This window comes from Arthrobacter sp. ISL-30, from assembly GCF_018613855.1.
GTDB lineage: Bacteria > Actinomycetota > Actinomycetes > Actinomycetales > Micrococcaceae > Arthrobacter.
In genome coordinates this window covers 1-56896 of sequence record NZ_JAGGPK010000028.1, presented here as the reverse complement: position 1 = coordinate 56896, position 56896 = coordinate 1, and the positions used below count along the sequence as shown (strand labels likewise).

54 protein-coding genes, 1 tRNA gene, 1 other RNA gene and 1 pseudogene (1 of these 57 cut by a window edge) are annotated in these 56896 nt (G+C 63.1%); 26 read left to right on the top strand and 31 right to left on the bottom strand.

Annotated elements, in window-relative coordinates; all coding sequences use genetic code 11:
- Together J7E82_RS11725 and J7E82_RS11720 are read left to right on the top strand one after the other, a co-directional pair.
- Positions 1–60: the final stretch of a hypothetical protein gene (locus J7E82_RS11725; protein WP_214862778.1), read on the top strand. 852 nt of this gene lie to the left of the window's left edge; only the last 60 of its 912 coding nucleotides appear in the window; the start codon falls outside the window, past its left edge; the stop codon is at positions 58–60.
- Positions 61–245: 185 nt separating this feature from the next.
- A complete protein-coding gene (locus tag J7E82_RS11720; protein WP_251041789.1) occupies positions 246–1757 on the top strand; it encodes a stealth family protein in 1512 nt (503 codons plus the stop codon).
- A gap of 12 nt (positions 1758–1769) precedes the next feature.
- Here J7E82_RS11720 and J7E82_RS11715 read toward each other — a convergent pair whose 3' ends face one another.
- Entirely contained in the window at positions 1770–2711 is a 942-nt protein-coding gene (locus J7E82_RS11715) for a phosphodiesterase (RefSeq protein ID WP_214862777.1), read from the bottom strand.
- Positions 2712–2935: 224 nt separating this feature from the next.
- Here J7E82_RS11715 and J7E82_RS11710 point away from each other — a divergent pair, with 224 nt between their 5' ends.
- Entirely contained in the window at positions 2936–5287 is a 2352-nt protein-coding gene (locus J7E82_RS11710; RefSeq protein ID WP_214862776.1) for a glycoside hydrolase family 127 protein, read from the top strand.
- Positions 5288–5321: 34 nt separating this feature from the next.
- Here the strand turns inward: J7E82_RS11710 and J7E82_RS11705 are convergent, their stop codons facing one another.
- The 3 genes from J7E82_RS11705 to J7E82_RS11695 all read right to left on the bottom strand — a co-directional run bounded on the left by J7E82_RS11705 (position 5322) and on the right by J7E82_RS11695 (position 8109).
- On the bottom strand, positions 5322–5807 hold the full coding sequence (locus J7E82_RS11705; protein ID WP_214862775.1) for a glutathione peroxidase: 486 nt from the start codon (positions 5805–5807) through the stop codon (positions 5322–5324).
- A gap of 171 nt (positions 5808–5978) precedes the next feature.
- Positions 5979–7598: a peptidoglycan DD-metalloendopeptidase family protein gene (locus J7E82_RS20690; RefSeq protein WP_308113781.1), complete on the bottom strand. Its 1620-nt coding sequence runs from the start codon at positions 7596–7598 to the stop codon at positions 5979–5981.
- A 115-nt stretch (positions 7599–7713) separates the two neighbouring features.
- Complete coding sequence (locus tag J7E82_RS11695; RefSeq protein WP_214862774.1) at positions 7714–8109, bottom strand: MarR family winged helix-turn-helix transcriptional regulator; 396 nt, start codon at positions 8107–8109, stop codon at positions 7714–7716.
- An 84-nt stretch (positions 8110–8193) separates the two neighbouring features.
- Here J7E82_RS11695 and J7E82_RS11690 point away from each other — a divergent pair, with 84 nt between their 5' ends.
- Positions 8194–9693 carry an MFS transporter gene (locus tag J7E82_RS11690; protein WP_214862773.1) on the top strand — a complete coding sequence of 500 codons (1500 nt, stop codon included), beginning with the start codon at positions 8194–8196 and terminating at the stop codon, positions 9691–9693.
- Between the two features lie 93 nt (positions 9694–9786).
- Complete coding sequence (locus tag J7E82_RS11685; RefSeq protein ID WP_214862772.1) at positions 9787–10071, top strand: DUF1540 domain-containing protein; 285 nt, start codon at positions 9787–9789, stop codon at positions 10069–10071.
- Between the two features lie 131 nt (positions 10072–10202).
- Here the strand turns inward: J7E82_RS11685 and J7E82_RS11680 are convergent, their stop codons facing one another.
- Genes J7E82_RS11680 through J7E82_RS11670 form a run of 3 tightly spaced genes read right to left on the bottom strand, consistent with a single transcriptional unit; the run spans position 10203 to position 13173 of the window.
- The gene (locus J7E82_RS11680; RefSeq protein ID WP_214862771.1) at positions 10203–11018 is read right to left on the bottom strand and encodes an ABC transporter ATP-binding protein; all 816 of its coding nucleotides are present in this window, start codon (positions 11016–11018) and stop codon (positions 10203–10205) included.
- Positions 11015–12106: an iron chelate uptake ABC transporter family permease subunit gene (locus tag J7E82_RS11675; protein WP_214862770.1), complete on the bottom strand. Its 1092-nt coding sequence runs from the start codon at positions 12104–12106 to the stop codon at positions 11015–11017. The genes J7E82_RS11680 and J7E82_RS11675 overlap by 4 nt, the downstream gene beginning before the upstream one ends.
- Positions 12103–13173 (bottom strand): iron ABC transporter permease, encoded by a 1071-nt coding sequence (locus J7E82_RS11670; RefSeq protein WP_308113779.1) that lies wholly within the window; start codon positions 13171–13173, stop codon positions 12103–12105. The genes J7E82_RS11675 and J7E82_RS11670 overlap by 4 nt, the downstream gene beginning before the upstream one ends.
- A 127-nt stretch (positions 13174–13300) precedes the next feature.
- Here J7E82_RS11670 and J7E82_RS11665 point away from each other — a divergent pair, with 127 nt between their 5' ends.
- The 3 genes from J7E82_RS11665 (at position 13301) to J7E82_RS11655 (ending at position 16400) form a co-directional block, all read left to right on the top strand.
- Positions 13301–14305: an iron-siderophore ABC transporter substrate-binding protein gene (locus tag J7E82_RS11665; protein WP_308113778.1), complete on the top strand. Its 1005-nt coding sequence runs from the start codon at positions 13301–13303 to the stop codon at positions 14303–14305.
- Positions 14306–14432: 127 nt separating this feature from the next.
- Positions 14433–15413 (top strand): siderophore-interacting protein, encoded by a 981-nt coding sequence (locus J7E82_RS11660; protein WP_214862769.1) that lies wholly within the window; start codon positions 14433–14435, stop codon positions 15411–15413.
- Between the two features lie 39 nt (positions 15414–15452).
- Positions 15453–16400, top strand: coding sequence for an oxygenase MpaB family protein (locus tag J7E82_RS11655; RefSeq protein WP_214862768.1), 948 nt, complete (start codon positions 15453–15455; stop codon positions 16398–16400).
- A 17-nt stretch (positions 16401–16417) separates the two neighbouring features.
- Here the strand turns inward: J7E82_RS11655 and J7E82_RS11650 are convergent, their stop codons facing one another.
- The gene (locus J7E82_RS11650; protein ID WP_214862767.1) at positions 16418–16585 is read right to left on the bottom strand and encodes a hypothetical protein; all 168 of its coding nucleotides are present in this window, start codon (positions 16583–16585) and stop codon (positions 16418–16420) included.
- Between the two features lie 113 nt (positions 16586–16698).
- On the bottom strand, positions 16699–20163 hold the full coding sequence (locus tag J7E82_RS11645) for a bifunctional proline dehydrogenase/L-glutamate gamma-semialdehyde dehydrogenase (RefSeq protein ID WP_214862766.1): 3465 nt from the start codon (positions 20161–20163) through the stop codon (positions 16699–16701).
- Between the two features lie 125 nt (positions 20164–20288).
- Between J7E82_RS11645 and J7E82_RS11640 the strand changes: the two genes are divergently transcribed.
- Entirely contained in the window at positions 20289–21206 is a 918-nt protein-coding gene (locus J7E82_RS11640) for a LysR substrate-binding domain-containing protein (RefSeq protein ID WP_214862765.1), read from the top strand.
- Positions 21207–21351: 145 nt separating this feature from the next.
- Here the strand turns inward: J7E82_RS11640 and J7E82_RS11635 are convergent.
- Positions 21352–21436, bottom strand: a tRNA-Ser gene (locus tag J7E82_RS11635).
- 322 nt (positions 21437–21758) lie between these two features.
- On the opposite strand from J7E82_RS11635, the gene J7E82_RS11630 reads away from it, so the two are divergent.
- From J7E82_RS11630 to J7E82_RS11610, 5 genes are all read left to right on the top strand, one after another.
- Positions 21759–22082, top strand: a complete 324-nt coding sequence (locus J7E82_RS11630) for a hypothetical protein (protein WP_214862764.1) — start codon at positions 21759–21761, stop codon at positions 22080–22082.
- Between the two features lie 82 nt (positions 22083–22164).
- Positions 22165–22261, top strand: an RNA gene (gene ffs / locus J7E82_RS11625) — signal recognition particle sRNA small type.
- 35 nt (positions 22262–22296) lie between these two features.
- A complete protein-coding gene (locus J7E82_RS11620) occupies positions 22297–25365 on the top strand; it encodes a DNA polymerase III subunit gamma and tau (RefSeq protein WP_214862763.1) in 3069 nt (1022 codons plus the stop codon).
- Positions 25366–25423: 58 nt separating this feature from the next.
- Complete coding sequence (gene recR, locus J7E82_RS11615; RefSeq protein ID WP_214862762.1) at positions 25424–26023, top strand: recombination mediator RecR; 600 nt, start codon at positions 25424–25426, stop codon at positions 26021–26023.
- 181 nt (positions 26024–26204) lie between these two features.
- Positions 26205–27563 (top strand): aspartate kinase, encoded by a 1359-nt coding sequence (locus tag J7E82_RS11610; protein ID WP_214862761.1) that lies wholly within the window; start codon positions 26205–26207, stop codon positions 27561–27563.
- 126 nt (positions 27564–27689) lie between these two features.
- Here J7E82_RS11610 and J7E82_RS11605 read toward each other — a convergent pair whose 3' ends face one another.
- Positions 27690–27911 (bottom strand): hypothetical protein, encoded by a 222-nt coding sequence (locus J7E82_RS11605; protein WP_214862760.1) that lies wholly within the window; start codon positions 27909–27911, stop codon positions 27690–27692.
- A gap of 118 nt (positions 27912–28029) precedes the next feature.
- Positions 28030–28224 (bottom strand): hypothetical protein, encoded by a 195-nt coding sequence (locus J7E82_RS11600; RefSeq protein ID WP_214862803.1) that lies wholly within the window; start codon positions 28222–28224, stop codon positions 28030–28032.
- A gap of 160 nt (positions 28225–28384) precedes the next feature.
- Here J7E82_RS11600 and J7E82_RS11595 point away from each other — a divergent pair, with 160 nt between their 5' ends.
- From J7E82_RS11595 to J7E82_RS11580, 4 genes are read left to right on the top strand one after another with little or no spacing between them, the layout of a single operon-like run.
- Positions 28385–28846, top strand: a complete 462-nt coding sequence (locus J7E82_RS11595; protein WP_214862802.1) for a MarR family transcriptional regulator — start codon at positions 28385–28387, stop codon at positions 28844–28846.
- A gap of 52 nt (positions 28847–28898) precedes the next feature.
- Positions 28899–29441 (top strand): SSI family serine proteinase inhibitor, encoded by a 543-nt coding sequence (locus J7E82_RS11590; protein ID WP_251041787.1) that lies wholly within the window; start codon positions 28899–28901, stop codon positions 29439–29441.
- The gene (locus J7E82_RS11585) at positions 29428–30357 is read left to right on the top strand and encodes a 3-methyladenine DNA glycosylase (RefSeq protein WP_214862759.1); all 930 of its coding nucleotides are present in this window, start codon (positions 29428–29430) and stop codon (positions 30355–30357) included. The genes J7E82_RS11590 and J7E82_RS11585 overlap by 14 nt, the downstream gene beginning before the upstream one ends.
- Before the next feature lie 34 nt (positions 30358–30391).
- Positions 30392–30775 (top strand): serine protease inhibitor, encoded by a 384-nt coding sequence (locus J7E82_RS11580; RefSeq protein ID WP_214862758.1) that lies wholly within the window; start codon positions 30392–30394, stop codon positions 30773–30775.
- Between the two features lie 20 nt (positions 30776–30795).
- Here the strand turns inward: J7E82_RS11580 and J7E82_RS11575 are convergent, their stop codons facing one another.
- Both J7E82_RS11575 and J7E82_RS11570 read right to left on the bottom strand, forming a co-directional pair.
- Complete coding sequence (locus J7E82_RS11575; protein ID WP_214862757.1) at positions 30796–33966, bottom strand: S8 family peptidase; 3171 nt, start codon at positions 33964–33966, stop codon at positions 30796–30798.
- A 305-nt stretch (positions 33967–34271) separates the two neighbouring features.
- Positions 34272–34457 (bottom strand): hypothetical protein, encoded by a 186-nt coding sequence (locus tag J7E82_RS11570; protein WP_214862756.1) that lies wholly within the window; start codon positions 34455–34457, stop codon positions 34272–34274.
- Positions 34458–34719: 262 nt separating this feature from the next.
- On the opposite strand from J7E82_RS11570, the gene purS reads away from it, so the two are divergent.
- Genes purS through purL form a run of 3 tightly spaced genes read left to right on the top strand, consistent with a single transcriptional unit; the run spans position 34720 to position 38076 of the window.
- Positions 34720–34971 carry a phosphoribosylformylglycinamidine synthase subunit PurS gene (gene purS / locus J7E82_RS11565; protein WP_214862755.1) on the top strand — a complete coding sequence of 84 codons (252 nt, stop codon included), beginning with the start codon at positions 34720–34722 and terminating at the stop codon, positions 34969–34971.
- A gap of 1 nt (position 34972) precedes the next feature.
- A complete protein-coding gene (purQ, locus tag J7E82_RS11560) occupies positions 34973–35770 on the top strand; it encodes a phosphoribosylformylglycinamidine synthase subunit PurQ (protein WP_214862754.1) in 798 nt (265 codons plus the stop codon).
- Positions 35767–38076 (top strand): phosphoribosylformylglycinamidine synthase subunit PurL, encoded by a 2310-nt coding sequence (purL, locus tag J7E82_RS11555; protein ID WP_214862753.1) that lies wholly within the window; start codon positions 35767–35769, stop codon positions 38074–38076. The genes purQ and purL overlap by 4 nt, the downstream gene beginning before the upstream one ends.
- 81 nt (positions 38077–38157) lie before the next feature.
- On the opposite strand, the gene J7E82_RS11550 is transcribed toward purL, so the two are convergent.
- A complete protein-coding gene (locus tag J7E82_RS11550; protein WP_214862752.1) occupies positions 38158–38451 on the bottom strand; it encodes a DUF503 domain-containing protein in 294 nt (97 codons plus the stop codon).
- 99 nt (positions 38452–38550) lie between these two features.
- On the opposite strand from J7E82_RS11550, the gene J7E82_RS11545 reads away from it, so the two are divergent.
- Entirely contained in the window at positions 38551–39417 is an 867-nt protein-coding gene (locus J7E82_RS11545; protein WP_308113776.1) for a DUF1206 domain-containing protein, read from the top strand.
- A 121-nt stretch (positions 39418–39538) separates the two neighbouring features.
- On the opposite strand, the gene J7E82_RS11540 is transcribed toward J7E82_RS11545, so the two are convergent.
- The 5 genes from J7E82_RS11540 to J7E82_RS11520 form a co-directional block, all read right to left on the bottom strand.
- The gene (locus J7E82_RS11540) at positions 39539–40432 is read right to left on the bottom strand and encodes a carbohydrate ABC transporter permease (protein ID WP_214862751.1); all 894 of its coding nucleotides are present in this window, start codon (positions 40430–40432) and stop codon (positions 39539–39541) included.
- Complete coding sequence (locus J7E82_RS11535) at positions 40432–41331, bottom strand: carbohydrate ABC transporter permease (protein WP_214862799.1); 900 nt, start codon at positions 41329–41331, stop codon at positions 40432–40434. The genes J7E82_RS11540 and J7E82_RS11535 overlap by 1 nt, the downstream gene beginning before the upstream one ends.
- A 125-nt stretch (positions 41332–41456) precedes the next feature.
- Positions 41457–42863, bottom strand: a complete 1407-nt coding sequence (gene ngcE, locus J7E82_RS11530; protein WP_214862750.1) for an N-acetylglucosamine/diacetylchitobiose ABC transporter substrate-binding protein — start codon at positions 42861–42863, stop codon at positions 41457–41459.
- 209 nt (positions 42864–43072) lie between these two features.
- Positions 43073–43702 carry a hypothetical protein gene (locus tag J7E82_RS11525; protein ID WP_214862749.1) on the bottom strand — a complete coding sequence of 210 codons (630 nt, stop codon included), beginning with the start codon at positions 43700–43702 and terminating at the stop codon, positions 43073–43075.
- A 2-nt stretch (positions 43703–43704) separates the two neighbouring features.
- Positions 43705–44112: an MmcQ/YjbR family DNA-binding protein gene (locus tag J7E82_RS11520; RefSeq protein WP_214862748.1), complete on the bottom strand. Its 408-nt coding sequence runs from the start codon at positions 44110–44112 to the stop codon at positions 43705–43707.
- 129 nt (positions 44113–44241) lie between these two features.
- Between J7E82_RS11520 and J7E82_RS11515 the strand changes: the two genes are divergently transcribed.
- Positions 44242–46050, top strand: a complete 1809-nt coding sequence (locus J7E82_RS11515) for a glycoside hydrolase family 15 protein (protein ID WP_214862798.1) — start codon at positions 44242–44244, stop codon at positions 46048–46050.
- Here J7E82_RS11515 and J7E82_RS11510 read toward each other — a convergent pair.
- The 7 genes from J7E82_RS11510 to J7E82_RS11480 form a co-directional block, all read right to left on the bottom strand.
- Positions 46047–46262, bottom strand: a complete 216-nt coding sequence (locus J7E82_RS11510; RefSeq protein WP_214862747.1) for a hypothetical protein — start codon at positions 46260–46262, stop codon at positions 46047–46049. The genes J7E82_RS11515 and J7E82_RS11510 overlap by 4 nt on opposite strands.
- A 42-nt stretch (positions 46263–46304) precedes the next feature.
- Positions 46305–46730, bottom strand: coding sequence for a CoA-binding protein (locus tag J7E82_RS11505; RefSeq protein WP_214862746.1), 426 nt, complete (start codon positions 46728–46730; stop codon positions 46305–46307).
- Between the two features lie 90 nt (positions 46731–46820).
- Entirely contained in the window at positions 46821–47477 is a 657-nt protein-coding gene (locus J7E82_RS11500; RefSeq protein WP_214862745.1) for a hypothetical protein, read from the bottom strand.
- The gene (locus J7E82_RS11495) at positions 47474–48025 is read right to left on the bottom strand and encodes an RNA polymerase sigma factor (RefSeq protein ID WP_214862744.1); all 552 of its coding nucleotides are present in this window, start codon (positions 48023–48025) and stop codon (positions 47474–47476) included. Before J7E82_RS11495 ends, J7E82_RS11500 begins: the two co-directional genes overlap by 4 nt.
- 87 nt (positions 48026–48112) lie before the next feature.
- The gene (locus J7E82_RS11490) at positions 48113–48586 is read right to left on the bottom strand and encodes a hypothetical protein (RefSeq protein ID WP_214862743.1); all 474 of its coding nucleotides are present in this window, start codon (positions 48584–48586) and stop codon (positions 48113–48115) included.
- Positions 48587–48716: 130 nt separating this feature from the next.
- Positions 48717–48929 (bottom strand): hypothetical protein, encoded by a 213-nt coding sequence (locus tag J7E82_RS11485; protein WP_214862742.1) that lies wholly within the window; start codon positions 48927–48929, stop codon positions 48717–48719.
- A 445-nt stretch (positions 48930–49374) separates the two neighbouring features.
- Positions 49375–50664, bottom strand: a complete 1290-nt coding sequence (locus J7E82_RS11480; protein ID WP_214862741.1) for an adenylosuccinate synthase — start codon at positions 50662–50664, stop codon at positions 49375–49377.
- A 378-nt stretch (positions 50665–51042) separates the two neighbouring features.
- Here J7E82_RS11480 and J7E82_RS11475 point away from each other — a divergent pair, with 378 nt between their 5' ends.
- Positions 51043–51678: a uracil-DNA glycosylase gene (locus J7E82_RS11475; protein ID WP_214862740.1), complete on the top strand. Its 636-nt coding sequence runs from the start codon at positions 51043–51045 to the stop codon at positions 51676–51678.
- A 77-nt stretch (positions 51679–51755) separates the two neighbouring features.
- On the opposite strand, the gene J7E82_RS11470 is transcribed toward J7E82_RS11475, so the two are convergent.
- From J7E82_RS11470 to J7E82_RS11460, 3 genes and pseudogenes are all read right to left on the bottom strand, one after another.
- Positions 51756–52175, bottom strand: coding sequence for a DUF3151 domain-containing protein (locus J7E82_RS11470; RefSeq protein WP_214862739.1), 420 nt, complete (start codon positions 52173–52175; stop codon positions 51756–51758).
- 1 nt (position 52176) lies between these two features.
- Positions 52177–53199, bottom strand: a pseudogene (gene fbaA / locus J7E82_RS11465) (class II fructose-bisphosphate aldolase); the annotation flags it as partial.
- Positions 53200–53348: 149 nt separating this feature from the next.
- A complete protein-coding gene (locus J7E82_RS11460) occupies positions 53349–54020 on the bottom strand; it encodes a TrmH family RNA methyltransferase (RefSeq protein WP_214862737.1) in 672 nt (223 codons plus the stop codon).
- Positions 54021–54127: 107 nt separating this feature from the next.
- Between J7E82_RS11460 and J7E82_RS11455 the strand changes: the two genes are divergently transcribed.
- Together J7E82_RS11455 and J7E82_RS11450 are read left to right on the top strand one after the other, a co-directional pair.
- A complete protein-coding gene (locus J7E82_RS11455) occupies positions 54128–54958 on the top strand; it encodes an HAD-IIA family hydrolase (protein WP_214862736.1) in 831 nt (276 codons plus the stop codon).
- Positions 54959–54967: 9 nt separating this feature from the next.
- A complete protein-coding gene (locus J7E82_RS11450; protein WP_214862735.1) occupies positions 54968–55690 on the top strand; it encodes a tyrosine-protein phosphatase in 723 nt (240 codons plus the stop codon).
- 11 nt (positions 55691–55701) lie between these two features.
- Here the strand turns inward: J7E82_RS11450 and J7E82_RS11445 are convergent, their stop codons facing one another.
- A complete protein-coding gene (locus J7E82_RS11445) occupies positions 55702–56766 on the bottom strand; it encodes an alpha/beta fold hydrolase (RefSeq protein ID WP_214862734.1) in 1065 nt (354 codons plus the stop codon).
- Between the last annotated feature and the right edge of the window lie 130 nt (positions 56767–56896).

Sequence of the window (56896 nt, the reverse complement as noted above, 5' to 3'; positions counted from 1 at the left end):
ATCCATGATGATGCGGGAGAGGCCTTTCTACGCAGCTGGCGGGAGGCATTGGTCGGCTGACCGCCAGGCAATCCTGCGCAGCCCGCCGCACCGGCTACGGCAGCACCGCCTTTGTTCTGCATACACTCAGTTCTACATACATCAGCACAGTTCGGAGAACTGCCATTACGCAAGCACCTGTACAGCCCACGATCTACCACGGAGGCCCTGCTTCTGACGACGACGGCGCCATCGCCGAGGCGTCGTTGCCCGTTGTCGCGCGCCTAAAGCACCGCGACGACGTCGTCCGTCACCGCGGGCGGTATTCCCTGCTCAACAGGAACACGACTCCGCAGCAGGCCATGGTGGAGGATCTCCTGTTCATCCGCTCCGTACTGACGGACGCCGAGATCGACTTCATCCTCGTTCGTGGCAACGACCACCGGCCCGTGATCGCCGTCGATTGGAACAAACGCAAGGAACTTCGCGAAGCACTGGTCGAAGCGTGCCAGGATGAGCCGTTCTATGCCATGAGCGTGGACGCCCGCAAGAAGAAGTCGGTGCTGGTGGCTGATGGGGAGTTGTCCGGGAACCGCAAGGCGCGGATATTCCGTCTTTATCGTCCTCGCTTGGAACCTGCGGGCGGCCTCGCTTACGGAGCCTCCTTGGGCGTCCAGCTGGAACTATGGAGCTTCGAAGGCGACCAGTTGGTGCTTCCGGTGGAGAACTCGCTGACGCGGCGCACGATGCTGGCCCAGGACGCCGTCCGGGGCAAGGTGGAACGCCATGGGCATGTTTGGCCGACGATCGAGAACATGTTCGCCGATCATGCCAGCGATATCCGCTTCGAAATCGATATCGTCTTCTCCTGGGTGGACGGCAACGATCCGGAGTACATCGCGGCCCGGCGTGCACGGATGGTGGGCGCCGTGCTGGGCGACGGTGATGATCACGAGGCCCGCTTCCGCCAGATCGACGAGCTCAAGTACGCGCTGCGCTCCGTCTACATGTTCGCGCCCTGGATCCGGCGAATCTTCATAGCGACGGACTCCCCCGCCCCGTCCTGGCTCGCCGACCACCCCTCGGTGACGATCGTGCGAAGCGAGGAGTTCTTCGCCGACCCCTCGGTGCTCCCCACGCACAATTCGCAGGCGGTCGAATGCCAGCTGCACCACATCGAGGGATTGTCTGAGCACTTCCTGTATTCCAACGACGACATGTTCTTTGGCCGCCCTGTGGGCCCGGACATGTTCTTCACTCCCGGCGGCATCACCCGCTTCATTGAGGCGAACACGCGGATCGGCCTGGGCGAGAACGACGCCGAGCGCAGCGGCTTCGAGAATGCTGCACGGGTCAACCGGAAACTCCTCTGGGACCGTTTCGGCAGGATCACCACCAGGCACCTCGAGCACACTGCGGCGCCCATGCGACGCAGCCTCGTCGCAGAAATGGAGAAAGAGTTCCCCGAGGAGTTTGCACGCACGGCTGCGAGCCGCTTCCGGGCCGCGGACAACATTTCCGTGACCAATTCGCTATACCACTACTACGCGCTCCTGACAGGCCGCGCAGCAACCCAGACCGACGCCAAGGTGCGCTACGTCGACACCACCCTGTGGTCCGGCCTGCACTACCTGCCCACGCTCCTGGCCAAGCGAAACGTGGACTTCTTCTGCCTCAATGATGGAAGTTTCCCGGAGGTCGCTGCTGCGGAACGCGCAGAGCTCGTGACGGACTTCCTGGAGAAGTACTTCCCAATCAAGGCGCCGTGGGAAAAGTAGGGCGGAGCGCGCCTAACTGTCCACGAGTTCCGGCTGCTTGGCTGCCGCCTCCCGGGAGCCTTCGTAGTTGGACTCTTTGGGAATCCGGATTCCGGCCGCGGCCAGGCGCAGGGCGGTCTCTTCGGGGCTGACGTACCGGCCGACCGTTTCGCCGCCTCCCAGCGGCACCACGGAGTGCACAATTGTGTGCTCGTACACGTGCACCAGGTTGAACGCCTGGGCGGCGTCGCGACCGCGAGTTGCCCCCGCCGGAATGCTCAAGTCCTGCGTATAACAGCTGGCCGAGGCCACTGAGACGGGAATTCCAGCGAAGCTCGCCGATGTCGAGTAGTGAAGATGTCCGCCGAGGATACTGCGGATATCCGTACCGCCAACAACCTCAGCCAGTGCCGCCTGGCCACGCAGCTCCACGAGGACAGCGAGGTCCTGGACACTGGGTACGGGCGGATGGTGGAGGGCCAGGATGGTTCCGTCCGGAGCCGGGGTGGCCAGTTCACTACTGAGCCAGTCGAGCTGGGATTGGCTCACTTCGCCGTGGTGGTGACCCGGAACTGTGGTGTCCAAGGTAATGACGCGGAGGCCGTCGAGATAGTAGCTTCGGTCGACCGGACGGTCACTACCCTCTTCGTCAAACAATCCAGCCCGGAAATTGGCGCGGTCATCATGATTGCCCATAGTCCAAATGACTTCTGCGCCGATGGCTTCGCAGGCGGGTTCAGCGATCTCGCGGAGCTTTGCGTACGCCTCCGGCTCCCCGTGGTCAGCCAGGTCACCCGTGAAGACGACCGCTGAGGGCCTGACCCTGGATGTGTGGACCTCGTCAAAAAGTTGTCTGAGGCGGGCTTCGCTGTCTACCGCTCCGTAGAGGGGGTCGGAGCTGCCCTTGATGTGGGGATCGCTGATGTGCAGGAGTGTGTGTCGTGGCTGGGGGTGTTCAGCCTCAATGAGCTCCATCGCTGCCTTCTTGGTTGGTAGGAGACTCTTCTTCTCCTGTTTATCCCAGTACTCTTATCCAACCAGACGAACTGCCCCTTGAGGGTTAACAAAGGGCGCATTGTTGGAAAATTGTTCGAAAATAACGCGCAGGTTACGGAACGGGGCTCCCCTTCTTACTTCATACGGACTACCGTTAGCGCTAACATAATCCGCACCCAGCGCTTTACGAGAGCCAGCCACCAATGACCCTTCCCTCCACGTCCGCCACAACTCCAGTGAGCGAGGCGCCGTCGTCCTTTCCCCTCTCCAGGACCCGGCTGCTGGACGGTGACTTCAAGAAGGCGCAGGACACAGCCATTCGCTACGTCCTGACCCTTGACCCTGACCGGCTGTGCGCACCGTTCCGGCGAGAAGCGGGATTGACGACGGCGACTGCAGCTTATGGCGGCTGGGAATCTGACGGTCTGGACGGACATATCGCCGGACATTATCTGTCTGCCTGTGCGCAGCTTCATGCCGCAACCGGAGACAGCCGCCTGCTCGCGCGGCTGGAGCACGTGCTTGGGATCCTCGAACAATGTCAGGACGCCGCCGGTGACGGCTACCTCGGGGGCGTTCCCGGAGGCCGGAAACTCGGTTTGGAGCTTGCCGCTGGAACCGTTGATGCCGATTTGTTTACCCTCAATGGGCGATGGGTTCCCCTGTACAACTTGCACAAAACCTTCGCGGGGCTGCTCGACGCGTATATTCATGCGGACTCGCACAAAGCACTGGCCATGGTCACGCGCCTGGCTGACTGGTGGCTTCGCGTCTCGGCCAGCCTGAGCGATGACAGCTTCGAAGACATGCTGCACACCGAGTTCGGAGGGATGAACGATGCCTTCGCCATGCTGGCCGATATCACGGGCAAGGGCCACTACCTCCAGGAAGCTCGCCGCTTCACGCATCGCAGCATCCTCGAACCCTTAGCCGCGGGAAGCGACCGGCTGGACGGACTCCATGCCAACACGCAGATTCCCAAGGTCGTGGGGTACGAGCGTCTGGCCCGGTCAACGGGAGATCCGGAATCTCGTAAGGCCTCGGACTTCTTCTGGAACACGGTGACACGCCACCGTAGCGTCTCAATCGGCGGCAACAGCGTGCGCGAACACTTCCATCCCGCCAGCGACTTCGCACCGATGATCCTGGATGCCCAGGGGCCCGAAACCTGCAACACGTACAACATGCTGAAACTCGCCAGGATGCGGTTTGAGCGCAGCGGCGACCCGGCCGCCGTCGACTTCTATGAGCGGGCCACCTACAACCACATCCTTTCCTCGCAGCATCCGGAGCGCGGCGGATTTGTCTACTTCACCTCCATGCGCCCGGCCCACTACCGCGTCTATTCGACAGTCCATGAATCCATGTGGTGCTGTGTCGGCTCGAGCCTTGAGAATCACGCCCGCTACGGAGAATTCATCTACAGCCGCAGGGACGACGACCTCCTGGTGAACCTGTACATCGCCTCGGAGCTGGATTGGTCTGAACGCGGGCTCACTGTCCGGCTGGAGACGGATTTCCCCCGCTCGGACGTCGCCACGCTCCACGTCACCGCGGAGTCGCCAACGGCTGCTACAGTCAGGCTGCGCCGTCCCGCCTGGGCAGCGGAAATGAGCGTCGACGTCGACGGCTCGCCTGCCGACGCAGGTGCACCCTTCAGCGCCGCCACCGACGCCGGAACGGTCGACGGCGGCTACGTGCCGGTCCACAGGGTTTGGGAGGGAACCAGCACCATCACGGTTCGGCTGTCCCCTGAACTTCGGGCCGAGCTTTTGCCCGATAGCTCCCCATGGGTCTCGTTCCTGTACGGGCCGGTCGTCCTTGCCGCGCGGGTCGGGGCAACAGGCGTGGAAGGCTTTGAAGCTAACGACACGCGAATGGGTCATGTGGCTTCTGGCCCCCTGCTTCCCTTGTCGGAGACTCCGATTGTGGCCGCGGTCAACCCGCTGGATTCGATATCCCTCAGCAGCCGGGCTTCCCTCACCGCGGACCTGGCCGCCGTCGATGCCGAGGGGCGGCCCCGGACAATCCAGCTGGAACCATTCTTCGGCATTCATGATGAGCGCTACACGGTCTATTGGCCGGTCGGCGATCACGAGTCGCGAGCCGCGGAACTCCGCCGCCTCGACCGCGAGGCGGCGGCCCAGGGCGAGGTAGTCGATTCAGTGGTTGCCGGTGAGCAGCAGCCGGAGGCCGACCACAGCTTCAACGGCGAATCCACAAGGGCCGGCGGCCAGGACGGTATCCATTGGCGTAGCGCCACGGGCTGGTTCTCCTACACGCTCAGCGACGTCCGAAAGCAGGCGTCCTTGCTTCGCGTCCGGTTCAGGGCGGTGGAGGGCCGCGCACACGGGCTCCGGCTCAACGGCGTCGTGCTTCTTGAGGCGGTCAATTCCTGGCGGGAGGGTGACCAGGACGTTTCCGACTTCGCCATTCCGGAGGAGGCCAGGAACGCCGGCGACGACGGGCGGCTGGTTTTCGCGGTACACGCCCTACCCGGCGCCCTCAGCGGTGACCTGCTCGCCGTCGAACTTCTCGGGACTGAGCGACCGTAGCCGCAACAGTAGCGAAGCGGCTTGCAGGCTGTCGCTAGTTCAAGGCGTTCCGGACCGCTTCCACGAGCCCGGCGTCGTCGGGCTTGACGGCCGAAGGGAAGCGGGCCAGCACCTCACCGGAACGGCTGACGAGGAACTTCTCGAAGTTCCATTTCACCTTCTCAGGGGTGGAGCCGTCAGCGGTGCGGGTTAGTTCGGCGTAGAGCGGATGCTGCTCCTTGCCCCGGACATTGGCCTTGCTGGTCAGCGGAAAGGAGACTCCGAAGTTGCGCTGGCAGAACTCTGCGATTTCCTCATCCCCGCCCGGTTCCTGGCCGCCGAACTGGTTGCACGGTACACCCAGCACCTCCAAACCCTGTTCCCGGAAGCGTCCGTAGAGTTCTTCCAGTCCGGCATACTGTTTGGTGTGCCCGCATTTGGAGGCCACATTCACCACCATCACCGCCTTGCCCTTGAAACGGCCGAACTCGGCGACGGTGCCGTCGTTCATTGTGAGGGGAATGCTGTAGAGGGGTGACACGCAGGCTTCCTTTGATCGGCTTCAGATTTCAGCCTTCGAGCTTACAGGGAGTGCTGAGCCTACATTGTCGCCGCGCCTACAGTGACACTGTTCCTGCCGTGACATGGCAAGTCCCGGGATGCATGCATCCCGGGACTCGCCGCTTGTGAGCTTGGGGCGTTTGCCTGCCCGCTAGGGAGCTGTTACCTCGGCAGCAGGCTCCGTCGCCGAGGCCGGAGCCGGATCAACCGCAACCGGGGCAGGGGGAACTGGAGTCGCTGCTACGGGGGCCGGAGCCTGCGCAACTTCTACGACAGGTGCGGGGGCCGGAGCCTGCGCAACTTCTAAGACAGGTGCGGGAGCCGGAGCCTGCGCAACTTCTACGACAGGTGCGGGGGCCGGAGCCTGCGCAACTTCTACGACAGGTGCAGGTTCCACTACGACAATCGGAGCAGGTTCCACCACGACAGGTGCGGTAACCGCAGGCTCAGTCGTGACGGGAACATCAGTGACGGGAACCTCTTGGGCCGGCTCGGCCGGTGCCGTGGTCGGGTCGGCGGCCGCTGGTTCGCTGACGGTGGCGTCCGGCGTCTCAGTCGGTTCGGTGTCTGTGGGATCCGGTGTGACAGACGATTCGCCCTCGCCCGACTTTGGAGTGGAACCCGACTCCGGAGTGGAATCCGGCGTCGACGTCTCAGGTTCGTTTGGCGGGTCCGTTGGTGCTATCACCGTCGGATTCGTCGTCGTCGAAGTCTCAGGTTCGGATGGCGGACCTGAAGGTGTCGGCGAGGTAGTTTCCGGCGCTGTCGGCGTCGGCGCCGTTGGGGCTGGCGACGTTACGCTCGGCGTCGACTGCTGCCCCGGCACCCAACGCTCGGTCGGGCTCAGGTGCTCCCTGTATTCGTAGTGGGTGGGGTCATCTGTATGGACGTGGCCCACCGTCATGGGTACGGCCCAATAAGGAGCGGGTGCCGTTGCGGTGCCGGTCCCCGGAGAGTAGTTGTGCATGGTGAAATCACCGAGCGGGTCCTGCTGAATAGTGGCCAGGAGTTTCCAGTTTGCCGGGTTGGTATGAACGCCGTTGAGGATGGTCTCGAAGTGCAGGTGGCATCCCGTGGAGTTTCCAGTGGTTCCTACCTTGGCAATCACCTCACCCACTTCCACCGAAGCTCCCTGCTTCACGGCTATGGATTCCAGGTGGTTGTACGTGGTGATGAGCCCGTTCCCGTGGTCGATTTCCACCCTGTTGCCGCCTCCCCACGGATGCCAGCCAACTGCCCGAACAGTGCCCGAGTCAGCGGCATAAACGCGAGTACCACATTGAGCGGCGAAATCCTGGCCCCAGTGGAATTCACCAGCTTCACCTGAGAGAGGATTGATCCGGAAACCGAAAGAGGAACTGGGAACAAGGGATTCCAGCGGGGCCCGGAGTGTGCCGGCAGCCGGCCGCTGGAGCCCCAGCGAGGCAAACGCGAGGCGGTGGGTGCCGTCCTTGGCCACTGTCTGTACTGTCGACCGGTCAAAAGAGACCAGCGCCGCCGGGTCCGCCTGAACAGTCACCGCCGGGGCCAAAATTGACTGGCCCGAGACGCTCTTGGCGAGGTCGGAGGATGCCACAGCATCCAGGGACAGCGGTTCCGCTGAGCCCTTGGCCGCGGTGGCTCCCAGCCCTGGCGCCGATGGCGCTACAGGCGGTTGGAAGCCATAAGCTACTAGGACGAAGCCGGCTATTAGCCCGGCTGATGCCGTCCGCTTCGGCCAGGCAGCATGCCGGAGGCCATAAAAAAGGCCGGTTTCCTGGTGTTTTCCCACAAGCTTCTCCAATGAAAATTCCGCTGGGCCCCATTTCCCGGCGGGTTTTTCAATTGTGGCTACACCGATTAGGAAAAGGGAACCGTCTCGCGCAAGGCTTGAGCGTATCTTGTGGCTAACCTAGGTTTTCCTTGAGACCCAGGTTTTTCTTGAGCAAAGCACGGTGTTCGACGGCGGCCTCCGCATGGAGAGCGCGCCCGGCCTCCGTCAGTTCGAGAAAGAGGGAACGCCGGTCATCGGCACAGGAATGCCTTGAAATCAGTCCGGCCTTCTCGAGCCTGTCCACGACTTTGGAGACGGCGCTTTGGGTCATGGGGGTCCGCTCCCCCAGTTCCTTCATCCGACAGGCCGAATCGTTGCACTCTGCTACGAGGTCCAGGATCTCGAATTCGTTGAGGCCGATGTGGAACTTGGCGTCGAGCTCGCGGTCAATGGCGCCGGACGTGCGAAAGTACGCGCTCTGGATGGTGCGCCATTGCTCAACCAACTGGCGGTCTGTCGTCGTTGCCATGCCTTGATTCTAGTCGAAGACGTGAATATTTTCCACGTCATAATATTCCTTGTCATCCAATGACGTGTCATATAGATTGATCGCATGACTTCACCCCGCACCCTTGAAAGAGCCTCCGAATCTGCCTTGGCCGCGGTCCGCTGGACACGGGCCCAGTGGCTCCTGCTTATGGTCGTGTGCACGGTGCTGGCCCTCGACGGCCTCGACGTCTCCATGGTAGGCGTCGCATTGCCGTCGATAGGCCAGGAGCTCCAGCTCGGCACCGACTCGCTCCAGTGGATTGTCTCCGCCTATGTCCTCGGCTACGGCAGCCTCCTGCTGCTCGGCGGCAGGCTCGCCGACCTGCTCGGCCGCCGTCGTATTTTCCTCATCGCCCTCACGGTTTTCGCAGCTGCGTCGCTTCTCGGCGGGCTCGTGAACGATCCGGCGGTCCTGATCGCCACCAGGTTCGTCAAGGGCCTGGCCGCAGCCTTTACGGCTCCCGCAGGCTTCTCCATCATCACCACCAACTTCGCTGAAGGCCGTGAACGCAACAAGGCGCTGTCCATCTTCACCACGTTCGGAGCCAGCGGCTTCTCGCTGGGCCTCGTAGTGGGTGGACTCATGACGAGCCTGAGCTGGAGATGGACCTTCCTGGTCTCCGTCCCCGTGGCCGTCGCCGTGGTTATCCTGGGCATGAAGTTCATTCCCAAAGACTCTCCCGACGCCGCCGCAAAGGGCGGGCACGACGTCTGGGGCGCCGTGACACTGGCTGCCGGCATGCTGGGACTGGTCTACACGCTGGTTTCAGCACCAGAGCAGGGGTGGGGATCTGTGGCAACAATCGCCGGATTCGCAGCTTCCCTGGCAATACTCGCTGCCTTCGCCATAATCGAAAACCGGGTGAAACACCCCTTGATCCGCTTCGGCATCCTGCGGGAGGGTTGGGTCGCCAGGGCCAACCTGGCCGCCGTCGGGCTTTTCGGCTCCTACCTCAGCTTCCAGTTCATCGTCACCCTGTTCCTGCAGTCGGTCTTGGGCTGGTCGCCCCTGAACATGGCCCTTGCCTTGCTCCCGGCCGGACTCATCGTTGCCGGCAGCGCCCCGTTCGCAGACCGCCTCATCGAACGGCTGGGAGCCCCGAGGCTGATCCTGATCGGGTTGATTGCCCTCGGACTGGGCTATGTCCTGTTCCTGAGGGTGGGGACTACCCCAAACTACATTCTGGACATCCTGCCCTCCATCATCCTCCTGGGCATCGGTTTCGCCCTGGCGTTCCCGTCCATCAATGTCCAGGCAACGGCCGGCATCCCCAATTCCGAGCAAGGCCTGGCGGCCGGACTCATCCAGACGAGCACGCAGGTGGGGGCTGCGCTAGTACTGGCAGTCACTACTGCCATCGTTAGCGGTCATGGCACCAGTCAAGGTACAGCGGCAGGGGCTCCGGCTGCCGCAGCCGCAATGCTGGAACAGTATCGGCCGGGACTCATCCTGAGCGCCGTCGTCGCGATTGGCGCACTGTTGGTGGCTGCCGCGCCTGCCCGGCGAAGCGCTTCCCAGCGGATGGAGACCGTACCCGGCGATGGCGGAGTAACGGGCAATTAGGGAACACTTTTGGGTCTTTTTGATTGGGCCGCGGGGGCCTACCGTGGACCACAGGAGCGGCCCGTCCCGGGCGGCGAACAAAGGAGGATCCTTATGACTTCGCACGTCGCAGACTGCACCGTAACGAATTGTTCCTTCAACGACCATTCCGAATGCAACGCCGCCGCCATTACGGTGGGTGGCACTCAAGACCACGCTGCCTGCGCCACTTTCATCGACATTGGAACGCACGGCGGCCTGCCCAAGGTCCTGGCTGGTGTGGGAGCTTGCCAGCGCACAGAATGCGTCCACAACGACCACCTCATGTGCCAGGCTCCTGAGGTCCATGTGGGACCGGGCGCCGACAACGCGGACTGCCTCACATACAGCCACGCATAGCGGGCACGGCGAGAAACCGTCCAGCCGAGCTGAGGCCCCTTCCGGATTACTTCCGGAAGGGGCCTTTCGCGTTCTGGAGGCCGAAGTTCAGGACGCCCAAGTTCAGGCCGCCGAAAAGGGCGAGCCGCGGGTCAGCTGGAAACGGTCGCGGGATGGCCCAGGGGTATGACGTGGGGGCGTCCATCGGTGGGTTCGGAGACCACGTGCGCGTCCAAGCCAAAGACGTCGCGCAGGCGCTCCGGGGTGACCACATCTGCCGGGGTACCCTGCGCCACGATACGCCCGTCCTTCATGGCGACAATACGGTCCGAGTAACGGGCTGCAAGGGATATGTCGTGAAGTACCATCACCACTGTGCGGCCGTGCTCTCGGTTGAGGCGCCGCACGAGTTCGAGGACATCTACCTGATGGGCCAGGTCAAGGTAGGTGGTGGGCTCGTCCAGGAGGAGGATTTCGGTTTCCTGTGCCAGGGTCATGGAGATCCAGGCCCGCTGCCGTTGCCCTCCTGACAGGTCTTCCAGGGAAGTATCCGCCAGTTCCAGGATGTCGGTTGCCCGGAGGGCGTCTTCCACCACTGACTGGTCTTCGGAAGAAAACTGCTGATACCACCTCTGGCGTGGATGCCTGCCCCTCGAGACCAGATCGGCTACCGTCAACCCCGATGGGGCAGTGGGCGCCTGCGGAAGGATACTGATCCTGGTCGCGATCTGGCGCGTCGACTGCCTCGCCAGAGGCAGCCCGTCAAGGAGCACCTCGCCCGAGCGCGGGTTAAGGAGCCGGCCGAGGCCCCGGAGAAGCGTGGACTTGCCGCAGCCGTTGGGGCCGATGATCGCGGTCACCTGGGCAGTGGGGATGGCTACGGACAGCTTGTGGATGATGTCCGGCCCTCCATATCCAAGGCTAAGATCCTGGGCGCTGAGCCCCTCGCGCCGCTCTGTGGGGTTCAACTCAGCCTCCGCTGGTATTTGAGAATCAGGTGGATAAGGAAGGGGGCTCCCACCACTGCCGTGGCCACTCCCACTGGCAAGGGAACGCTCAGGGCATTGGCCGAAACTGTGTCGGCTACCAGGACAAAAACTGCACCAACAAGGGCCGATACACCCACTGGGGGAACAACGCCCCGGGTGAGGGAACGTGCAATCTGCGGACTGGCCAGTGCGACGAAGGCCACGGGGCCGGCAGTGACGGTAGCGACTGACGCCAATAGCACGGCAATGGTTAGCGTAAAGAGCCTTACCCGGCCGATTCGGGTGCCGAGCCCGACGGCGGTGTCCTCGCCAAAACTCGTCAGCAGCAGCCATCGGCCGCTGAAGACAGCTGCCCCAATAAGAACGGCGGCACTGACAGCCATGGGCTGTACGGTGACCCAGTCCTTGCCATTCAGCGAACCGGTCATCCAGGTCAGGGCCTGGGCAGCGCTGGTTACGTCGCCGAGGGTCAGGATCCAGGTGGTGAGGCTGGCGGCAAGGCCGGAGATGCCGAGCCCCGCAAGGACGAGCCTGTAGCTGTCCAGGCCCCGCCGGTAGGCGAGCATGTACACGGCCACGCCGCTGGCAATACCCAGTGAGAATGCCGCCACCGGCATGCCGAGGATGGCCGCCACGCCGCTGAGGCCCGCGTGGCCGCCGTCGGCAATGACCAGCACAGCCACCGCACCCAGGGATGCCCCCGCTGTCACTCCCAGGAGGTCCGGGCTCGCCAGGGGATTGCGCGCAACTGTCTGCGTGATCGCACCCGCGGCTGCCAGTGAAGCGCCCACCAAAACTGCAGCGACCATTCGGGGTGCGCGGAATTCGGTCACAGCAAGGTGGGTCCGGGCATCGGAGGCATCGCCAAGGAGTGCCCGGAGGACATCCGGAAAGGGCAAGGGGGTGCCCCCAAAGGCAATATGGAGAGCCATGGCCGCCACGAGGGCAGCGGCCAGGATGGCGGCGATAAGTACGACCCGGACATTGAGGCGAAGGGAGACGGGGCCAGCCCTCCATGCCCGGATTGACAGGGCACCTGTCTTCGAAGGCGCCTTGGAGATAGTCATAGTGTCACCAGCCTGCGCCTGCGTGCCAGGTAGACGAAGAACGGGGCTCCGACGACGGCCAGGACCACTCCGACAGACAGTTCTCCCGGGCGGGAAATGACTCGTCCTGCGGTGTCCGCCAACAGCAGGATGGTTACGCCTGTCATCGCCGAAACGGGGATCAGCCACCGGTAGTCGGGACCCGTCATTGCCCTGGTGATATGCGGGACCAGGAGCCCTGCAAAGGCAATGGGACCTGCCATAGTCACGGCGGAACCAGCCAGAAGGGTGATGGCCGCGATTCCCGCCGCTCGTGCCCGGAAGACTGAAATACCGAGTGAGACGGCGGTGTCGGCTCCGAGCGCCAGCGCGTTCAGCGGCCGAATATTGGCCAGGGCCAGCACGACGCCGAGGAGGATGAACGGCCAGATCACGGACAGCACATCGCTTCGTCCGGCGAGAGAACCGACCTGCCAAAACCGCAAGGTATCCAGGGCTGTGTCATTGAGCAGGACAATTCCTGCAACAAGGCCTGAGCACAAGGCGGTGACGGCCGCGCCAGCCAGGACAAGGGTGATTGGGGTGGAGCCGTGCCGGGAAGCGGACCCGATCATGAAGACCAGGATGCTCGCCGCCAGGGCCCCGGCAAAGGCCAGCAGCGCCTGATTCAGTGCAGGCACTTCCCCTGCGATGGCGGTAGCGGTGACGATGGCCAGCGCCGCACCCTGGCTGATTCCGAGCAATCCGGGATCCGCGACTGGATTCCTGGTATGCCCCTGCACAAGGGTTCCCGCCAGCCCAAGGCAGACTCCTGCGCAGATGCCCAGCACGGTGCGGGGCCAACGCAGCTCCCGAATGGTCGTGTCCATGACGCTCTGGTCCGGGGTGAACACGGCATGCCAGACGTCCTGCAGCGACGAGGGCTGCCCTCCGATGCAGATGCTCACTACCGCCGCGGCAAACATGGCCACGAGGGAGACGAACACCCATCGCACACCCGCTGTTCGGGCAGCCTGCCGGCGCTCGCCTGCCGGCGTGGCGGTTCCGTCGGGCGCTGCAGGGGCTGCCGCCGGGTCCAAGGTCTTCACATAGGCCTTCTATTACGTCATCAGTTTGTGATCTATTTCAAAAAATCCTGCTACAGTCTACGGCAGACCGAGGTAAGCCTTGCCTTACAAGTCGTCACTCCCCGTCATCTTCTTTGAAAGCGACTCCGTGAAAACACGCATCCTCAAGCAGCTCAGTGCTGTTGCCGCCGGTGCAGCGCTGCTGGCCACTACCGCCTGCGGTGCCCCGGCCGCCAGCTCCCAGAGCACCGCCGCCGCTGCCGACACGGCCGGCTACCCGCTCACCATGGAACACACCATGGGCTCCACCACCATCGAAAAAGCGCCCAAGCGGGTTGTTGCGCTGGATCCCAGCTACATCGACGCCACGCTCCTGCTCGGCGGAGACCTCGTTGGTTATGTCCAGTACCGCCAGGACCCGAAGTCGCCGTTCGCCCCTTACCTCGGCGATGTCGCCGAAGCCACCAAGGACTCAGTCAACGTCGGCACCCTCGCTGAACCGAACCTGGAAAAGATCCTCGAACTGAAGCCGGACCTGATCGTTTCGGCAAAGGTTCGCCACGAGGCCCTGTACGCCCAGCTGTCCAAGATCGCGCCCACCATCTTCTCCGTCAGCACCGGCCCGACCTGGAAAGAGAACATTGTCTTCCTGGGCGAGGCACTGGGCAAGAAGGCCAAGGCCGAGGAACTCGTCAAGGGCTATGAAGAGCGCGCGCAGAAGGTTGGGGCAGCAATCCTGGCCAAGAGGCCTGAGGCCACTTACTCACTGGTTCGCTTCACCGGCGGAGACACCGCGCGCCTGTACTCCTCCAACTCCTTCATCGGCGAGATCATGGCCGACATGCGCATCCCGCGGCCGAAGGATGCCCCGGACACCGAGAAGGAAATCTTCGTTCCCCTTTCCTCCGAGCAGATCCTGCAGGGCGACGCCGGCCTGGTGATGGTGAGCGCATACACCCCGGCAGGCGCCGAAGGCGACAAGGCCCGCGCGCAGCAGGAGAAGTTCCAGTCCAACCCCCTGTGGCAGCGGCTGCAGGGCGAGGTCAAGCCGGTCGATGACGGGACGTTCATTGCGTCCGTCAGCATCCAGGGAGCACATGCTGTGATCACTGAACTGGCCAAGCACTACGGCGTGGACCCCCAGCTGCCGTAGCCGGGTTTGGAGGCAGCGGCCACCCCAGGAAAGCACTCCTGAGGCCGCTGCCTCCGCTGCATAGTGGCCGTCTCCACGGCACCCAACTGTTCGGACAGTGGCATCCGCCGCAGAAAGGAAATCGCCCTTGAGCGCCGCCCTTCCCAGCGACGAATATCCACTGCGCGTCTTCGACGTCGTTGTCTCCGGTGTCCGGAACCCGACGCCACGCCTAAGGCGAGTCACTTTCACGGGCACCGCGCTGCAGCGCTTTGGGGTTCCCGGCCCAAGACAGGACGTGAGGATCAGGATGCTCCTTCCGGTTCCCGGCTATGACCTGGACCCGATTGGAGGGCCGGAAGGCCAGCTGCAGGAAGGCTGGTACCAGGACTGGCTCAGGGGCGAACTGCCAGGCCGTGGCTGGATACGCACCTACACGGTCCGCGCCCTCCGTACCGTCGCCGGTGGCCAGGAACTCGACGTCGATTTCGTCATCCATTCCGCACCCGAGGGGAGCACTGCCCCCGGCTCGGACTGGGCCCAGGCGGCCACTGTCGGCACCCGAGTCTCCTTCATCGGACCTGATAGCACCGCAATCAGTGCCGCTACACCCCTCTGCGACATGGGAATCAGGTGGAACCCGCAAGGCGCCCAACAGGTCCTCCTGGCCGGGGACGAAACGGCCGTCCCGGCTATCAGCTCGATTCTTGAAACACTACCGGCCCACATCACGGGGCATGCCTTCCTGGAGGTTTCGGATCCCAGAGACTTTTTGGATATCGGCACTGGTTCCGGGGTCCGAATCACCTGGCTGGCCCGCAATCCAGAAGGCTCACTCGGCGACGGTTCTTCCGACGGCGGACTGCTGTGCCATGCAGTCAAAGCTGCCCTTGGTGGCCAGGATGTCTTTTCCTCCCCGGAAGGCGCGTCTTCCGAGGAAGGCGCGGCGGCCATATACGCTTGGGTGGGCGCCGAGGCCAGCGTGGTGAAGATCCTGCGCCGATACCTTGTGAACGAGGTCGGGCTGAATCCCAAACAGTCCGAGTTCAGGGCTTACTGGAGCCTGGGCAAGGCAGGCTCAGGGAGCACTGGCATTCCGATCTCCCAATCCCGGCCAATTTTGGCATGATTCTCTGTACACAAACGCCAGAAGCAGGTCGAATGGAACATGGGGAACATTCTGAAAATCTGGCGGGCGGAATTGAGGCGGGCGTTCACCGGACATCCCGACTCGACGCCCCTCTGGGTCCCGCGCCTGGCCGAGGGTAACGACGTCGGTTACCACCTTCCGGGCTCCGCTGTCTGGGCAGTGCATGGCTCGATGCCAACAATTGTGGCCGGTATTCGGGTGCTGCTGATGCAGTCCCTCCATCCAGGAGCCTTGGCCGGTGTCTATGATCACTCGGGTTTTAAGAAGGATCCCCTAGGCCGGCTGGCCAGTACCATCCAATGGATCTTCACCGTCACCTACGGCTCCCGGGAAGCGGCGCAGGAGGCAACCAATCGGGTGAAGCGGATTCACGAAAGAGTCCACGGAACATATCTGGACGCCCAAGGGAACACCAGGAACTATTCGGCGAACGATCCCGGGCTCCTGAGATGGGTCCATGTGGCCTATGCAGATTCCTTTGTCAAAGCCCACGAGATCTGGGGTGGGCCCATTCCCGGCGGCCCCGACGCTTACATTCGTGAATGGGCGCAAGCAGCCCGGCTGATGGGGATCGTTGATCCGCCGCTGGACCAGGCTTCTGTTAAGGCGGAAATGGACGACTGGTACAACGCCGGTGTGCTACGGGCCGATGACCGCCTGAAGGAAACGGTGGAATTCATCCGCAACCCTCCGCTTCATCCATCGCTTTGGCCTGGATACAAAGTCCTCTTCGCGGCAGCGGTGGCCAGCCTTGAACCGAAATACCGCGAACTCCTCGGACTTCGGAGACCCCATCTCGGCCCAGTACCACTTCCGGCCATCACGGCCGCCCGCATGACCCTCGCCGTCGTCCGCCTTATTTTGGGACGCAAGGGACCGAGCGAACTGGCGGCGCGCCAGCGGCTACGGAGGCTCGGCTATGAGTCCGGTTCTGATAACTGGCAGTCAGCAAATGCAGATAGCTGAACGCACGGCAGCGACAGCTACCGGCTCTTTTCCGCCACCGAAAAAAGACCAGCGGAGAGACCGCCGGCACCGATGCTAAGCAGCAGGAGTCCCAAAGCCAGAGGGGCAAGGGTGCGGGCCTGGAATACACAGAGCCCGCCTGAGGCGACGAGCACGACCATTGCAGCAAGGTAAACGCGGAACATAACAGTCTCCATTGACTTGTAATGACCATGAAATTGAGCGTGTTAGTACAAAGGAAGGACCTGGCATTCCTGAACGAAATGATCAGGAATGCCAGGTCCTCCGTTCTCTTCCGCTAGATCAGCGCGTCGGAGAGGTGGTTCGGAGTGCCGAACCGGTGGGCCGTGATGCTGACGGCCTGTTCGTGGAGGAACGGCAGCAGTTCGATCCGCCCGGCCGGGGTCACCTCGCCGTGGTAGACCGCGACGTCGGGACGTCCGCCGGTTGCTGCGCTCAAGGCGCTGCTGTTGCCGCCGATCAGGCGGACCCGTCCGGCTCCCAGAGTTGCCGCACGATTCAGCCAGGCGGCGTCATCCTCAATGCGGGTCTTCACTCCAAGCCCGGCGAAGGCGGTTGCTACGGCGTCGGGGATGGCAACAGCAGAGGACACGGTCACGCTGGAACCTGCGACGGCTCCCGCCGCCACCACGCGGAGCAGCTCAACGAGCCGTTCCCCTTCGGAAAGGCGAACCGTGACCGGCAGCGGGCGATACCGGAAAACGTTGCGCTCCGCGGTAAGGCCGGAAACGTCCTTGCGGGTGCCGAACTCGTCCGACCAGGCAGCGGCGTCGCTGAAGAGCGCGCCCTGCAGCCACTCGGCCTCGGCGGCGTCGACGGCGGAGCCGGCATTCTTCGCGGCCGCAAGGATGGACGCGGCAGCTCCCTTGAGCGTGACGCCCGGGCGGGCAGCCGGTTCAGCAGGGAGCCAGTTACCCAGGCCGATCAGGTAGTTCGGGCCACCGGCCTTGGTACCCGCGCCCACTGCCGACTTCTTCCAGCCACCGAACGGCTGCCTCTGGACGATGGCGCCGGTGATGCCGCGGTTGACGTAGAGGTTGCCAGCCTGGATGGTGTCCAGCCAGAGCCCGATCTCCGCCGAGTCCAGGGAGTGCAAGCCGGCCGTGAGGCCGTATTCGATGTCATTCTGGATTGCGATGGCCTCTTCCAGGGTCTCCGCCGTCATGACTCCAAGCACCGGGCCGAAGAATTCGGTCAGGTGGTAGTACGATCCGCGCTTGACTCCGGAACGTACGCCCGGGGACCACAGCCGTCCAGTGGCGTCGAGCTGCTGGGGCTTGACGGCCCAGGTCTCGCCCTCGCCGAGCGTGGTCAGGGCGTTGAGCAGCTTGCCCTTGGCCGGCTCGATGATGGGGCCCATCTGCGTTGTGGCGTCGGCGGGGTAGCCCACCTTCAGGGAACGCGTGGCGTCAAGCAGCTGGTTGTGGAAGCGGGTAGACGTGGCTACGGATCCCACCAAGATCACGAGCGATGCTGCCGAGCACTTCTGCCCCGCATGTCCGAACGCCGACTGGACGACGTCCTTTGCCGCAAGGTCCAGGTCTGCGCTGGGAGTGACGATGATGGCATTCTTCCCTGAGGTCTCGGCCAGCAGCGGTAGATCCTCACGGAAGGAACGGAACAGCTCAGCGGTCTCATAGCCGCCGGTGAGGATGACCCGGTCCACGCTGGGGTGGGACACCAGCTGGGTGCCAAGGTCCCGCTCCTCGAGCTGGACGAGGGCCAGGACTTCGCGGGGAACGCCGGCTTCCCACAGTGCATCCACCATGACCGAACCCGAGCGGCGGGCCTGCTTGGCAGGCTTGATCACGACGGCGGAGCCGGCGGCGAGCGCCGCGAGCGTCGATCCGGCGGGGATGGCCACGGGGAAGTTCCACGGAGGTGTCACGACGGTGAGGTTGGCAGGAACGAACGTGGCGCCGTCGACCTTTTCCAGGTCCTTGCCGCGTTCCGCGTAGTAGTGCGCAAAGTCGATCGCTTCGCTGACCTCGGGATCGCCCTGCTCAATGGTCTTGCCCGTTTCGGAAGCCATGACCTCAAGCAACTCGGCTCGGCGGGCCTCCATGATGTCACCGGCACGGTGCAGGATGGCACCACGCTCTGCGGCAGACATGGCTGCCCACTTCTTGCCATGCTCAACAGCCGTGGCGATGATGTGCTCGAGTTGATCGGCGTCGGTCACCTTGGTGGCCTCGACGACGTCGTTGCCCGCCGTGGAGTTCGGGATGCGCGCCAGGATCTTCCGGCCCCACTCCCGGTTGGCCGGAAGGGCGGGGTCGGTGTCCGGGGTGTTGGCAAAGCCCTCGGTGGGAGCGGGGGCCGACGGCTTGTTGCGGTCCTGCTTGCGGTTGGGTTCCGGAACGGAATCGTCCAGGTTTTCCAGCGAGCGCAGGAAGCGGTTCCGTTCGCGTTCGAACAACGCCTCATTCTCGCTGAGTTCAAAGACTGCCGACATGAAGTTGTCCTGGCTCGCGCCTTCCTCCAGTCGGCGGATGAGGTACGCGATGGCGACGTCGAACTCGCCCGGGTGCACAACGGGCGTGTACAGCAGGAGGCTGCCGACGTCCTTGCGGACCGCCGTGGCCTGGCCGGTGGCCATACCGAGCAGCATCTCGAATTCAATGCCTTCAGTGACTCCGCGTTCCTTGGCGAGCAGCCAGGAGAAGGCGATGTCGAACAGGTTGTGTCCGGCTACGCCGATGCGCACTGCGTCGATGCGCTCCTTGGTCAGGGAGTAATTGAGGACACGCTTGTAGTTGGTGTCCGAGTCCTGCTTGGTTCCCCAGGTGGCCAGCGGCCAGTCGTGCAGGGATGCCTCCACCTGTTCCATCGGCAGGTTAGCGCCCTTCACGACGCGGACCTTGACTGGGGCTCCGCCCTGGGCCCGGCGGGCCGCTGCCCACTCCTGGAGCTTCTGCATCGCGGAGAGCGCATCCGGCAGGTACGCCTGGAGGACGATGCCGGCTTCAAGGTTCTTGAACTCCGGCTTGTCCAGGATGCGGGTGAAGACCTCCATGGTGAGGCTCAGGTCCTTGTATTCCTCCATGTCCAGGTTGATGAACTTGGGCTTGGGGAAGGAAGCAGCGAGGTGGTAGAGCGGTGTCAGCTTCTCAACGACGTGCTCCACGGCCTCATCGAAGGACCACAGTGAGTGCGGAGCTACGGTGGAGGATTCCTTGATGGAGACGTAGTCGACGTCGTCCCTCGCCAGCAGCTTGAGGGTCCCCTCAAGGCGGCGGTTGGCTTCGTGCTCTCCGAGCACGGCTTCGCCGAGGAGGTTGACGTTCAGGTGGACGCCTTCCTGGCGGATCTTGGAGATCGCCGGCCCCAGCTTGGAGTCGGTAGCGTCCACGATCAGGTGGCCCACCATATCGCGAAGTACCTTGCGGGCGATCGGGATGACGACGTGCGGCAGGATGGGCGCCATGATGCCGCCGGCGCGAACCGCACTGCGCATGTACCAGGGAAGGAACGTGGGGCATTTCGGCGCCAGGCGGGCAAGGTTGCGTCCAGCGACGGAAAGGTCCTCCGGGCGGATGACGCCGTCGACGAAGCCGACCGTGAAGTCCAGTCCATTGGGGTCCTTCAGCACGCCTGCGAGTCGCTGGGCGGAGACGTCCACGGGAATCTTGGAGGCCTCAGTGAGCCAGTGTCGGACCAGGCTGACGGCTTCGTCTGCCAGTTCCCTGAAGTGACCGGATTCCTGTGCGCTGTGAATAACGGCGTCGCGTGTAGGGGTCATGATCGTCTCGTTCTTTCTGGGCTTGGATTGCTCTGTTTCAACCAGTATGGATCTACAATCACGTTAGGAAAAGCGATCTTTTCCGATGAATATTGATTAGAAATGACGAGTTATTGGAGGCCGCCATGTTGGACGTCCGGAGGCTTCGCCTGCTGCACGAACTGAAGATCCGGGGAACGCTCGCCGAGGTGGCTGATGCCATGAAGTACAGCCCTTCTTCAGTCTCCCAGCAGCTCACGCTCCTGGAGAAGGAGGCAGGCGTCAAACTGCTCCGTAAGTCGGGACGGCGAGTGCAACTGACCGCCCAGGCCGAGATTCTCGTCGAACACACTGCGGCCCTGCTGGCCACCCTGGAGCGGGCCGAAACAGATCTTGCGGCGTCGTTGTCCACGGTAACCGGCACCGTCCGGCTGGCCGTTTTCCAGTCCGCGGCACTCGCACTGATGCCGGAGTTCCTCACTATCATGAAGAACGAGTATCCAGAGGTGCGCGTGGAGATGACCCAGCGCGAACCTGAGACCGCCCTGTATGAAACGTGGGCCCGGGACTTCGACATCGTCGTGGCCGAGCAATATCCGGGGCATGCTGCGCCGCACCATCCGGGACTCGATCGCGCCACCCTCACCAGTGACGCGCTCCGGTTGGCCACTCCCCCTCTGGGTCTGGGCGGCGAAGACATCAATTCTCTGACGGACACGGCCAAATTAGCGTGGGTCATGGAGCCCCGCGGGGCGGCATCGCGGCACTGGGCAGAGCAGGCCTGCCGCTCGGCCGGCTTCGAACCCGATGTCCGCTACGAAACTGCGGACCTCCAGGCGCAGATCCGGCTGATCGAATCCGGCAACGCCGTCGCCCTGATGCCGGACCTCGTATGGACCGGACGCTCGCTCCCGGTCCAGTTGCTTGACCTCCCCGGGCTGCCGCGACGCACTGTCTTCACCTCCACACGCACGGCCGGACGCATCCACCCCGCCATTCTGGCCTGCCGGCAGGTGCTCGAAAGGGTGGCCGCCCAACAACGGGTAGCGTACGAGGAGGGGTGACGCCGCCGCCGTGTGAGTGGGTGCCGCCGTCGAGGTGTGAGATCTCGGCGTATTCACCAAGCCAAAGCGCAGAGACCTCACACCTCGGCTGGGAAACAGGGGCGGGACGCAAAAAGGCCCCGGTCCTAAGACCGGGGCCAAAACGCGGAGAATGGGGGATTTGAACCCCCGAGGGCGTTAACCCAACACGCGTTCCAGGCGTGCGCCATAGGCCGCTAGGCGAATTCTCCATCTGCTTCTGAATCAAAAGCAGATACTAGATTACCTGAACATTCCTGCATCGCCCAATCGAGCGATTGAGCCCTGGAATGGCACAGTTTGCACAGCCCACCCCTTATCGCGACAGAGGCCTTAACGTCAAAATGGACGCCCCCAATGCGTCCATTCCTCCGGTAACACCATTGAGCTGCCGGGTCCAGCCCTCGCTCCAGGCCCTGCAGCTCACAATCTGGACATTGCCCCAATCGGTGTACATACCCATGGTCTGCCCTGCACCGTCGATTGACAATGGCCAAAAGACCCTAGGCAGGCGTCGGCTGGGAAGATAATGCCATGGAAAAGCTCCACACTCTGGTGGTTTACGTGCCCGAATCCCATGCCGAAGACCTTTTGAAAGCCATTGGCGACGCCGGTGCAGGCCGAATTGGAGAATACTCCCACTGCGCCTTTACCAGCCCTGGGACCGGCAGATTCACGCCCCTCCCCGACGCCAGCCCCTTCATCGGCGACGTAGGAAGCTCCGAGCACGTTGCCGAAATCCGGGTCGAATGCCTGGTGTCCATCGAAGTGCTCGACGGCGTTGTCCGGGCATTGCGGGCAGCGCATCCCTATGAGGAACCGGCCTTCATGAGCTGGCCGGTAAACGTGCACCGATAGGAGCATCTTCCACCCATTCCGGCTGCCCATCCGACTGCCGAGGGTCGATTCGAATGGCATCGGATCTTCGGGTAAGCTTGCTGACGGCCCCTCATGTGGCGTCATCCTGTTGAACTCCCCCAGGACCGGAAGGTAGCAAGGGTAGATGGGCTCTGGCGGGTGCATGAGGGGTCTCTACATTTAAATGTCAGTACCTATAGGTAGGTTTTGAACTGTGACTGTTACTACCGCCCTTTACCGCAGGTATCGCCCCGATTCATTCGCGGACGTTATCGGGCAGGAACATGTCACCGAGCCGCTTATGACGGCCCTGCGCAAGAACCGCGTCAACCACGCCTACCTGTTTTCCGGCCCGCGCGGCTGCGGCAAGACCACCTCGGCCCGCATCCTGGCCCGCTGCCTCAATTGCGCGGAAGGCCCCACGGACACTCCCTGCGGAAAGTGCCCAAGCTGCATTGAGCTCGCACGTGGAGGCTCGGGATCCCTGGACGTCATCGAAATCGATGCAGCCAGCCATGGAGGCGTGGACGACGCCCGTGACCTCCGGGAACGCGCAACGTTCGCACCGGTCAGGGACCGCTACAAGATCTTCATCATTGACGAGGCCCACATGGTCACCTCGGCGGGCTTCAACGCCCTACTGAAGATCGTCGAAGAGCCACCGGAACACATCAAGTTCATCTTCGCCACTACCGAGCCGGACAAGGTCATCGGCACCATCCGCTCGCGCACCCACCACTACCCCTTCCGTTTGGTTCCGCCGGAGCCGCTGCTGAAGTACCTTGAGCAGCTCTGTGCCCAGGAGAACGTCCCGGTAGCCCCCGGAGTCCTGTCCCTGGTCATTCGGGCCGGCGGAGGTTCCGTCCGGGACTCCCTTTCGGTTCTTGACCAACTCATGGCAGGCGCAGGCCCTAACGGGCTGGACTACGAGCTCGCCGTTGCACTCCTTGGCTATACCCACGCTTCGCTGCTCGACGACGTCGTGGAAGCCATCGCCGCCGCGGACTCCGCCAGCGTTTTCCGCGCCGTGGACAGGGTGATCCAGACCGGCCATGACCCCCGGCGCTTCGTTGAGGACCTCCTGGAGCGGTTCCGCGACCTCATCATTGTCCAGGCCATGCCGGACAACGTCCAGGCGATCCTTCGGGGTATCCCAGCCGACCAGATCACCCGCATGCGGACGCAGGCCAACAATCTGGGGGCGGCCGAATTGTCCCGCGCGGCCGACGTCACCAACACCGCCCTCAATGAAATGACGGGTGCCACCTCCCCACGTTTGCACCTCGAACTGCTCTGCGCACGCATCCTCCTCCCAAGTTCAGAGCAGACCGAACGTGGCATCGCGGCACGGATTGATCGCGTCGAACGCCGGCTGAATTACGCTTCGGATGTCGGCGCTGCCATCCCGGCTGGAACAATGGCCGCCTCGCCCTCCGCCGCTTCGACGCCGGCCACGACGCGGCCAGCTGCTTCGCCGGCACAGGTACCGCGACCGGCTCCGCCTGCTGGAGCGACGCCGTCCGCCGCCCCCGCCGCAAGCCTGGAGTCTGCCCGCCCGGACGCTGTACAGCCTTCGGACTCGGTACGCGAGGCGGTCACGGCTCCCCGTGCCACCACGACTGACCGGCCGGTGGACGAGCGCCGAGTCGATGAGCGTCCAGCAGCTTCAGGTTCCCAGTCACAGCAGGGTCCTCCAGCCCAGCCGGACAGCCCGGCCCAGCAACGGCCCAACACCACTGCTCAACAGCGGCAGGATAGCCCGGCCACGAGTCAGCCACCGGCTGCTCCAACCGGTGGCCAGGCTCCTGCCGCAAGGCCAACAGGTGGCGGAGACGTCGAGGTACTGCGCCGAGCATGGCCCGATATCCTGCAGACGCTCGCAAAGATTAAGCGGAGTACGTGGGCCCTCGTGGAACCAAATGCCCAAGTGGCCCAGTTCGATGGCCAGTTTCTTACGCTCGCCTTCACCACCACGGGGCTGGCTGGCGCATTCGGACGGGCAGATCACTCAGAGAATCTTCGCCAGGCCATTCATAGGACCATTGGCATCGACTGCCAGATCAATGCGGTAGCAGGCAGCGGCCCCGCGAACGGCAACAGCCAGGCGAGCTCTGAGCCAAACCCAAAAGCACTTTCTAGCATCCCGGCCTCTGCGGCCTCCGTGGACGCGGAGTGGGGTCTGGTTCCCGCCTCGGATCCTGATCCGGAGTCGACTCAGGCCGCTCCACAAACTCCTGCACCGGCCCCCGCACAAACTCCTAGACAGGTCCCTGCAGAGTCCCGGGTACAAACTGCGCCTGCCGCATCACCCGTCGGTACTTCAGATTTAGGTACATCGCAGGAGGCAGCAGCCATCCGGCCAAGTAACCCCACTCCTGTAAACCCGGACGCCTCCAGGACCAGTTCCGGGGCACAGCCTTCCCCTGTACCCGCTGCTTCCTCGTCGGCTTCCGACGCGGCAGGCTCTTACGGCTACGCTGACGACGATTGGGGTCCTCCGCTCGATGAGGACGCGCCTCCCCTGGAAGAGGAATCTCCAGCAGACTGGGAACCAGCACCCCGACAGCAGGCCCGCTCTCCGGAAGCATCCGGGACGGGTCCGGCGGCAAGTGCTCCTGACACTTCCGAGGATCCCTGGTCACGCGCTGTTGAGCATGCGCCCGGCGCCTGGGTGGTGGGGACCGAGTCCAATGTGGGCCGGTCGTTGACGGACTCTAATGCAGACGCAGACTCCGCAGGAAACGGGTGTGGGCTAGCGGCAGCCCAAAGAACGCCGGAGTATGAACCGGCAGCAGCACAGGTCCCAGCCCATGCCAAAGCAGACCCCGTGGAGGCGCAATGGGACATAGCGGAGGCTGCCGTGAAGCCGGCCCCGCAGGTCCCCTCTTCCCCGACGCAGCCCATATCCATTCCGGCTCGGGCGGTAAGGGCGACTCCGTCCGGAGAAATGCGGCAGGCCAGCGGGATGCAGGCGTCCGGAGCACGTTCCCTGACTGCCGTCGTCGATGCGCCACGTGCCTCCGGGCCTTCCCCCGCCACGGCTGGGCAAGGCCGCCAGAGCCTCTACCAGCGACTCTCCAATAGTCCAGAGGCACAGGCTGGCCGGGGCTTTGCCCCCGCCCGCGCCCCGCAGGCTGCCGCAACGACTTACGTGGAAGACGTTCCGAGCGCGGATGACGAAACTATCGAGGAATCGGGAGTATTTGGTCGGGCCGCCGTCGAGCGTATTCTGGGCGGAAAGCTCCTTGAAGAGCGATCCCTGGATGGCACTCCACTGCGCTGACCAGCGCCGCGTCGGCGGTAGCTACCGCCATGTGTGACATCAAACGAACGAGGAAATTGTGTACGAAGGTGCAGTTCAGGAGCTGATCGATGAACTCGGCAGGCTCCCTGGCGTCGGGCCAAAATCTGCCCAACGTCTCGCGTTCCACATTCTTGAAGCCGACCCGGAGGACATGAAGCGGCTGGTCGCGGCCATCACCACAGTCAAGGAACGCGTCAAGTTCTGCTCCATCTGCGGCAACGTTACGGAACAGGAAACCTGCAGCATTTGCCGCGACCCCCGCCGCGATCCGTCGGTTATCTGCGTCGTGGAGGAATCCAAGGACGTACTTGCCGTTGAGCGGACGCGTTCGTTCCGCGGCAAGTATCACGTCCTGGGCGGGGCCATCAACCCCATCGCCGGCATCGGCCCGGAACAATTGCGCATCCGCGAGCTGCTGACACGCCTCAACGACGGTGCCATCCAGGAAATCATTATTGCCACCGACCCCAACCTGGAAGGCGAGGCCACAGCCACATACCTTGCGCGCATGCTCAAGTCGATCGGCGTCGCCGTCACTCGGCTGGCTTCGGGCCTCCCCGTGGGTGGGGACCTTGAATACGCCGACGAGGTAACGCTGGGACGAGCCTTCGAGGGCCGCCGGAACGCCCTGTCCTAGTAGTCGCCAATAGTCCTGGTCCTGGTGCGCCCAGGTCAGGTCCCGGAATCCTGGTGACGGCGGAGATTGGTCACAATTCCTCTGCCGGAGCCGGGCGACGATAAACTGTGGCCATAAGTTACGCCGTCGTGCCATTGGCCGTCAGCCCCTGAACCCCCGATGATCCAGTGAGGGTGCGCGCATGAGTATGCCCACTACCGAGTTGAAGACCGAGCCGCAGCATGCAGAGCTGCCCATTGAGGGCGCCGTTACCAAGCAGCTGATTGTGCAGAAGTTCGGTGGCTCCTCGGTCGCCGACGCGGATGGAATAAAGCGGGTGGCCCGGCGCGTCGTCGATGCCCAAAAGGCCGGCAACGAAGTTGTTGTGGTTGTCTCCGCGATGGGCGACACCACCGATGAACTCCTGGACCTTGCAGCCCAGGTCACTGATTCCGCTCCCGCCCGTGAAATGGATATGCTCCTCTCCGCCGGGGAACGCATCTCCATGGCCCTGCTAGCCATGGCCATCAACAAGTTCGGCGCCTCCGCCCAGTCCTTCACGGGCTCGCAGGCCGGCATGATCACCGACGGCATCCATGGCAAGGCGCGCATCATCGACGTCGACCCCCACCGGATCCGTACGGCCCTGGACAAGGGGCACATCGCCATCGTGGCCGGCTTCCAGGGAATGAGCCGCACCACCAACGAGATCACCACCCTTGGCCGTGGTGGCTCGGACACCACGGCGGTGGCGCTGGCTGCCGCCCTCGAAGCCGACGTCTGCGAAATCTACACCGACGTTGACGGCGTCTACACCGCCGATCCCCGCGTCGTGTCGTCCGCGCAGAAGATCGACCGCATCTCCAGCGAGGAGATGCTGGAACTGGCCGCCTCCGGCGCCAAGATCCTCCACCTGCGCTGCGTGGAGTACGCACGCCGATTCGGTGTACCGCTGCATGTCCGCTCATCATTCAGCCAGCACGAAGGCACCTGGGTGATGCCCGGGGCCCACGACAAGATCACGACTCAAGAGGGAGTTGCCTTGGAGCAGCCAATCATCTCCGGCGTTGCACATGACCGGTCCGAAGCCAAGGTTACCGTTGTGGGTGTCCCTGACATTCCGGGCAAGGCAGCAGCCATTTTCCAGGTCATCGCCGACGCGCATTCGAACATCGACATGATCGTCCAGAATGTGTCCACGCACGGTACGGGCCGCACGGATATCTCCTTCACCCTGCCGATCGTCGAGGGCGCCGACGCGCTGGCAGCCCTGCGGGCAGCCGAGTCCGAGATCGGCTTCGAGAGCATTGAGTACAACGAAAAGATTGGCAAGCTGTCCCTCATTGGCGCCGGCATGCGTTCCCACCCGGGCGTGTCCGCAACATTCTTCAAGGCCCTGTCCGACGCCGGTATCAACATCGACATGATCTCCACCTCGGAAATTCGTATCTCCGTGGTGACCAATGCCGAACTGCTTGACGATGCCGTCCGTGCCATCCACGCCGCATTCGAACTCGACGGCGAAGCGGAAGCAACCGTTTACGGCGGCACGGGCCGCTAAGCCGCAAAAGGATAAGCAAAAGAACAAGCAGAAGGACCGGGGCCAATGGCTCCGGTCCTTTGTTTTCATCAGTCAGTGTGTTCTTGTCACCCGCTAGTTATGGTCCAAGCCTTGTCCGTGCCAGGTTCAGTGCCTTGTTCGCGGGCCATGATCGTCCTTGCGGACCGCGTAGTGATGTCCCTGGTCATCCGACTCGACCTCGAAGTGCTGCAGCTCTTCTTCAGAGGCAGTCTCAAAGTCGTCATGCTTGTGCATTACGGGAGCCTCGACGTCGCCGCGGTTAGCCGGTCCGAAGACGGACTGGAGCCGTTCAGTCACATGGAGAAAACCTTCCAGTACCCGTCCCACTGTTCCCACCTCCTTCCCGAAAAAAGGTGAAGCGGTTCAGCCGTCACTGGTGGTCCCAGTGCCCTCATTTTACGCCCGCTCCCCTGAAAAAGGCCCGGCCGTCGACGGCTTAGGGAGTTTAGCGGAGAGACTTGTCGTCCGGATTCCTGGGCACCACGTACGTGCTTCCGTCGGGCCGGCGAATGGTCTCCCACTGCTGCGTCTCGGCCTCGCGTTGCGCCAGGAGGGATCTGTTGGCGTCCGTCATCTCGTGGTCAAGGGAACTGCTGTGTGCTGGCCCAAACACGGCACGAAGCTTGCCAGTGATCCGCATAAACCTGCCGGCGAAGGTTTCCTTTGACGCCACGGTCGTCTCCCTTTCGATTAGCTTTGCCCCTTAAGCGTACACTAACTATTAGTGCACTAATTGTTGCTTGGCCGACCCACGAAACCTGGAGGAACCAGTGAGCACAACCGACGAAGTCGCTTCGAGCATGGAGGACGAGGATCTGCTGCTCAACCGGCAACTCTGCTTCGCCCTTACCGTGGCATCCCGCAGTGTTGTGGGCGCCTACAAGCCAGTCCTTGACCGGCTGGGCCTGACACATCCGCAGTATCTGGTGATGCTCGCCTTGTGGGAACAAAGCCCTCGCACACTAAAGGACCTGGGCGAGACACTGCTCCATGAGCCGGCCACGCTGTCACCCCTCCTGCGCCGGCTCGAGGAAGCCGGACTCGTCACCCGGGATCGAGTTCCTGTCAATGAGCGCGCCTTGGCCATCAGGCTGACCCGGCGTGGCGAGGACCTTCGTGAAAAGGCATTGGATGTGCCCGGCACCATGATGCAGCGGCTGGGCCTGACACGCGGCGAAGTCGAGGAGCTCAATGAAGCGATGAGGAGACTCATCGCAGCCACGCGCCAGCCGATGGCCGAGTCCAGCCAGCCAGGGGAATAGGGGGCCAGGGAAGGCACGCCTGAAACAGGATCCCCAGCGTAAAATGGCACAAATGAGGACTACCATGCGCATGCGCGACGCGGCACATCTGCTGCTCGCGGCCCTCTCGGCCGCGGTCCTTGCCGGCTGCGGGGGCACACCTCCCGGAACCAGCCCAACCGGAACCAGCCCAGCACCGACTGCCCCTGCACCGAGCCCCTCTGTGCCAATCTCCCCTGCCCCCACGCACACCGACCCTCCCACAGCGGGCAAGGGCGACGCAGAACTCTCCATCCTCGTCAAGGCTTCGGAGTCCGCGGCCCCGGATAGTTTCACGCTCGTCTGCAAGGACGGTACGCCGGCGGAGGGAACCCAGCATCCGACGCCGGAGGCTGCGTGCGCCGCACTGAAGGCTGAACCCGGAATCGTCATCCGTGCGCCTCGCCCCACTGACCTCGTCTGCACCATGCAGTACGGCGGCCCGCAAACAGCCATGGTCTCCGGAGCCATTGACGGCAGGGGCTTCGAGTCAACGTTCAGCCTGAAAGACGGGTGCGAAATCAGCGCCTGGAACGCGGCCCGCGACGTCCTGGGCTCAACGGGTGGAGCGTTCTAGCCTCCGGCACCTCCCGCAGGAGCAATGGCTTGAGCTGGAGGATGCCTATTCCAAGCGGGTTCGCCAATACTCGGAGCCGTACCTTGCCCGGCGCTCGGAGGGCCGGAAACACCCGGTGGAGGATTTCCTCTTCACCTACTACACCCAAAAGCCCGGCCAGCTCCTGCGCTGGCACCCGGGAGAAGGCGTCGTCCTTTCCGGCGAGCGCGCTGCCCAGCGATCCGGCTGGAAGTATTACAGGAGGCTCGACGCCGGAGAACTCGCCGCCGTCGGACTGCACGCCGATACCGACGCCGTGACTTTTGACCGTGCTCGGTTCCTGGACGAGCGGCTGGATGCCATTCGGTTCGCCGGCATCATTCTTTCCGGTACGGTCGCCCGGCCTGCGCAGTACGGCTGCTTTGGGCTGCACGAATGGGCAATGGTGTATCGGCAGGACAAGTTCGACCTCCGGCATGAATACCTGCAGCTCCGCCTTGGACCCGGAGGAACGGACGAGGTGGTCGAAAAAAACCGCATCCGGTGTTCACACTTTGATGCTTTCCGTTTCTACACTCCGGACGCCATCCCCCTCAACGAGCTCTCGCCCACTCGAGAGAATCAACGGAATATGGAGCAGCCAGGCTGCCTGCACGCCAACATGGACCTTTACAAATGGGCGTACAAGCTGGCACCTGCGCTGCCCAGCGAACTGGTGATGGACTGCTTCGAATTGTCCTGGCGCATCCGTGCCATGGACATGCAGGCGTCGCCCTACGACCTGGCCGATTGGGGCTACCCTGCCATTAGGATCGAGACGCCCCAGGGCAAGGCCCAATACGTTGAATACCAGCGCGCTTTCGCTGAGGAGGCACAGGCGCTGCGCCATCGGCTCCTGGTGGCCCTGCAACCCTTGCTGTCCAGCACGGGTCAATGAAGCACGGAGCGATGAAGGGCGAGGAGAGGCACAAATGGAATTCAGGGACGGACAGTACGATATCGATCTGACCGTTGAGCTCAGCGAGTCCCCGGAAGCAGAGGGCATCATGTTCGTGCTCCTGGGCAGCAACGGCATGGTCGCTCCGGGATCAACGGTTCCGGACGCGCCCGCAGCCCTCGCCGCCGTCGAACGCTTCGGCGAAGAGATTTTCTTCCCGGAACCGCGGCCGGACAGGATCTGCACCCAGCAGTACGGCGGACCTCAGGTTGCCGTTGTCAGCGGCTGGTTCCATGGCCGACCTGTGTCCAGCCATTTCAGCCGTACGGATGGCTGTGAGATCGCCCGCTGGAAGACCATGGCACCGCTCCTGGGTGGAATGGGCGGTGCCTGGGGTGGCGCGGAGGGAAACAGCTAAACGTTACCAACCAAAGCTGTTCAACTACCTTGGCTCGGGTTCGTCCTGGGAACGTCGTCCCGAAGCCGCGGTTCCTTCCTTGGCTTGGAGCCGCCCTCGTCGGGCTCCGCCTCGGCCGGTGGAAGCACAGCCACCGTATCCCCGGAAATATTGACGCTGACGAAGGTTGCCGCACTCGCTCCCTGATAGCTGAGGCGCCCTAAATAGGATCCCGGCTGGAGATCGCTCCATGAGAAAGAGATCTTGCCCTTTTTACCGTTTGGCAAGGCGATGGGGTTGGGGGTCACTGTCGCGTTGCCCTGATTGGCACCGAGGACAGCTGCATCGACTCGTGCCTTGGTGGGCCGGTTGTCGGGGCTGGCATACAGGTTGACGTAGATTCTGTACGTGCCGGCTGCGGGCTTTTCGATAGTTACTGCCTCACTCGCGGCCCCCGTGGCCGATACAAGTTGGGCGCCCGTCGGCGTCAGTACCACCATGTCGAAATCGGCCGTTTCGTCTGTGGAAATCACGGAGAACCTGGCTAGCGGCGTGTCCGCGGGAACCTCGGCGGACTTACTGAAATTGGAAGCGTCAGCCGTGGCGGAAAAGGGCCCGGGTACCAATTCGATTTCGGAGGAATCCGCCTTCGAAAGCCCGTCAACAGTAACGCTTGTCGGAGCTGACGAGCCGGAAACAATTGGAATCTCCCCCGAACCGGACCCATCCCGTGAGGAGAAGGCCACGTTCGTCGGCGCCACCAGGGATTGCGGACGGACAGCGATGGGCGAGGTGACCGCCTGGCCGGCGCCTTCCCAGGTCAGGGATCCCATGGTGAACTTGCCAAGCTCAGCGCCTTGGTTCTCAAAGGTCACTTTGAAATTGCGCTTGTCACCGGCAGCGTTGAAATTGAGGACCGACGGCGATACGGAGACTTGGATTCCGGGAACACTGGCCTTGACGCGGTACATTCCTGGGGTCAAAGCCGTTACCGTGCGGGTCACTTCGGCCTTGCCCGTCAGGTTTCCGAGTGAGAAGGACGGCACGTTCATGTTCCGTGGCAGCGTGCTCCCCAGGCCCTCCATTCCGAGATCCACCCCAGTGCCTTGGATGAACTTGAGGTAGTCCTCAATCCCGGCGTCGTAGATCAGGCCCGGATCCAGGACCCGGCTCGGGTCCATCTGTCCCGCGCCGGTGGCCAGGACGTTGGTGTCCTTGTTGCCGTCTGCGAGCATGACGTCGGAGGCGGTGGTCATCATTGCCGATTTAAGAGCGGCTGGAGACCATTGCGGATTGCGGCCAAGGATCAGCGCCGCAAGGCCCGCAACATGTGGCGATGCCATTGAGGTACCGGACATGAAGCCGAATTGGTCCCCACCCGTGGCCAGCGGCGAAACACCGGCCAATACTGCGACACCTGGTGCGGCGACGTCAGGTTTGAGGAGATCCGAATCCGTGGCGAGCAGCGGTCCGCGTGAGGAGAATCCGGCAATCTGCGGCTGCGCCTCCAGAGGAAGGCCCGTAATGTCGGAATCCAGCAACGAGACAGTGATGCCGGGATTCGCAGCCACCTTGTCCTTGATTGCCTGCGTGTCTGGAGGATTGACGTGGACGGTGGGCACGGCATGCTTGTCAGCGTCCAGCGACGACTGGGTGAGGTTGACCAGGATCATGCCAACACCGCCACCCCGGGCCACTTCCGCGCTCTTGGCCACCCTATCCACTACGCCCCGGTCGCAAACCACCACTTTCCCGGCAATCCTGGCCGGATCAAGGCTTCCCGGTGCGCATAGTGCCGCGTTTCCGGCCCCCGAAGCGGCGTTGACGGACAAGACTACTCCTGCCCCTGCAACTTCACTCTTCATGATGCTGGCTCCGCGGAACTTGCTGCCATCCGAAAATTCCACAGTCCCTTGGAGCTCCTGGGAGAAACTGCTGGCAGCCACAGTGGCCAGCCAGGGAGCACCGTGGTTAACCGTGCTGGCCGCCGGGCCTGAGTTCCCGGCGGACGTGGCCACGAAGATGCCGGTGGAAACGGCAGAAAGAAAGGCCAGCGAGACGGGGTCGACGGTAGTAGTAGTGGACCCGGAGATGGAATAGTTCAGGACGTCGACGCCGTCGAGGTACGCCTGCTCAATAGCTTCCACTGCAGCCGAGGAGTAGCATCCGCCGCTGTTGGGGTCATTGTCTTCCCAGCAGATCTTGTAGACGGCGATCTTTGCCGCCGGCGCCACGCCGCTGGTCAGACCGAAGCTGCGTCCGTCCACGAAAGCCTCAATGTTGGCATTACCCGCCGCGGTGCTGGCCGTATGCGTGCCGTGACTGTCGACGTCGACCGGGGAAATGACTTCGAGCGGGGACCGGTTCTCCTCCGGAACAACCTCCATGAAGGCATCCGCGAAGTAGCGGGCACCGAGGATCTTGGAGTTACAGGCAGTGCCATCAAAGCCCTCGCCCGCCTGGCATTGCCCGGTGAACGTCTCGCCGTCCGCCTTCAACATCGCGATCCGGCCGTTATCCGTACGGTAGGGGACGCCCACTTGGGGTTCCCCGGTGAGGGGCTGGGCAGGTTCCCCGGTGAAGAACGGACTGGAAGGTGTGTAGCCGGTGTCGATTACGCCAACTACCGTCCCCTTGCCGGCATTCTCCTGACCGCCGAACGCGGTGTTCCAGGACCCGTTCGGTCCGCTGAGCTTAAGGAAGTCGGTGCTGGGATAGTCGGGAGCGAGCTCTGTATCCGGAGCCACAAGCAGCACTGCCGGGTCCTTGGCCAACTCCACGGCCTGCTCTGGGGACAGGGCTGCACTGAAACCGTTAAGCGCAGCCGTATAAGTGCGCTTGATCTGGATGTTCTGCTTCCTGGACAGTTCCTGCTGGTTGTGCTGGAGGTGCGCCCTGTATTGCTGGACCTCAGGTTCTGCGGAATTGAGCTTCCTGCCCGGTGCCGGTTTGGTCGCCGGGAAACCGGGCCTCCCGCCGTCGTACGTGGCGGCCGGCTTTTCAGCCAGGACCACGATGTAGCGTCCGTCCGGATAGTTCCTGGGGTCGATGCTCTTCCGAGCCGGCACGTTGGAAAGGCTTGCGGGGGTCGCGTGGACTGTATATGCAGGGCTTGCGGGGGTCGCGGGGACTGCGTGTGCAGGGGCGAGGGCAAGGGAAGTCAGAAGCAGCGGAATTCCTGCTGCCAAAGCTGCAGCCTTCCGAAGCGCCATTCGTGGAATGAAGCATCGTCCATGTGATTTCACAGGTGATCGACCTCTCATCAGCGCAATCCGGGCACGCTGTCCGGAGAACCGGGACCGCAGCCGCGACAGGTCATGCCAGGCCGGCGGAGATCCAGTGTGGATTTATACAGTACCGAGCGGAGGATCAATATGACATATTTCATAAGTTTGTTTTCGAAGTTGTCATATCTAAAAACAAAGTTGGCACTAAAGGGAATTGAAACCGCATTTTAGGAAGCAGCCACCTCATGGATAACAGCTGTGCTCTTTTGACTGTGCTCTGAGCCCCGCCTTCAGCCGTGCCGATGCCTTATGGCGTCACTGATCCTGGCGCGAATGGATTCATCGAGATGTACGGAGATGCGGTTTTCCTTCGCCGCTCGATCCGCCTTGATTTTCTGCACCACCATCCGCCCCAGCCCGGCAAAAACGGCGGCAACTACCACAGGCAGCACAACGGATTTTCCCTTCTCGGCCATGCCGTAATCCTAGTGATGCAGGACGCGCGGGACCACAGTGTTTTCGCGACGCACCCACCGGCTTGCTTCCCCCTGAGGGGGCGAATGCGGTATGGGGCGCACGGGCCGGTAGAATGGGGGATGCAAGCTCGCGGAGCGCCCCCTCATTCTGTTTGAACACTGTTCCTCAACACTGTTTGGATGCAGTGAACGGCGTGAGACGGCACCTCCGCGGCAGCCTTCAACCAAGGTTTAACCAACGCTCACGCACAGGAGTTGCCGGATGCCCCGGATCGTCGTCGACGTCATGCCCAAGCCCGAGATTCTGGACCCGCAGGGGAAGGCCATCGTGGGCGCGCTGCCCCGCCTGGGCTTCAACGGATTCAGCGCTGTCCGCCAGGGCAAGCGCTTCGAACTGACGGTCGACGGGGAGGTGACCGACGCCATCCTGGCACAGGCACGCGAAGCCGCAGAGACCCTGCTCTCCAACCCCGTGATCGAAGATGTCGTCAACGTCGAGGTCGTCGAGGCCTGACATGACTGACCTTCCCCTGATCGGCGAGGCCGCGGCTGTCGCTGCGCACGCTTCTGGTGCTCGCGGGCTCGCTGGCGCCCGCATCGGCGTCGTCACCTTCCCCGGCACCTTGGACGACCGCGACGCCGCCCGCGCAGTCCGGCTGGCAGGCGGCACCCCCGTCCCGCTCTGGCACGCCGACACCCAACTCGGCGACGTCGACGCCGTCGTCATCCCGGGAGGCTTCTCCTACGGTGACTACCTGCGTGCCGGGGCTATTGCCCGCTTTGCGCCGCTCATGTCCAAAATCATCGATGCCGCAAACTCCGACGCGAAGCTTCCCGTGTTGGGTATCTGCAATGGCTTCCAGATCCTGACTGAGTCACACCTGCTGCCCGGCTCGATGATCAAGAACGACCACCTGAAGTTCATCTGCCGCGATCAGGTGCTGCGTGTGGAGAACAACTCGACGGACTGGACCGGCGATTACGACGCCGGCCAGGAAATCACCATCCCCCTGAAGAACCAGGACGGCCAGTACATTGCCGACGAGAAGACCCTGGATGCCCTCGAGGCAGAGGGTCGCGTGGTATTCCGCTATGTCGGCTTTAACCCGAACGGTTCGCGCCGCGACATCGCCGGCATCTCCAACTCCGCGGGCAACGTGGTGGGCCTCATGCCGCACCCGGAACATGCAGTAGAGGTGGGCTTCGGACCTGGATCTGGGTTGTCCGGCTCCGCCGGAAACGGCGGCACCGACACCGACGGCCTGGGCTTCTTCACCTCCGTCCTCAACAAGCTCGTGGGAGGCGCCAAGTGAGCATCGAAACCACCAAGAAGTTCAACATCGACACCGTCGAGAACGCGGCCAAGACGCCGGACACCGAACTCCCCTGGGCCGAACTGGGCCTGAAGCGGAATGAGTTCGATGAGATTGTGAAGGTTTTGGGCCGCCGCCCCACAGGGGCCGAGCTCGCCATGTACTCCGTGATGTGGAGCGAGCACTGCTCCTACAAGTCCTCCAAGAACCACCTGCGCCAGTTCGGCGAGAAGGTGACGGACGAGATGAAGAAGGACATGCTCGTTGGCATCGGCGAGAACGCCGGCGTGACCAACCTGGGTGACGGCTGGGCCGTGACCTTCAAGATCGAGTCACACAACTCGCCGTCGTTCGTGGAGCCGTACCAGGGTGCTGCCACCGGCATCGGCGGCATTGTCCGTGACATCATCTCCATGGGCGCCCGTCCCGTGGCCGTCATGGATCCGCTGCGCTTCGGTGCCATCGACCACCCGGACACCGCCCGCGTTATGCACGGCGCCGTGGCTGGCATCGGCGGCTACGGCAACTGCCTGGGCCTGCCCAACATCGGCGGCGAAATGGTCTTCGACTCTGTGTACCAGGGCAATCCGCTGGTAAACGCGCTGGCCGTCGGCGTGATGCGCCACGAAGACATCCGCCTGGCCAATGCGTCCGGAAAGGGCAACAAGGTAGTGCTGTTCGGCGCCCGCACCGGCGGCGACGGCATCGGCGGCGCTTCGGTTTTGGCCTCGGAGTCCTTCGACGACACCAAGCCCTCCAAGCGCCCCGCCGTTCAGGTAGGCGACCCCTTCGCTGAGAAGGTCCTGATCGAATGCTGCCTCGAGCTGTTCAAGGGATCGCTGGTTGAGGGCATCCAGGACCTCGGCGCCGCCGGTATCTCCTGCGCCACCTCGGAGCTCGCCTCCAATGGTGACGGCGGCATGGAAGTTGAACTCACTTCCGTCCTGCTGCGGGACCCCACCCTGACCCCGGGCGAGATCCTGATGTCCGAGTCACAGGAACGCATGATGGCCGTGGTCACGCCCGAGAACATTGCCGCCTTCGAAGCCGTGATGGACAAGTGGGCTGTGGAGTACTCGTGGCTGGGCGAGGTGACTGATACCGGCCGCCTGATCATCACCTGGGAAGGCGAGGTCATCGTCGACGTCGACCCGCGCACCGTGGCCCACGACGGTCCGGTCTACGACCGCCCATATGCCCGCCCGGAATGGCAGGATGCCGTGCAGGCCGATGTCTTCACCGGTTCCGTGCAGGACGCAGGCCGTCCTTCCACACCGGCGGAAATGTCCGCTGCTGTCACCGAACTCGTTGCCTCGCCCAACATGTGCGACAAGTCCTGGATCACCAACCAATACGACCGCTACGTTGGCGGAAACACCTCCATGGCGTTCCCCGACGACGCCGGAGTGGTCCGCGTGGACGAGGAAACAGGCTTGGGCGTGGCCCTGGCCACCGACGCCAACGGCCGCTACACCTACCTCGATCCCTACCATGGCGCACAGCTCGCGCTGGCGGAGGCCTACCGCAACGTGGCCACCTCCGGCGCCGTGCCGATGGCCGTCAGCGACTGCCTGAACTTCGGCTCACCCGAGGATCCGGACGTGATGTGGCAGTTGGCCGAGGCTATCCGAGGCCTTTCCGACGCCTGCATGGTCCTGGGCATCCCGGTCACCGGCGGCAACGTATCGCTCTACAACCAGACCGGTACCACTCCCATCCACCCATCCCCTGTGGTCGCCGTGCTGGGCAAGCTCGACGACGTCGCCCGCCGCACGCCGTCGGGCTGGCGTGAGGACGGCCAGGCCATTTACCTGCTCGGCACGACGGCAGCAGAACTGGACGGTTCGGAATGGTCCAACTTGCGTGGACACCTTGGTGGGTTGCCGCCGAAGGTTGACCTCGCCGCCGAACGCGCGCTGGGCGAGATCCTTATAAATGCCTCCCGTGACGGCATGATCGACGCCGCGCACGACCTCTCCGAAGGCGGACTTGCGGCAGCCCTCGTGGAGTCCTCGCTGCGCTACGGCGTGGGTGCCCGGATCGCGCTGGAGGAACTGCAGGAGCGCGACGGCGTGGACTTGTTCACGGCGCTGTTCTCCGAGTCGCAGGGCAGGGCCATCGTGGCCGTCCCGCGCTCTGAGGAAGTTCGCTTCAAGGACATGTGCACGGCCCGCGGCTTTGCTCACCTCCGGATCGGCGTCGTGGACGCTGCCGGCGGCAAGCTGGAAATCAACGGTGTGGACGCCCTGTCCCTGGACGAGCTCCGCGAAGCGCACGAGGCCACCCTTCCGAAGTACTTCGGCTAGCCTCCACTCCTTAAAGCAACGCGGGGTCACTTCCGGCCCATAAATCCCCTTGGGATGGGCCGGAAGTGACCCCGCGTTACTTTAATCTTCGCTGTGAATCTCTCGTTGCCGGGCGCTTAGCAGTTCGATTTCCGGCCGTCCCGCCACGAAATGTTCGACGGCGGCAAGCACCTCGACCAGATGTCCCCGGTCTGCGGCCACGAGCCCCGCACCAAGCTGGGTCCTGCGATATTGATCGTGGTTGCCCACCTCCGCCACCGATACCTCGAAGCGACGCTTCAATTCGGCGAGCAGGGGCCGCACAACAGACCGTTTTTCCTTGAGGCTGTGCACGTCGCCCAACAGGATGTCGAACTCGATCCATCCGATCCACATGCGTCCATGGTAGCGAGGTCCCGCCGTCTGGATGCCCCTCCCCTCCGGTATCGGATGGTGGCAAGATGGGAACATTCCGGCGCATCCGAGGGAGGATTCGTGGCCAAGAAGCGGCATCACCCAAATCACGGGAGTGCCGCACGCGCAGCTGACCGCGTCGAAGGCGCCGTTGAGGACGCCGTCGAGGATGCCGCTGATTCCAAAGTGCTCCACACCGCGGCACGCGCCGGGTACGTCGCTACCGGCCTCATCCATTTCTTTATCGGCCTCATCGCGCTGAGGATTGCGGGAGGCAGCGCCGGTGTGGCCGACCAGTCTGGAGCCGTCGCGCAATTGGCCGCCACCCCTGGCGGCAGCCTGCTCCTCTGGATCTGCTTCGTGGCCTGCGCCGCCCTTGCCGCCTTCATGGCCAGCCAGGTCTTTTTCGGTTGGAAGGGCTCCCATGGCGCCCGGAAACTGAAGAAGAAGCTCAAGGCCGCGGGGCAGTCGCTGCTCTTTGGGGCCGCTGCCGGAACGTTCTACAGCTTCGCCAATGGCCAGCCCACCAACAGCCGCGAAAAGTCGCAGACCTTCAGCGCGGACATGATGGCCAGCACTCCCGGAACCTTCCTCCTCTATGCGCTGGGAGCAGGACTGCTGGCTGCGGGCTGCGTATATGGCTTTCTTGGGGTGACCCGTCGGTACGAGAAGGCCCTCCGAGGAAAACCGGCAGGAAACGCCGGAAGGGCCTTCACCGCTATGGGAGTTTTCGGCTACTGCGCCAAGGGACTGGCCCTCCTCGCAGTCGGGCTGCTGGTCATCGTGGCCACGGCCAGGCATGACCCGTCCCAGTCAGGCGGGCTGGATGCCGCCCTGAAGGCCTTCCTGGAACAGCCGTTCGGCGTCTGGGTGCTGATGGGTGTAGGCGTCGGTCTCATGGGATATGGAGTCTTCTCGGTGTTCCGCTCCCGCTACCAGCGCCTCTAAAGAGTCCACGCCTCTAACAAGCCCAGCGCCTTTAAGGAGTTCGACGGCGGTGCCCCGCCAAGGGGGCGACCGCCGTCGTGCTCTCTGCTGGTTAGCCGCACGGGCTACCGGAGGTTCCCTGCTACTTGGAGGTTCCCTGCGAAACCGACCCTTGCAGCTGGCGCTGGAAGATGATGTAGATGATGAGGACCGGCACCACAGTCACCGTGACCGCGGCGAACAGGGCGCCAAAGTCCACCGCGTAACCCATCTGGCCCGCGAATGCCGCCAGCCCCTGGGAAAGGACCCGGGGACCCGCCGCGTTGATGGAGACCGGAATGAGGAACTGGTTCCACAGGCCGAGGAAGTTGAAGATCGCAACGGAGGCGAGTCCCGGCTTGGCCATGGGAAGCATGACCTGGAAGAAGGTTCGCCACTCCCCCGCCCCGTCCAGAGCTGCTGCCTCCGTTATTTCATGTGGGAGCGACTTGAAGAAGGAGAAGAGGAAAAACACGGTGAACGGGAGGGCGAAGCCAACGTACGTGACAATCAGGCCCGGCAAGGTGTTCAGCAGCCCCATGTTCCGCAGGATGAAGAACAGGGGAACCATGGCGAGGAAGATCGGGAACGTCAGCCCTGCCAGCATGAGGTAGTAGATGGCCTTGGCCCCCGGGAAGGTGTAGCGGGCAAGGACATAGGCACACATTGATCCCAGCACCATCACAATGATGAGGGCGGCCCCCACCACAATGACCGAGTTCAGGAAGTAGCTTCCGATCCCGGCCTCCGTCCAGGCCCTGGCGTAGTTGTCGAACCGCCACTGCGCCGGAAGGGCGAACGGCGAAGAGAAGATCTCGCTGGAGGTCTTGAACGACGACATCACTGTCCAGAGCAGTGGAAGGATGACGATTGCGGACCAGAGCATCAGCACCCCGTGGGAAACCGATCCGACGATCTTGTCGTTGGTACTCGTGGCCGGCTTGCGCGGGTTGAAGTGCAGGGAAACGCGTTCCTGCGTGGCTAGTTTGGTAGTCATCAGAGGGACACGTCCTTATCGCCGCCGGTAAGCCTGTTCATCAGGAACACGAGGCCAGAGAAGATCAGGGTGGTCACGGCCAGCACGACGCCCATGGCACTTGCCAGCCCGAACTGCCCCTTGTTGAAGGCGGTGAAGAACAGTTGCTGCGCCATCACCAGTGTGGAGTTGTCAGGGCCGCCGCCGGAATTCAGGGCGGCCATATAGACGAAGGCATCGAGCGCCAGGATGCCCATGTAGACGTAGGCGGTTTGGATGTTGTCCCGGATTAGAGGAATGGTGATGGAGACGGCTGTGCGGAACCTTCCGGCGCCGTCGATCCGGGCGGCTTCGAAGAGTTCGGCAGGGATGCCCTTGATGCCGGCGACGAAAAGCACCATATAGAAGCCCACGAAGCCCCAGACGATCACGAACATCGTGGCGATCATGGCAGTGTTCTTGTCTCCGAGCCATGGGTATGACTCGAAATTTTCCAGTCCAATAGCGGTGAGGATGCCGTTGAGGAGCCCGTTGCTGGGATCGTAGATCTGCCCCCACATGATGCCGATGGCAATGGCGGGAATGGTGTACGGGAAGAAGGACACCACCCGATAGAAGCTGGAGTTGCGCAGGCCCTTGATCTGTCCTCGACTGCTGCCGCCCACGGTGACGAACGTGGCGAGGATCAGGCTGAGGACGATCGTGATGATGGGCAGGAAGATCACGAGGATAATGTTGTTGCTCATGGCCTTCATGAAGATGTCATCCGTGAAAATGCGCCGGTAGTTGTCCAGGCCCGTGAAGTTCATGGTGGGGGAGAAGCCGCTCCAGTCCGTCATGGAGTAATAGAAGGCCTGCGCAAAGGGCGAGATCACGAAGAGCAGGTAAATCGCGAGGGGCAGTCCGAGGAAAACGGCCATGAAGCTCACCTTGTCGAACGTGAGTTTCTTGCGCCGCTTCCGGATGACGACGGCGGCAGGCTCGCTGTCGCCGTCGGGAAGATGCGTTGGCGTCGCTTGCGTGGACTGCCGTGGAACCACTGCCGTCACTTCACTTCAATCTTCTTGACCGAGCTGTCATTGCGGACTTTGTCGGTGATTTTCTGCAGCTCGGCGGTGAGCCCCGCCGTATCGAGTTTTCCGTCAAGGAAGGAATTCCAGACCACAAGCTGGTCTTTGTTCGTACCGTACAGGTCCACGAAGTTCCATGTGAAGATATCCGTGCCGGCGTCTTCCAGCATCTTGTTCTGGGATACCAGGGCGGTGGAACCGAACCCGTCATCCGGGACGGTTCCCTTGACGATCGTGGGCGCAAGCTTGGTCTTTGCGAAGTTGGTGGCGGATTCCTTGGAGAGCATGACGCGCAGCATCTCCTTGCCGCCCGCGGGGTTCTTGGCCTGGGACGGAACGATGAAAGGTTCACCGGCCGCACTGTGCATTGCTGTGTAGGGCATCTTGGAAGAGCCGGAGACGGTGGGCACGGGAGCGCCCGTCATCTTGAAGTCGGCCTTGGTCTGATCCTTCATTTCGTTCTCGATCCAGGAGCCCGAAGGGTAAAGCACCGCTTCCTGGCCATTGCTCCACTGAGCCTGGGCCGCCGTGAAAGCCGTTCCCGATCCGCCGGGCTTGATGTAGCCGGCTTTGACGATTTGTTCCATGGCCTGGAAGACACTCTGCAGGGCGGGATGGGACCAGCAGCCCTCCTTGAGGTTTTCAAGCTGCAGCCGGACGTCGTCGCCGCCTTCCTTGATGGCCGAGGCTATGGCGAGCTCCTGATAGTACGTGGCTGCTTCCTTGCCCCAGCAGAAGAGGTATTTCCCTTTGGTCTTTGCCTGCTCTCCCAGGGCCAGCGCTTCGTCCCAGGTCTTGGGTGCGGTCCAGCCGTTCTCCTGGAACAGGGAGTCCGAGTACCAGACGGCGAACACCGTGAGGACGTAGTTAAGCGCTGCAAGTTTCCCCTCGAAGGTGCCAGGGGCCAGCACACCCGGATACAGGGTGTCCTTAATGACGGTTCCTTCGAGGTTCTTGGCGTCCACGACGCTGTTGAGGTCCTCGAGTTGGGCAAGGATGGTGCTGAAGCCGATGGCCTTGGCACCCGAGTTGTCGATCAGGTCAGGAGGGTTGCCGCCGACGAAGCGGGGCTGGAGTTCCTGGGCGATGTCCGTCGAAGGTGCGATCTTTGCGGTTGAACCTGGGTGGACTTTCTCGAATTCCTTGGCGGCGAATTCGACGTAGTCGATGCCATAACCGCCCTTGAAGATCACAGCGTCCACGGTTGACTGGTCAGCCATGCCAAAGGGATTCGTTTCCGATACCGCGCCGGTGGGGCCTGCAGGTCCGCCGCCCCCTCCCGCACAGGATGCGAGCGATCCGCCCATTGGTATCAGAACGGCTGCAGCCAGTGCGCCGCGAAGGAAGCCGCGACGGGCAACGGACTGGTGCTGAATGCTCATTTCTAAACCCTCCAGTGACTCGTATGGCCGAACCCGGCCGGAGACCCGGAATGGGTTCGACGGGCGCGCTTGCTTGACGCCCTTCGTGTGACATACTTCACCAAGGATGCTCGAAAATCAATATTTCACGGCAGTTTTAATCAACTTTTGTCATTCTGGAAACATACAAGGCGCCCTTGGAAGCGGTTTTCCAGGTTCAGGCTCGGGCCTTAGTTACCGGAAACAAGGGCATCGGCACATTCGGCAATAGCCTGCCGGGCAGCCTCCTGCTGCTGCGGGGTTCCCGCCTTTTCCGCCCATTGTTCGGCCAACTGGAACTCAATCATGGCTTCGGTTCGGCGCCCTGCCTCATACAAGGCCCGGCCCAGGTTGATGTGGAGCGGGGCCATCCAGCGTCTGGTCCGTTGGTCGGTCGCAGTGGAGGCATACTCCAGTGCGCTGCGAGTCCATGATTCCCGATGTGCGCCGTCCGCAAGAGCCAGCATGTGCAGGGCGTCGACGGCAAGGAATTCCTCACCGAGGTGGTCGGCAAGTTCGGCCGCCTGTTCAAACAGCGGGACAGCCATGGCCGGGTGGCCGCCGGAGTTCAACAAACGCCCTCGCTCAAGGAGGATGCGCACGGCCACGGTGGGTTCCTCGTCGGCGTCGATCGCGTCCAACAGGGCGTCGGCCTCCTCGTAGCGGCCCTGCAACCCGATGGCCCGCCCAAGCTGCGTTGCGAGCTCGGCCCGCTCGTCGGCGTCGTACTTCCCGTCAGCGATAGCATCCCTAAACCGGGCCTCGGAGCCGGCAGGGTCCTCGAAGTTCCAAAGCCGATCCAGGGCGTCTTGGTCCAGCATCTCTACTTTTCCTCCTTGGCGAGCCGTGCCCAGCCCAGTTGTTGCTGTTGCTTGCGGGTCAGCGAGGCCACCACCAGGTCATAGGAGTCCTCCACCATGTCGCGCACCATCGAGTCGGGAAGCGAGCCGTCCAGCCGTACACCGTTCCAATGCGTCTTGTTCAAGTGCCAGGCACCGGTGATCTCCGGATGTGCGGCGCGCAACTGAACGGCGAGCGCGGGCTCGCACTTCAGGCTCACGGAAAAATCGTCCGGGTCCATGGCTGAGAGGGCAAACATCTTGGCCTCGTTGCGCGCCCCGCCGGCCACGGCGGCGCGGACCTTGAACACGGACGTGTCGGGGCCGAACGGGAAATCTTCGAAGGCGCCTGGAAAGTCGAGGCAGATTTTGCGGAGGATGTCCACGTCCATGACACGAGCGTACAGCCATGCACTGGCAGACACTCCCGGCAGTATTCCTAGCAAGCCCTCAGTCCCGGGGGCTAGCCTGAGCCCAACGTATACCAGTGAAACGGGTTCCCGATGAGCGAAGGGACAGGCATGGCCAGGATCGAGGACTACGCGATTGTCGGGGACTTGCATACGGCCGCTCTCGTAGCCCGCTCGGGCTCAATCGATTGGCTGTGCCTGCCCCGTTTTGACTCCCCTGCCTGTTTCGCCGCCCTTCTGGACTCGCCAGCGGCGGGCCGCTGGCTCCTGCACCCGGCCGGAGCGGAAGACTGCACGCGACGGCGATACCTGCCCGGGACGCTGATCCTGGAAACGGTATGGGACACCCGCGAGGGCAGCGTCAGGGTCCTGGATTTCATGCCTGTACGCGATGATGCCGTGGATGTCGTCCGTATTGTGGAAGGGATCAGCGGATCAGTAGCCATGCAGGGTGAGCTGGCGCTGCGCTTCGACTACGGCCGGATCGTTCCCTGGGTCAAACGCAGCGGGAAGGGACTCAGCGCGATAGCAGGACCCGACGCCGCCTACCTCACCACGCCGGCTCCCTTGGAAGGGCGGAATCTGCGCACGTACAGCGAGTTCACAGTACATGCGGGAGAGCAGATTCCCTTCGTCCTGCGCTGGGCGCCAAGCCACCTTCCCCCGCCCCGGATCATCGATCCCGTGACCGCATTGCGAAGGACCGAGGCCTTCTGGAAGCAATGGATCAGCAGGTCACGAATGGAGGGCGTCTACAAGGACGCGGTGGAGCGGTCCCTCATCACGCTCAAGTCGCTGACCTACGAACCCACTGGCGGAATTATTGCTGCGGCAACAACATCGCTGCCCGAACAACCCGGCGGTCCCCGCAACTGGGACTACCGCTACTGCTGGCTGCGGGACGCCACCCTGACCCTGCAGTCCTTGCTGGCGGCGGGGTACACCGAAGAGGCTTCCGCCTGGCGCCAGTGGCTTCTGCGGGCCGTTGCCGGCGACCCCTCCGACCTGCAGATTATGTATGGATTGGACGGGACACGCCGGCTGCCCGAATACCAGTTGAACTGGCTGTCAGGATTCGAAGGTTCCCGACCGGTGCGGACGGGTAACGCGGCCGTGGCTCAGCTCCAGCTGGACGTCTGGGGCGAGGTCCTGGACGGGCTTTCCCTGACTCGGGCTGCCGCCCCCGCCGCGGTTGACGAGTCGTGGGACATCCAGGTGGCCCTGATGGAATACCTCGAGGGCGCTTGGGACAGCCCGGACAACGGATTGTGGGAGGTGCGCGGGGAACGCCGCCATTTTACGCATTCAAAAGTCATGGCCTGGGTGGCAGCGGATCGCATGGTCAAGGGTGTGCGCAGCTCGGGCCTCCCGGGTCCTGACAAACGCTGGGCAGCGTTACGGAGCACCATCCATGCAGACGTCATGAGCCGGGGCTTCGATGAAGGACGCAACACTTTTGTCCAGAGCTATGGCGGCACGGCGCTGGACGCAAGCCTGCTCCTGATCCCCAGGGTAGGGTTCCTTTCCCACAAACATCCACGGGTGGTGGGCACGGTCAGGGCAATCCAGAGGGAGCTCACTGAGGACGGTTTTGTTATGCGCTACCGGCCGGAGGAAACGGAGGACGGCCTGCCCGGAGGCGAGGGTGTTTTCCTGGCCTGCTCCTTCTGGCTGGCCGACGCCCTGTTGGGAATCGGCCGTGAACGTGAAGCCGTGGAGCTCTTCGAACGCCTGCTGGCGCTACGGAACGACGTGGGCCTGCTCAGCGAGGAATGGGATCCCCGTACTGGACGGCAGTTGGGCAACACGCCCCAGGCCTTCAGCCATTTCCCGCTGGTCCACTGTGCCCTGCAGCTTCACCACCACCAAGCCCACTACAGCGATACGCCGATTCCCAGTCCGGCACACGCCGGCGGCTAAGGCCGGTCGTCCTCGCCCGCCTCGTCGTCCAGATGCTCGGCTTCCTTCAGGTGCTTGAAGAGCTTCTCCTCTGCTTCGCGCCGTCGTCGACCTACCGCGTTCATCTGCTGGGTTATGGGATTTCCCGCCTCTTCAGGGAAGCCAGCGGCGTCCGCGTGGGCAAGTCCGCTGGTCCCGGCATCCTTCGGATCACGCTTGTTGCGATCGTTCATGGCTGCCTCCTCTTGCTGGTCTTCTTGTAGAGGGTTTTCTTGCTAGAGCCCGAAACGCCAGCCTTCGCGTGCGGGGCACGAATCCTGAATGACATCGAGTCCGGCCGCCTTGGCGCGTTCCACCGCGGCGTCGTCGTACACACCTAATTGCAGCCAGACGGCTTTGGCCCCGACTTCAATGGCCTGGTCGATTACAGCGCCGACCTTTTGCGAGTTGATGAAACAGTCGACGACGTCGATGGGATGCTTTTCGGGCGGAATGTCAGCCAGGCTCTTAAAGCCCTTCTCGCCGTGTACGTCCTCGCCGCGAAGATTGACTGGAATGATTTCCATGCCCATGCGATCACGCACATACAGCGCGACGTCGTAGGCCGAGCGCCATTCATTGGTGCTGAGGCCTACGATGGCCCACGTTCCTTTTGTTCGCATGAGGCGCTCAAGGACTGCCGGATCATTGACGTGCTTCATGTCTCAAGACTACGCCTCACTGCTATGACGGCAGTTCGCCGAAGATCCGACTAACCAGCGGGCACGTCCCGTACGCGTGACCCTTACCGTTTACTCGCCGGTTTTCCCGGGAGTTTCCGTGGGCAGTCCGGGAACTGACGGCTTCGCCGGAGACGGCAGGACCGGAAGGGTCTTCCCGTCCACGATGGGGGCTTCGCCTATCTTGGGAGGCTCAACCGGCTGCAGCGGGTGCCTTGGGCCCGTACCGGTTGGGGGACTGACAGTTGCCTCGCCGCCCGCGGGAGCCGATGGACCGGCAGGAGCGGGAACGGTCGCGGAATTGTCCTGCGTCCGATTCGTTGGGAGGTCGGTGGGTGACGGAGCCGAACTCTCCGTTGCGGGGCTCTCCTGAGGAATCGTGCCGGACGGCTGGAACAGAACGCCGACGGTGTGTCCCACAGTCTCCCGGAAGTCTTCATTCGCGGCAGCGACAGCTCCGGCCCCGAGCCCCATGGCCCCGATGACCGTGGCGCTAATTACTGCGGTACGATGACGCTTCTTCCACCGCCTACTGCCAAGGCTGGGCACCTGCGGGGACAGCAGTGCCGCCAATTCGGGTCCGGGCTCGGGCGCCTCAGCCGTTGTGAGGGCGTGCAGTTCCTGGAGCGATTCATGCAGTGAGTCACTGTTCTCGAGGCCTGACTCGAGCAGCATCTCCTCGATGCGCAAATCCTGCTCAAAGTGATGGGAATTGTGCTTGCCTGTCATGATGCTGTGTAGTCCTTCTCGGTGACGAGTTCCCGGAGCGCCACAAGGGCACGGCGCTGAAGCTGTTTGACGGCACCTGTCGATTTATCCATGATGCCTGCCACCTGTTCGATCGACAGATCGGCAACGATCCGGAGAACAAGTACCTCCCGCTGCTCGTCATTAAGCAGTTGGAGAAGTTCTGTGATGCCTCCGCCAAGCGAGTCAATGAGATGCTCTTCTGCGGAAGCGGAGCGCCGGCCGTCGTCGAGGGGATCGTATTCGCCCAGAATTGGGGTCCTGGCTTCACGCCGCCGATAGTCGACCAGCCGGGCGTGGGCCACGGAAAAGATGAAGGTCCGGAGGCCTTTTTCGCCCCCGCTGACGCCGCACAGTTTGGGAAGCACATCCACGAAGACATCCTGGGTGAGGGCCTCCGGGTCGTCCGCTCCCCTGGCCCTGAAATAGCCGAGAACGGCCGGAGAAAGCGCCCTGTAGACAGCACTAAAACCCGAGGGGTCGCCGGCCAGGGCGGCCGACAAATCCTCGTCGGTCAGCAGTGCTGCCAAGTGGCTGTCCTTCCGTGGCTGCTACGGGCGTACGGCGGACAAGTCTATCCGCCGCACGCCCATACTCGAATTTCGAGAAAGGAGAGCCTACTTGCGAACTTCGGCGTTGGCAGAGGCATCGGCCTCGGCACCGCCTTCGACTGCAGGGCTGGCCGGGACAGCAGGAACGGCAACTGCATCGGTGGCCGGTACGGCCGGCACGGCGGGAACAGCAGGCGTAACGGCGGCGTGGGCGGCTCCGTTAGCCGCACCTTCAACGGCTACGCCGGCTTCAACGGAGTCCTTGCTAGCGGCAGCGCCTGCCTTGGCGGCAGCGTCGTCCGAAGCAGCTTCGGCGGCGGCCTCGACGGAGGGGGCCGCGGGTACGGCGGGAACGGCCGGGGTGGCGGGCAGGTCGTCGGTGGACGGTACGGCGGGAGTGGCCGGGGTGGCGGTGTCTACGGAAACCTGCTCGGTTCCAGACAGCTGCGCGGCGTTGGCCAGGCCGATTCCGGAGACGCCGCCGATAGCCAGGATGGCTGCGCCGATAAGGGTCTTGGTGGAGGTGCTAAGGCTCTTCATGCGAAAAAAACATCCTTTAGGTAGAACGAAGGCCGGGCTGGAGTCTGATGGGGGACAGTCCCAGCCCGGCGCTTACATTCAAGTAATCGACGGCGGGGACGGAAAGGTTACGCGGATTCCAAAAGTTTTTTCAAGCGTTCCTGCACCCCTCCAAAATCCTGCAGTTCCTGCGGCATCTCCCTCGTGCAAGCCGCCTGATCTGCTGGATGAAGCGGTGCGAGCGGTTATATCCGCAGACGAGGAAGTCACCGGCCACCACGAGGTCGTCCAAGTCCAGCACTGACGCGAGGTCAAGCCACGTCCTGGCCGGCGACGTAACGGCGAGTCCATCAATCTCCATCACCTCGTCAGGCTCCAACACGCGACTATGCCCAATCACATGCCTTCGCCGGGGACCTGTTCGGGACGTGGTCGAGGTCAGATGGAGGAGCTTGTCCATCCCAGCCGGCAAGGGTGTGCCGATGAGCAAACCGGCTGTTGCATCACTCACAACGCAATCAGGGTTCAGTTCCAGGTATGGACGGACCCTGGCGGAAAGCGGCTGTTGCAGCCTTGAAGGCACGCGGATTCCCCGGCTGGGCGTGCGGAGGTCCTTGGCTCTCAGCCGGCTCAGCGACTGCCCTTTCTTCAATCCGGCAGCGAGGGAAAACGAACCTACGGAGAGGGGTCTTCGCTCCTGAAGTCGCGTGACCTGCAGGAGCAAGACCTACAAACGACGACGGCTTACAAACACGACGGCGGGCCGCCCCTGTTTGGGGTGGCCCGCCGACATTTTGCCCTGGCTGTGCTTAGTCTTCGATGAGGTCGTGAACCACGATGGTCTGGTCGCGGTCCGGACCGACGCCGATGGCGGAGAAGCGCGTGCCGGAGAGCTTCTCAAGGGCCAGCACGTAATCCCGTGCATTGTCCGGGAGGTCTTCCAGCGCCCGCGCGCCAGTGATGTCCTCGGTCCAGCCCTCGAAGTACTCGAAGATCGGCACTGCATGGTGGAACTCGGTCTGGGTCATGGGCATCTCGTCGTGGCGGACGCCGTCGACGTCGTAAGCCACGCACACAGGGATCTGCTCGATGCCCGTGAGGACGTCCAGCTTGGTGACGAAGTAGTCCGTGAAGCCGTTGACGCGGGATGCGTGGCGGGCCAGGACGGCGTCGTACCATCCGCAGCGGCGGGGCCGGCCGGTGTTTACGCCGAACTCGCCTCCGGTCTTCTGCAGGTAAACGCCCATCTCGTCGAAGAGCTCCGTGGGGAACGGACCGGCACCGACACGTGTGGTGTAGGCCTTGATGATGCCGATGGACCGCGAAATGCGGGTGGGGCCGATGCCCGAACCCACGGATGCGCCTCCCGCCGTCGGGTTGGATGACGTGACGAACGGGTAGGTGCCGTGGTCCACATCCAGGAAGGTCGCCTGGCCGCCTTCCATGAGAACAACCTTGCCCTCGTCGAGGGCGTTGTTCAGCACCAGTGTGCTGTCGATGACCAGCGGGCGCAGCCGGTCCGCGAAGGACAGGAAGTACTGCACGATCTCTTCCACCACAACGCTGCGGCGGTTGTAGACCTTGACCAGAAGTTCATTCTTCTGCCGGAGGGAGCCCTCAACCTTCTGGCGCAGGATCGATTCGTCAAAGACGTCCTGGACGCGGACGCCGAGGCGCGCCACCTTGTCCATGTAGGCCGGGCCGATGCCGCGGCCGGTGGTACCAATGGCGCGGCTTCCCAGGAAGCGCTCGGTGACCTTGTCCAGTACCTGGTGGTAGGGCGCCACAAGATGCGCATTGGCGGAGACACGAAGGCGGGAGGTGTCCGCGCCGCGGCCCTCAAGCCCTTCGATCTCCTGGAAGAGGGCTTCGAGGTTGACCACGCAGCCGTTGCCGATAATCGGAATGGCGTTGGGGCTCAGGATGCCGGCCGGAAGGAGCTTGAGCTCATACTTCTCGCCGCCGACGACGACGGTGTGCCCGGCGTTGTTGCCGCCATTGGGCTTGACCACGTAGTCCACGCGGCCGCCGAGCAGGTCGGTAGCTTTGCCTTTGCCTTCATCGCCCCACTGGGCTCCGACGATCACGATTGCGGGCATGGGATCCTCCCCCATTCTTTCGGACCTGCCTTGGCGGGATTACCAGGGCTCGGTGCCGTACATGAGAATGCCCCGAACTGCACCGCTGCGGCCTCACTGGCGTTCACGCACAGCTCAGTACACACAGCGCAATGCAAGAGTTCCGGGGCTCTTACCAGCCAAGTTTATCCGATCCGCCCCGCAACCACCTTGTAAGGCATTGCCACTGTGTCAATACCCGTGGTTGCACATTGGTGCTGGGCGGCGGACCCCGCCGTCGAGGGCCGCCGCCGTCCGGTAAGCTTGACCAGCCCCCAAACAGCACCTTTCCCAGACCGCGGCCTGCCCGCCTCCGGAACCGTGCGCCCCGCAGCAATTCCGTAGGAGACGCAATACTCAATGCAAGAACTGGCGACTGAATCATTCCATGAGCAGCTTTGGAACCGCCGCTTCGACCCCAACATTTCCGAGGTCAACGAACTCTGCGACTCCCTGAAGGAACTCAAGCCGGGCAACGAGGTCCTCTACGTCGACCCCCTACACAGTATTGACGACTGCCGCATTATCAGCCTGTTCTCCAACGCGCGAACGGCGTCCAAGACCGGATTCATCACTCCGGGAGATGCTGACGCCACAACCCGCATGCTCGGCATGCAGTGGCAGCTGGGCCTTCGTCCGGAGTACTTCATTCCCTGGAACGTTTACCCGTGGGTTGAGCCCGGTGAGGAACAGCCCAAACTCACGCCCGCGCATGTGACGGACGGCCTCAAGCCGCTCCTGCGGCTCCTCGCCCTTGTGCCCAGGACCTCAGCCCTGGTGGCCCACGGCAGCGAGGCCCACCGCCTCGCAGACCAGCTCATGAAGGCCGCACCGCAGAGCATCCACCGCCGCGGTTTCAAAACTTTCAAGGTCCGCTCCCTCGGCGGCCGCTCCTTTGCCGGCTCCCCCGCCAGGCAGCAGGAATACCTGGACGGCATCCACGCCGCCTACGCGGAAGCGATGGCACGCACCGGTCTGCAGCGCGCCGGACGCTGACCGAGCCCAGATGTGAACAACGACGGCGCCCGTCACCTTGCGAGGTGACGGGCGCCGTCGTACTTCAGTGCGAGGTCCTAGCCTTCGATCGCTGCCTTGGCCGTCGGGTCGGAGTCGTTCAAGAACTTCTCGATCCGCTCGGGCTCCTCGGCTTCGCCGATGGCCGCGGAAGCCCGTCCCAGTGCGTAAAGGGCACGCAAGAATCCACGGTTGGGCTCATGCTCCCAGGGGATGGGACCCGCGCCGCGCCAGCCGTTGCGGCGCAGCGAGTCCAGGCCGCGGTGGTAGCCCACTCGCGCAAAGGCATAGGACTCAATAGTGCGGCCCTCGCCCCAGGCTTCGTCCGCGAGGACGGCCCAGAGCAGGGACGACGTCGGGTGCTTGGCCACGAGGTCGATCGGTTCCTGGCCGGACTCCAACTGCTCATAGACCTCGGTCTCGGCAGGCAGGAGGGTCGGCTCAGGACCCATCAGGTTCTTCCGGAACTCGTCGGACATGCTAGAAGGTCTTGCCGACCGAGCCAAGCTGCTGGGCTGCCTCGACGATACGGGCGGCCATGCCGGCTTCGGCTGAGGCGCCCCAAACGCGGGGGTCGTAGGTCTTCTTGTTGCCCATCTCGCCGTCGACCTTCAGGACGCCGTCGTAGTTGGTGAACATGTGGCCGGCGACCGGGCGGGTGAACGCGTACTGGGTATCTGTGTCGATGTTCATCTTGATGACGCCATAGGAGACGGCGTCAGCGATTTCCTGCTCGCTGGAGCCGGAGCCGCCGTGGAACACGAGGTCGAACGGAGAATCCTTGCCGATCTTGGCGCCGACCTCGGTCTGGATCTGCTTGAGCAGTTCCGGGCGAAGCTTGACGTTGCCCGGCTTGTAGACGCCATGGACGTTGCCGAACGTCAGGGCCGTCATGTAGCGGCCGTTTTCGCCGGAGCCCAGGGCTTCGATGGTGGCCAGGGCGTCGTCGGTAGTGGTGTAGAGCTTCTCGTTGATCTCGTTCTCGACGCCATCTTCCTCGCCGCCGACGGTGCCGATCTCAACTTCGAGGATGATCTTGGCGGCAGCCGCACGCTCGAGGAGTTCGCGGCCGATGCGCAGGTTCTCGTTCAGGTTCTCGTGCGAGCCGTCCCACATATGCGAGTTGAAGATCGGGTCCTTGCCGGCCTTGACGGCTTCCTCGGAAGCTGCCAGCAGCGGCAGGACGAAACCGTCCAGCTTGTCCTTTGGGCAGTGGTCCGTGTGCAGGGCGATGTTGACGTTGTAGTTCTTGGCAACCTCGCGGGCGAACGCGGCGAAGCCAAGGGAACCGGCAACCATGTCCTTCACCGAAGCGCCGGACCAGTAGGCCGCGCCACCGGTGGAAACCTGGATGATGCCGTCAGATTCTGCCTCTGCGAAGCCACGGATCGCGGCGTTGAGGGTCTGGGAGGACGTGACGTTCACTGCCGGAAAAGCGAAGCCGCCCGACTTTGCGCGGTCGATCATCTCGGAGTAAATCTCTGGGGTTGCAATGGGCATGCTGACTCCTCTGCTGAGTTTTCGTCTGTGGGTTTGTGACCCTGAGTAGACCTCTACGGCTAGGAACCATCCTAATCATTGATCGTTGACGGCAGTGTTTCGGGTCACCCATCGGTAACACAGGAGCAATGCCGCGTGGAGGGCCCTCAGTGCTAGTGGGGCAACTGCCCGAAGACGTGCCTGCGGATCCACGCGTGCATCGCGATGGCCGCCGCCGAGGCCGCGTTCATGGACCGCGTGGAGCCGAACTGCTCAATCGACAACGTGGCGACGGCGGCGTCGTGCACCTCGGGGGTCAACCCAGGGCCTTCCTGCCCAAACACGAGGACGCAGTTGCGGGGCAGTTCGTAGGTTTCAAGGGGCACAGAATCCGGGAAGATATCGATGCCGATGATGGCCAGCCCCTCCCCCTGCGCCCAGCTCACGAAATCCTCCACGGTGGGGTGATGGCGGACGTGCTGGTAGCGGTCGGTGACCATGGCCCCTCGGCGGTTCCATCGGCGTCGTCCAATGATGTGGACTTCCTTGGCCAGGAAGGCGTTGGCGGTTCGCACCACGGTTCCGATATTGAGGTCGTGCTGCCAGTTCTCGATGGCAATGTGGAAATCGTGCCGCTTGGAGTCGAGGTCGGCCACGATAGCCTCATGCTTCCAATACCGGTACTTGTCCACCACATTGCGGCGGTCGCCGTCGGCCAGCAGGTCAGGATCCAGATGCTCGCCTTCCGGCCACTCGCCTTCCCAGGGCCCGACGCCGATCTCCGGCTGGGATGCCGCCGTCTCGGATGCGTCGGGAGTTTCGGCAGGCTGGGGCTGGTCGGTCACCCCTCAACATTAGCCGGGCAGCGTAACAGCAGTGACCGCCCGTGTACCTGCCCGGGAAAGATGAAAGACTGGGAGCCGGAAGCAGCACCTTACCGCGGAGGCACAGCATGGCAGAGTCAGACCAGGTACGCACATCGGCAGCGGTCTACCGCAATGGCCAGGAAATCGAATGCTGGTTGACAGACATGGACGGCGTCCTGGTCCACGAAAACCAGCCGGTCCCCGGCGCGGCCGAGCTCATCCAGCGCTGGGTGGACACCTCCCGCCGCTTCCTGGTGCTGACCAACAACTCGATCTTCACGCCCCGCGACCTCGCCGCACGCCTCCGCGCCTCAGGCCTGGAAATTCCCGAGGAGAACATCTGGACCTCCGCGCTCGCCACGGCACAGTTCCTTAAGGACCAGGTGCAGGGCTCGGATTCCGGTAATCGCGCCTACACCATTGGCGAGGCGGGACTGACGACCGCGCTGCACGAGGCTGGCTTCATCCTCACCGACCAGAACCCCGATTTCGTGGTACTTGGCGAAACCCGCACGTACTCCTTCGAAGCCATCACTACGGCAATTCGCCTGATCCTAGCCGGCGCACGCTTCATCGCGACGAACCCTGACGCCACGGGCCCGTCAAAGGATGGGCCAATGCCTGCCACGGGCGCGATCGCTGCGCTCATTAGCAAGGCCACGGGGCGGGACCCTTACATCGTGGGCAAGCCGAACCCCATGATGTTCCGATCCGCGATGAACCAGATCGACGCCCATTCCGAAACCACCGCCATGATTGGGGACCGGATGGACACCGACATCATCGCCGGTATGGAGGCCGGGCTGCACACGGTCCTCGTCCTCAGCGGCATCACCCAACGGGATGACATCGCGGCCTACCCGTTCCGTCCCAACCAGGTGCTGGACTCGGTGGCGGACTTGAAGAGCCAGATCTAGGGGAACGCCGTGGCGGTGCTGAACCTCCGGCCAATCGTCGGAGGCCGAATCCTCAGAGGCAGCCAGCCGTTCGGCATGGATGCGGCAGAGACTTCGGCCTTCCTGGAACAACAGGGCATCCGGGCGGTGGTGGACCTGCGGACGGAGTACGAGCGCGCTATCGTGCCGTGGCCCGGGTTGAATGGGGCGCCATTGTCCGGGACAGAGTCCAAGGAGTTGGGGTCGTCCAAGGGGGTGGAGTTCCTTGACAACCCTCTCGAGCCGCGCACGGGCATCGAAAGCCTCGGAACGATTGTGACGGCTGAGGAACTCGGGGGACTGTACCTGGGCTGGGTGCGGGAGCGTCCGGAATGGGTGGCCGAATCACTCCGTCCCGTGGCTCAGGGAAAGCGCACCCTGATCCATTGCTCCCTGGGCAAGGACCGGACGGGCGTTATTGCCGCCGTGGCATTGCTCGCCTCAGGGGCTGACCACCGGACCGTCGTGGACGATTACACGGCAACGACGCCGGAACTCCCCCAGATGCTAAGCCTCATGGCCGCTGCATGGCGGCTGGCCGTTCCGGCCATGCCTGAACAGGCGTTCAGCCCCGAGCTGATGATTCTGCAGTCGCCGGAAGCTGCCATGAACACCTTCCTCGCCGGCTTCGCCGCGGAGTTCGGTGATGCCGCAGGCTACTTGCGAGACGCCGGGTTGAGCGGCGTCGAACTTGATGCGTTGCGGGCCGCGTAGGCCTGACGAGGCTAGTACACCAACGCCCGGCCTCCGCCAACGGGCAGGGGAAAAAGCTCGTTCTGCAGCGCCTCCACAATGGGCCGATAGACGAAGGGGTTCCACTGCGGGCTGGCATGGGCGGGCAGTGCGCCCTCTGTGGTGTGCTCCGTGGAGGCCATATTCTGCGGAAAGGTCCGTGTCCATTTGTCCCTGGCCGTCTGGTAGTTGACCGTTTCGTCGCGCGGGTTGCCGATGAAGGCCATCCGGGTAGGGCCGAGCTGTTCCACGAAGCGCTTTGCATCGTAATGGTAGATGTAGGCCGATTCCGACTGGATCAGCTCGCTGGACGGCGCAATCGGGGATAGCTGCTCAAGGGTCTGGTCAACGATCTGCTGCCATGACCGCTCGTTCTTGTGGACCACCCGCTCCCCCAGCTCATACCCCCCGCGCAGCACTGTGGGGACGCGGAACCCGCGTTCGTAGAGGAACACCACGCCTTCGAACCAGCTCTGGTCCAGGACATCAGACCGGTTGAACGGTGTGGAGTCCAACAGGACCAGGTCAACGTGGACGCCGTGAAGCTCACGCAAGCGCGCTGCCACCTGCGTGGCCACCATGCCACCGAAACTGTGGCCGTAGAAGTACAGCCGCTCCAGCTGATGCGCACGGATGTGAAGGACGACGGCGGCCGTCACCTGGTCGATGTGAAGTTCCAGGTTGGAGTATCCGACGGCGGCCAACTGGCCGCGCTGCCGAAGGGCACCGCGCAGGGAGTTCAGGATCCACTGAGCCTCCTCCCAACTCGTCTTGTAGCCGGGAAAAAGAATCCAGCTCGCATGGGGATGGTAGGCCTCTGCGAAATCATCGCCGACTGCCAGGATCTGCGTGGAACGACGCTGCGACTGCACTCTGCGGGTGATCAACATGTCCGCCGCGAGCGCAGTGGAGGCACCGGCGCCGATCAGGAATGTGCGGCGTGAAAAGCTTCTGAGCTCGGAAACGGACCGCAGGAGCCGGGCGTCGAATCCCGGCTGCTGCGGCTGCAGCGGCCCTTGTCCCGCTGTGGTCTCATGCCCCCCTGCGTCATGGTCCACACAGCAAGCTTAGTTTTTTGCGGGACGGGTTGCGATTCCGCCCCCGTTACCCCAACTAGCTCGCAGTTGTGGTCGCTAAAAGCGGGCGGAGTCAAGTAGTCGGGGCAACGCTGGGGTTTAGGCTGCCAGC

Excerpts from the sequence above, each read along its gene's own strand:
- J7E82_RS11455 (WP_214862736.1), top strand. The coding sequence starts at position 54,128 with ATGGCAGAGTCAGACCAGGTACGCACATCGGCAGCGGTCTACCGCAAT.
- J7E82_RS11650 (WP_214862767.1), bottom strand. The coding sequence starts at position 16,585 with ATGTTCCGCGTTTACCTTGCTGCAATGGTCGTGCTCGTCGCCTCAGGC.
- J7E82_RS11715 (WP_214862777.1), bottom strand. The coding sequence starts at position 2,711 with ATGGAGCTCATTGAGGCTGAACACCCCCAGCCACGACACACACTCCTG.
- J7E82_RS11595 (WP_214862802.1), top strand. The coding sequence starts at position 28,385 with ATGGAGGACGAGGATCTGCTGCTCAACCGGCAACTCTGCTTCGCCCTT.
- J7E82_RS11580 (WP_214862758.1), top strand. The coding sequence starts at position 30,392 with ATGGAATTCAGGGACGGACAGTACGATATCGATCTGACCGTTGAGCTC.
- J7E82_RS11540 (WP_214862751.1), bottom strand. The coding sequence starts at position 40,432 with ATGACTACCAAACTAGCCACGCAGGAACGCGTTTCCCTGCACTTCAAC.
- J7E82_RS11575 (WP_214862757.1), bottom strand. The coding sequence starts at position 33,966 with ATGGCGCTTCGGAAGGCTGCAGCTTTGGCAGCAGGAATTCCGCTGCTT.
- J7E82_RS11505 (WP_214862746.1), bottom strand. The coding sequence starts at position 46,730 with ATGAAGCACGTCAATGATCCGGCAGTCCTTGAGCGCCTCATGCGAACA.
- J7E82_RS11525 (WP_214862749.1), bottom strand. The coding sequence starts at position 43,702 with ATGCTGGACCAAGACGCCCTGGATCGGCTTTGGAACTTCGAGGACCCT.
- J7E82_RS11640 (WP_214862765.1), top strand. The coding sequence starts at position 20,289 with ATGTTGGACGTCCGGAGGCTTCGCCTGCTGCACGAACTGAAGATCCGG.
- J7E82_RS11695 (WP_214862774.1), bottom strand. The coding sequence starts at position 8,109 with ATGGCAACGACGACAGACCGCCAGTTGGTTGAGCAATGGCGCACCATC.
- J7E82_RS11655 (WP_214862768.1), top strand. The coding sequence starts at position 15,453 with ATGGGGAACATTCTGAAAATCTGGCGGGCGGAATTGAGGCGGGCGTTC.
- J7E82_RS11630 (WP_214862764.1), top strand. The coding sequence starts at position 21,759 with ATGGAAAAGCTCCACACTCTGGTGGTTTACGTGCCCGAATCCCATGCC.
- J7E82_RS11535 (WP_214862799.1), bottom strand. The coding sequence starts at position 41,331 with ATGGCCGTTTTCCTCGGACTGCCCCTCGCGATTTACCTGCTCTTCGTG.
- J7E82_RS11470 (WP_214862739.1), bottom strand. The coding sequence starts at position 52,175 with ATGTCCGACGAGTTCCGGAAGAACCTGATGGGTCCTGAGCCGACCCTC.
- purQ (WP_214862754.1), top strand. The coding sequence starts at position 34,973 with ATGACTGACCTTCCCCTGATCGGCGAGGCCGCGGCTGTCGCTGCGCAC.
- J7E82_RS11645 (WP_214862766.1), bottom strand. The coding sequence starts at position 20,163 with ATGACCCCTACACGCGACGCCGTTATTCACAGCGCACAGGAATCCGGT.
- J7E82_RS11490 (WP_214862743.1), bottom strand. The coding sequence starts at position 48,586 with ATGAAGAGCCTTAGCACCTCCACCAAGACCCTTATCGGCGCAGCCATC.
- ngcE (WP_214862750.1), bottom strand. The coding sequence starts at position 42,863 with ATGAGCATTCAGCACCAGTCCGTTGCCCGTCGCGGCTTCCTTCGCGGC.
- J7E82_RS11710 (WP_214862776.1), top strand. The coding sequence starts at position 2,936 with ATGACCCTTCCCTCCACGTCCGCCACAACTCCAGTGAGCGAGGCGCCG.
- J7E82_RS11520 (WP_214862748.1), bottom strand. The coding sequence starts at position 44,112 with ATGGACGTGGACATCCTCCGCAAAATCTGCCTCGACTTTCCAGGCGCC.
- J7E82_RS11570 (WP_214862756.1), bottom strand. The coding sequence starts at position 34,457 with ATGGCCGAGAAGGGAAAATCCGTTGTGCTGCCTGTGGTAGTTGCCGCC.
- J7E82_RS11610 (WP_214862761.1), top strand. The coding sequence starts at position 26,205 with ATGAGTATGCCCACTACCGAGTTGAAGACCGAGCCGCAGCATGCAGAG.
- J7E82_RS11685 (WP_214862772.1), top strand. The coding sequence starts at position 9,787 with ATGACTTCGCACGTCGCAGACTGCACCGTAACGAATTGTTCCTTCAAC.
- J7E82_RS11480 (WP_214862741.1), bottom strand. The coding sequence starts at position 50,664 with ATGCCCGCAATCGTGATCGTCGGAGCCCAGTGGGGCGATGAAGGCAAA.
- J7E82_RS11600 (WP_214862803.1), bottom strand. The coding sequence starts at position 28,224 with ATGCGGATCACTGGCAAGCTTCGTGCCGTGTTTGGGCCAGCACACAGC.
- purS (WP_214862755.1), top strand. The coding sequence starts at position 34,720 with ATGCCCCGGATCGTCGTCGACGTCATGCCCAAGCCCGAGATTCTGGAC.
- J7E82_RS11475 (WP_214862740.1), top strand. The coding sequence starts at position 51,043 with ATGCAAGAACTGGCGACTGAATCATTCCATGAGCAGCTTTGGAACCGC.
- J7E82_RS11510 (WP_214862747.1), bottom strand. The coding sequence starts at position 46,262 with ATGAACGATCGCAACAAGCGTGATCCGAAGGATGCCGGGACCAGCGGA.
- J7E82_RS11515 (WP_214862798.1), top strand. The coding sequence starts at position 44,242 with ATGGCCAGGATCGAGGACTACGCGATTGTCGGGGACTTGCATACGGCC.
- J7E82_RS11690 (WP_214862773.1), top strand. The coding sequence starts at position 8,194 with ATGACTTCACCCCGCACCCTTGAAAGAGCCTCCGAATCTGCCTTGGCC.
- J7E82_RS11590 (WP_251041787.1), top strand. The coding sequence starts at position 28,899 with ATGAGGACTACCATGCGCATGCGCGACGCGGCACATCTGCTGCTCGCG.
- J7E82_RS11550 (WP_214862752.1), bottom strand. The coding sequence starts at position 38,451 with ATGTGGATCGGATGGATCGAGTTCGACATCCTGTTGGGCGACGTGCAC.
- J7E82_RS11675 (WP_214862770.1), bottom strand. The coding sequence starts at position 12,106 with ATGACTATCTCCAAGGCGCCTTCGAAGACAGGTGCCCTGTCAATCCGG.
- J7E82_RS11500 (WP_214862745.1), bottom strand. The coding sequence starts at position 47,477 with ATGACAGGCAAGCACAATTCCCATCACTTTGAGCAGGATTTGCGCATC.